Origin of the sequence: Ureibacillus suwonensis, from assembly GCF_042655065.1 — a bacterium.
GTDB lineage: Bacteria > Bacillota > Bacilli > Bacillales_A > Planococcaceae > Ureibacillus > Ureibacillus suwonensis.
On record NZ_JBHSNQ010000189.1, the window covers coordinates 1 to 47,460 of the forward strand.

The following is a 47,460-nucleotide window of genomic DNA, read 5'->3' on the forward strand; positions in this document are numbered from 1 at the left end:
TACGAAAATACACGGCCAACAAAGATCAACTAACCAAAAATAATGGGGATAAATGGAAAAAGGAGAATTTGAGTTGGTTCAAATTCTCCTTTTTCCTATCTAGAAGCTAGTTTTGTCCCAGCCTCTTCTTGCTTCATCATTATTTTTGAATGAACATTTGTGTCCAATAATGGCCGTCTTTCACATATCCCACACCGATATGCGTATAGTTTTTGTTCAAGATGTTTGCGCGGTGTCCCGGTGAGTTCATCCAAGCTTTCACCACTTGTTCCGGCGTGCTTTGGCCCATGGCAATATTTTCACCGGCGGATTTATATTGGATTCCATAGTTTGTCATCATGGTAAATGGCGAACCGTATGTTGGGCTTGTATGGTCGAAATATTTTTTATCATGCATGTCTTGGGATTTATGCTTCGCCACTCTCGCCAATTCCCAATCGGATTTTAATGCAGGCAATCCTGCTTTGGCGCGTTCCACATTGACCAATCTTACCACTTCTTCCTCATAAGCTTGGCCTTCCTTCTCCGGCACATTGATTTTTTGTCCCGGATAAATCAAATTCGGATTTTCCAATTGCGGATTCGCATTAATCAATTCTTGTACACCTGTTTGTGTTTTTACTGCAATTTTCCAAAGAGAATCTCCTGATGCGACTGTATATGTTCCGGCAGCGAAAGCCGTTACCGGCAATAATAATCCAATGGATAAAATGAGGGCGCCTGCGCCTTTTTTCAATTTCGTTTTCATCATTTCCATCCTTCCTTTCTTCTTTTGTGCAAATTCATCATAAAAGGTATTTCCGATGAATTCATCACAAAATTTCTGGAAGGATTATTACAGTTTTATTACTTTGAAATATTAATCTTTGAACCCGTTGATAGAGCTGGCTTTTACTCTTTAAGTCTCGTAAAATATTTGAAATATATTCGAAATAGGAATAAATTACTATCGATAATTTAGTTATTTGGAATCAAAATGGTATTCCATGAACGCATTCACCCAGGATGATTCTTCCTTTTTCTGTTGATGGTTGATGAAAGAATATTCTTCATCGTCCATTTCCTGAATATTTCTTCTCAAATAATAATAGGTTGAGATTTGCACAGATTTTGGCAACTTTTCGATCGAATGAATTAACTCCAGTAATTGACCATTCATCATTGACAATGTACTGCCTCCCAAATTCGCATATTTTCCAACTGACTTAGTAAATTTATATTGACTTGATACATAAGTTATTCCTTTTTTAATCTAAATTTCTCTATAAAAGATATTTATAACCGTTCATTAGGAATGTTAATAGAAACGCTTCCAACAGCATTGGCCATTCCGGAAAGAAGCATCAAAAGAAAAAAATTCCGGAAAAACCTTTCCGGTATCGGCTGCTGCTGCTTTTTTCTTGATTCAATGTTTCAAAGGCCGGATCAATGGAAATTGTATGACTCCTTCATTTTTCGCTTACCTTTGGTTTTTCCCTTTCATCATTCATGGACGAAGAAAAATTGTCACCACACCGCTTTCCATTCTCGATGCATAACATCGCCAAAAATACTCATAATGAACATGGAAAGGAGAGACTTGCAACATGGATCATCGAAAGGATTTGGAGAATGACAAGCGCCACTTTGAATTTGTACGTGGCAAGCAATCCGTAGGCAACCATTCAACCAGTCTTGAAGAATTTGGAATGGAAGAAGAGTTTCATCTCCCAAAAAAGAAAGAACACCCGTCCATTCGCGAAAGGCATGATCAATTTTTTGAAAAGAAATAAGTTATATGTGAAACAACCTCCTGTTATGAATACTTGCATCCAAAAAGAGCGAAAACCGCTCTTTTTTTGTGTTATTGGCAATAAAAAAAGCCGCCCAGATCATCTGGACAGCCCTTATCGCACCTTATTATTTGACAATTTTACTGATGGCTTTAAATTCGTCGCCTTTCGCAATTTGTTGCATTTCAAATAACGCCATTTCCACGCTGGAAAGTTTTGCGCCGCATTGTTTCATTTTCTCAAGGCCAATTTGCGAATTTATAGCTGTGCGGGAAGACACGCAATCCGCCAACACTTCGACTTCATAACCGTTTTGAAGCAGATGGGCAGCCGTCTGATATACACAAATATGGGCTTCAATTCCCGCAATCAATACCTTTTTGCGGCCTGTCGCTTCCAATGCTTTTACAAACTCCGGCGTGTCGTAAGCGCTGAAGGTGATTTTTTCAATCGGCTTTTCATCGGTCAAAAATTGGGAAATTTCTTCAACGGTCGGTCCTAAACCTTTGGGATATTGTTCAAGCCATAAGATGGGCAACCCCAACACTTTCGCCCCTTGCACCATTCTGGCGATATTGTCGATCACAAATTCGCTCTTGTCCACAATGCGTGCCAGCTTCCCTTGAATGTCAATCAATACGAGCACTGTGTCTTCTTTTGTCAACAACTTCCTCATCCCCTTTTTTCATTTTCATCATTAATAATTCTACAAAATGGTGAAAAATCCTTGATTTTTGATTTTTTTTTTAAAACCGTGCTTCCTTTTTGGGATACGTTATAATATTTGTAGCTTTAAAACTTTCTTGAAGAAATGGATGATGAATGTGATTCGTTTAAGTTGGCTTATCAGTTTGGCCATTTCCTTTTTCGGCTTTCTAATTGTCAATCAACTGTTTGAAGTGCAGCCAAAAGGGGCATCCGGCAATCTGGGATTCATCGGCTTTATTTTCCTGTTTCCTTTTGTATTGTTGAGCTTGTTCGCCACTTTCCGCTATTTTTTAACCGCTGCCCGCAATGCCAAAAATAGCGTCAAGTGGTTGGGCATTATCAGCGGGATTCTGCTCACCGGATTTTTCCTATACTTTTTTCTCGACATCAAAAATTCCATCCATGGTTCGATTTGGAAACTGGATCAAGAAACAAGCAGGCTTTACTTCGACATCTACACCTTTGGATTGATTCATACGATCAGCGGTGTATTGGGCGCGTTGTACGGCATCATAAAACCGGCGGCGTTGGAACATGCCAAGGAAACCGGTCAAACCCCTCCTGAATAATTCATTCTATTTCTTTTTTAACAGCTCGAGCATTTTTCTTTTATACGCCTCCACCCCCGGCTGATCAAAGGGATTCACTTCAATCAGCTTCGCGCTCATGGCACATGCTTTCATAAAGAAATACATCAAATATCCCAAGTGATAAGCATCCAGTTTCTCCATCTCCAGTTGTATGACGGGCACCCCGCCTTCTGCATGGGCAAGGGCTGTGCCTTGTTTTGAGGTGGCATTGATTTCGTTGAAAGAACGGCCTGCCAAATAATTTAAACCTTCCTCATTTCTCGGATCATAAGGAATGATGTAATCGCCTTCAATTTGATTGAAATGAAGGAGTGTTTCAAACAAAATCGGGCTTCCTTCCTGAATGAATTGCCCAATTGCATGCAAATCCGTGGAGTAGGTCACACAAGCGGGGAACAATCCCTTTTTTTCTTTCCCTTCGCTTTCCCCAAACAGCTGCATCCACCATTCATGGAATTTCTTTAATGACGGTTCGAAGGAGGCGAGCAGTTCCACGCAATACCCTTCGTTGTACAACTTATTTCTTATGACGGCGTATTGGTATGCGTGATTTTGGGTCAGATCGGCATTTTTCAATTCCAATGCGGCATTTTTGGCTCCATCCATAAACGATCGGATATCGATGCCCGCCACGGCAATCGGCAAAAGTCCGACAGGCGTAAATACAGAATACCTGCCCCCGATATCCGGAGGGACGGCAAATCTTTTATATCCCTCTTCGTCCGCTATGGCTTTCAATATGCCTTTTTCCGGATCCGTTGTCACAATAATCCGTTCCGCCGCTTCTTCCCCATACCGTTTTTCCATGTACAGTCTTAACACGCGGAAGGCTAAAGTCGTCTCCATTGTGCTTCCGGATTTTGAAATGACATTGATATAGATTTCTTTGCCTTCCAAGTAATGAATTAATTGCTGTAAATAAGAACCGCTCATATGATGGCCGACATAAATGACTTCCGTTCCTTTTTCCAAAACGCCAAAGTAGGGGGTTAATGCTTCCTGAACCGCACGGGCGCCTAAAAAAGAGCCTCCAATCCCGATGACGACGAACACATCCGCCTCCATGCAAATTTCATCTTTCAGCTTTTCAATTGAATTGAAGAGTTCTTCATGATCCATCAAAGGATAATTGATCCATCCCGTCATATCATTGGAAGTTTCCAGTTCATCATGGATTTTTTCCACACGCTCTTTATATGAAGCTATATCCATATCATCGAATATACAATTCAATAAATTTGTATGCACTGAATAAGTATTCAATGGAATTGCCTCATTTCTCCTTCAAATTTGATAAGGAACTAGCCAATCATTGAAAACAATTTCATGCACCGTCTGTTTCATCATACTGTTAAAGAAAACCATTTATTCATTTGAAGCTGCATGTACGGAAAGCTCTTGCGCCTTTTTGATTATGAACCGTCCCACTTCCTCCCTCAAATCTTCCCGCTGGAGCGCAAAATCGATGGTTGTTTCGATAAAACCCAGCGGATTGCCGACATCATAGCGTTTTCCTTCAAATCGGTACGCAAACACCCGTTGAATCGTATTCAATTCTTCAATTGCATCCGTTAATTGAATTTCCCCGCCAATTCCCGCTTTCTTTTGTTCCAAGAATCGGAAAATTTCAGGGGTCAAAATGTAACGGCCGATAATCGCGTAATTGGAAGGCGCTTGTTCTTTCGCCGGTTTTTCAACAAATTTTTTGACTTGCATCAAAGGGGAATCGGTCGAAACGGGATCGATGACACCGTACCGGTGAATTTCACTCTCGGGCACTTCCATCACCGCAATGACGCTGGAAAAGGTTTTCTCATATTGATCGATCAATTGCTTCAAACAAGGAACTTCGCTTTGGACAATATCATCGCCGAGCAATACAGCGAAAGGTTCATCTCCAATAAATTTACGTGCACACCAAACCGCATGTCCCAGACCCAGGGGTTGTTTTTGGCGGATATAGTGAATATCGATGTCTGATGTGACACGCACTTTTTCCAACAGATCGAATTTCTTCTTTTCTATTAAATTCGCTTCCAATTCAAATGCATGGTCAAAATGGTCTTCGATCGCCCGTTTTCCTTTACCGGTAACGATCATAATATCTTCAATGCCCGAAGCGATGGCTTCTTCCACGATATATTGAATGGTCGGTTTATCGACAATCGGCAACATCTCTTTCGGCATGGCTTTCGTTACAGGCAAAAAACGGGTTCCTAATCCCGCTGCCGGAATGATTGCTTTTCGTATCTTTTTCAAGCCCTCTCACTCCTTATATCTTTGGTTAACAAAATTATACAATAATTTACCAGTTCCCTCATAGCACAGGCAAACGGCCCATAAAAGAAAAAAGGCTGGAATCAGCTCCAGCCTTTGAATGTCACTTTGTTACAATTTGTGTAAGTTTTATCGGATTGTCGCACCGGCTTCTTCCAAAGCTTTCCACACTTTTTCATGGGCATTTGCCACTTCTTCATCCGTAAGGGTTCTTTCCGGATTGAAGTATGTCAATGTGAAGGCGACGGATTTTTTGCCTGCCTCAATATTCTCTCCTTCATATACATCAAATACTTTTACCGCTTTTAACAACTTCGTGCCCGCTTTGCGGATAATCGATTCAAGTTCTCCTGCGGAAACCGCTCTGTCCACTTCCACAGCAATGTCACGCGTCACCATCGGGAAGCGTGGAACCGGTTCGTATTCAACGCCTTTCGCTTCAGCACGCAATAAAGCATGTAAATTCAACTCTGCTACATACGTTTCTTTTAAATCCCATGCTTTTCGTTCTGCCGGATGAAGGCCGCCGATAATTCCTACCCGTTCACCGTCCAGTAAAATGTTTGCCGTTTGACCTGGATGAAGTCCTTCCATCGTTCCTTTTTCATAGGTAATGCGTTCTGTTAAACCTAATTTTTCGATTAATCCTTCCACAATGCCTTTTGCCACAAAGAAATCAACATTGCGTTTATCTCCGAGCCATGCATCATCCACCCATTTGCCGGTGATGACAAAGGCCGCATGCTCCTCTTCAAATGGCAAACCTTCCTCTGTTTTGCCAAGGAATACAGAGCCGATTTCATATAAACATGCGGAATCCGCTTGGCGTGCCATGTTGTAACTTGCCGCCTGCAACAAATGAGGAATCAAGCTTTGGCGCAATGTTGTGCGGTCTTCGCTCATCGGCATCAACAATTTGGTCGTTTCTTCTTTTTTCAACGCAAATTTTTGGGACCATTCTTCAGAAGTCAAGGAATATGTGACCGCTTGATAGAGGCCGGCACCCTCCAAGAAATTGCGGACAATACGGCGCTTTTCTTGATAAGGGGTCAAACCGCCCACTTGTGTTTTCCCTTCAGGCAATGTCATTGGAATTTCATCATAACCATAGAGTCTTGCAATTTCTTCAATAATATCCTCTTCAATTTTAATGTCTTGTCGGCGAGTCGGCACATCAATGACCAATAAACCCCGTTTCGCTTCCACATCGAACTTTAATCGTTCCAAGATGGAAATCATATCTTCCAGCGAAATTTTCATGCCCAATTTTGTATTAATGTCATCCGGTGAAATGACAATGCGCGCTGGCGTTTTATCGAGTTCATCTACAAGCACCGTTCCTTCCAGCACTTCTCCGCCAGCCAATGCGCAAATCAGTTGTGCTGCCCGTTCTTGGGCTTCCAAAACCCGGTTCGGATCGACGCCTTTTTCAAAACGCACGGATGAGTCGGAACGCAATCCCAGATCTTTGGATGTGCGGCGAACGGATAAACCGTCAAAATAAGCCGCTTCAAGAACAACCGTTGTCGTGCTTTCCGTCACTTCTGAGTTGGCTCCGCCCATCACGCCTGCAACGGCAACCGGTTCTTTTCCATTTGTAATGACCAAATGGTGGCTTTGAAGTGTACGTTCCTGATCGTCCAAAGTGACAATTTTTTCACCTTCATTTGCCAAACGGACGACGATTTCCCCTGTTCCTAATGAATCGTAGTCAAACGCGTGAAGGGGTTGGCCATATTCGAGCAATACGTAGTTTGTAATATCGACAACGTTATTGTGAGGACGAACGCCCGCAGCCATTAAATAGTGCTGCAACCATAATGGCGATTCCGCCACTTTGACATTTTTTATGACTTTTGCAGCATATAATGGGTTTTCTTTCGTCGCATCCACCCGCACTTTAATATAATCTTCCGCTTTTTCCTTTGCAGTTGCATATTGGATTTCGGGCAATTTCACATCTTGTGACAAAATGGCCCCCACTTCATAGGCGACTCCAAGCATGGAAAGGGCATCGGAACGGTTTGGCGTCAAATCAAGCTCCAGCACCGTATCTCTTAAGCCGATGATTTCCAATGCATCCGTGCCGGGCACCGCATCTTCCGGCAAAACGTAAATACCGTCAGCGTAGGCTTTTGGCACCACACGGCCTTCAACGCCCAGCTCTTGCAAGGAGCAAATCATTCCGTTCGATTCTTGGCCGCGCATTTTCGCTTTTTTAATTTTGATGCCTCCAGGAAGTTTGGCGCCAGGCAACGCCACGATGACTTTTTGTCCTGCCGCCACGTTTGGCGCGCCGCAAATGATCTGTCTTACATCCGTTCCGACATCCACTTGGCAAACGCTCAATTTGTCGGCATCCGGATGTTTTTCTTTTGAAAGGACATGACCAACCACAATATTCGTCATGCCTTGCGAACGGTCGATGACGGAATCGACTTCAATTCCGGCACGCGTGATTTTTTCCGCCAATTCTTCCGGAGTTAACCCTTGTATATCGACATATTCTTGCAACCATTTTAATGAAACTAACATATTGTTACCCCCTTACCCTTCTGTACGTCGGAATTGTGATAAGAATCGGATGTCATCGATATAGAAGTTTCGGATATCTTCCACACCGTACTTCAGCATTGCAATACGCTCTACACCAATTCCAAAGGCAAAACCGGAGAATTTTTTCGGATCATAACCGCCCATTTCAAGCACGTTTGGATGAACCATGCCGGCACCCAAAATTTCGATCCATCCTGTATGTTTACATACATTGCATCCATTTCCTCCGCAGCGGAAGCAGGAAATATCCATTTCAACGGATGGTTCAGTGAATGGGAAGAAACTTGGACGCAAGCGGATTTCCCGATCCTCGCCAAACATTTTTTTCGCCAGTTTATCCAGCGTACCTTTCAAATCGCTCATGCGGATATTTTCGCCGACCACAAGCCCTTCAATTTGCATAAATTGGTGGGAGTGAGTGGCATCATCCGTGTCACGGCGATACACTTTTCCAGGACAGATAATGCGGAACGGTTTTCCCTGTTTCGCAAGCATTGTTCTTGCTTGCACAGGAGAAGTATGGGTGCGGAGCAACGTTTCCTCCGTAATATAGAACGTATCCTGCATATCGCGGGCAGGGTGACCCTTTGGCAAGTTCAACGCTTCGAAGTTGAAATAGTCCGTTTCCACTTCCGGACCTTCCGCCACTTCATAGCCCATGGAAATGAATAAATCTTCCAATTCTTCAACGACACGTGTCAAAGGATGTCTGTTTCCAACCCGAACTTTGCGTCCAGGTAGCGTTACATCCACTGATTCCTTTTCCAACTGCTCTTGAATTTGTTGTTCTTCCAAAACTTTTGCCCGCTGTTCCAATTCTTGCGTAACCTTTTCACGCACCGTATTGGCAAGCGCCCCGATTTTCGGACGCTCTTCCGGGGAAAGTTTCCCCATACCTTTCAACACTTCCGTGATGGAGCCTTTTTTTCCTAAGAACTTTACGCGAATATCATTCAATTCTTTCAGGTTCGTACAAGCAGCAATTTGTTCAATGGCTTCTTGCTCGATTTGTTTGAGTTGCTGTTCCATCATGTAACCTCCTTAAAATTTTTGATTCATCCCAAAATGACGGATTTTTATATGACCTTTATTTAAGAACTTGATGCCGTGTTTTGTAAAAGAATTGACGTTTGCCCAAATAAAAAAACCCCGCCCCAATCAAGGGACGAGGAACATTCGCGGTACCACCCTAGTTATTGCAAAAATGCAATCACTTCATTGACATAACGGCATTGGCCGGCAATCCTTTACAGAGAAAATTCTCTGGTCCCGGATGCTGCTTGCGGGGTGAACTTCAATATTCCGCTGCATGCATAAGCTCTCAGTCTGGACTTATGCTCCCTGATATGCAGCTGGTGAATATTTACTCTTCCCGCTCCAAACGCATTTGACCATATTTGATTCATGTGGAAAAATCTTAGTTTATTCTACGATAAATCGGCAGTTCTTTCAAGTAGTTCCATTGTCTCTCTATAATTCGTCCATTACAACAGCCTATCAAATAACGTTCACTTTTTCTCCGACTGGAAACAGAAATACACGTCCATTGTTATTCCATGAATTTATACAACAATATACCGGTTGCAACAGCCACGTTCAATGATTCCGCTTGTCCAAAAATCGGAATTACCACATTTTGATCCGTTTTCTCCAACAGCGCCTGATGAACACCGCTGCCTTCATTTCCCACTAACAAGGCAAAACTTTCCGTTTTATCCAGCTTTCTGTAATCAACCGCATTTTCAAGAGCCGTACCGAAAACCGGAATATGGCGCTCTTTTAATTTTTCTATCCATTCCGCCAAATTTCCCCTAATGACAGGCAAATGGAAATGGGAGCCTTGGGCTGAACGCAAAGTTTTTGGATTGTATAAGTCGGCACACCCTTTTCCTAAAATGACCGCATCAATTCCACAAGCATCCGCAGTGCGGATCATGGTGCCGATATTGCCTGGATCTTGCACGCTGTCAACGAGCAGCAATTTGCTCCATTTTGCCTGTTCAGATCCGGAAATCTCCCGCTGCTTACAATGGGCGAAAATCCCTTGGGAAGTTTCCGTTTCGGCAATCTCCTTCGCAACGGAATCCGTCACTTCCACAAGGTAGACATCGTCCAATGACCATTCCCGGGGAATTTCAACATCTTCCCGTTTAATGATGTGGATCACTTGGTCCTTGTTTTTTAAAGCCTCTTCCGTCAAATGAAAACCTTCCACTATATATTCTCCGGTTTTATCCCGTTCTTTTTTTGCGGAAACAAGTTTTTTCCAATGCTTCACTAATGCATTCTGCTTCGATTCAATCCGTTTCATCCAATAAAGACCGCCTTTATTTCATGTTTTTGATTTCCTGATCTATTTTGATTAATGCGTTGCCGAGCTGTTCAATTTCTTCTTCCGTTGTATCCATCCCAAAGGAGATGCGGAAAAATGTGCGGGCTTCCGATAAACTGCGACCCATCGCAAGAATCGCCTTCGTTCCGGATTTGCTGTTGATGTCGCAGGCACTTCCCGTGGAAATGCAGATCCCTTCTTCATTCAGGCGCAGCATCACATATTGCCCTTCCGCCCCTTTCATGCACAAACCGTAAATGCTCGGAAGTTGATGGGCCTCGTCCGATTCGATAAAGTAACAATTTGTCTTTTGAATCGCTTCTTTCAATTGATAGCGCAATTTCCAAAACTTATTTATATCATATTTATAATGTTCCACGCTTGTTGCAAAAGCAAAAATGGCCGGCGTATCCACCGTGCCGCCTCTCAACCCTCTTTCATGGGTTACCCCAGGAAAAAGAGGCAAAATTCTTCTTCGCGGATTTAAATATACCGCACCGCAGCCTTTTGGTCCACCAATTTTATGGGCGGACACGGTGATGGCATCCACATGTTTTGAAAATGACTTTATATCCAACTTGCAAAAAGATTGAACACAATCTACATGATAGGGAATGTTGTATTTTTGTGCAACCTTTGCAATTTCCGCCACTGGTTGAATGGAGCCGATTTCCGAATTGACGTGTTGAATGGAAATCAGGACGGTATCAGGACGGACCGTTTTTTCCAGCAAATCCACATCAATCGTCCCCTGTTCCGTCAGCGGCAGTCTCGTAATTTCGTAACCTTCCCGCTCCAGTGTATTCATTGCCGCATGGACGCTCGTATGTTCCGCGCTTGAAGTGATGACATGCTTTCCTTGTCCTGCACGGGCCAATGATAAAATCGCCAAAATATTGCCTTCCGTTCCGCCTCCTGTAAAAATGACGCCATCCCGATTGACGCCCAATTTTTCGGCGATGGCATCCCTCGATTTTTCCAACAGGAACGCTGCTTTTCCTCCCGCATCGTGCAAACTTGATGTATTTCCGTATACTTCCTTTGCGGCAATGCCATATGCCTCTATGCTTACATCCAGCATTGGCGTTGTTGCGGCATAATCCAAATAAATCATGACTATTCCCCGTTTCTGCAAAAATTATGAACCATTAGCATACTTTACATACCCAATTTTCTATGTGCAAATGCTTGTTTTATCCTTTATTTTATGTAAATATAAGTGTCAAGACAACTGTAAAGAAGGTAGCAATCATGATGAGGAAGACAGATATTGTCATTATCGGTAGCGGTGCGAGCGCCCTTCAGACAGCGAAAATCCTCGCAGAAAAATTTCAGGTGGATATCGTGACAAAAAACCATCTGAAAAACGGCAGCTCATACAAAGCCCAAGGAGGAATCGCTGCAGTTACAAGTGATGAAGACAGCATCCAATTGCACGTGCAAGACACGCTCTCAGCAGGTGTTTATCACCATCAGCCAGACAATGTTCATACATTGGTGGAAGAAGGAAAGAAAACGGTTCATCAATTGATCAAAGAAAATTTTCAAGCGGATCGGGCTTTGGACGGTTCGATTTCCCTGGGGCTTGAAGGAGCCCACAGCAGACCGAGAATCATTCATGCCGGCGGAGATGCGACAGGACAAGCTCTCGTAAACTATTTGCTAGATTCATTGCCTGAAAAGGTGACAATCCATGAATACGAACTCGCTTATGAACTGTTATTGAATGAGGATGGCGAATGTATCGGTGTCAAAACAAAATCCAAAGAAGGAAAAACGACAACCTATTTGGCCTCCTATGTCATTATTGCAACAGGCGGCGCAGGGGCATTGTATGAATATACTTCCAATTGCCCCGACAGCTTTGGCGACGGGATTGCCCTTTCATACATCGCCGGAGCTGAAATCGCCGATATGGAATTTGTTCAATTCCATCCAAGCTTAATCTACAAGGACGGCCAAACCCATGGACTTGTCTCCGAAGCGGTGCGTGGCGCCGGCGGATTCTTTGCGGATGAAGAAGGAAATCGATTGATGGAAGGGGTTCATCCATTGGGGGATTTGGCCCCAAGACATGTTACCGCCTATGAAATGTATAAACATCGTGCAAAAGGCCGGGAAGTTTATATCGACATATCAAATATAGAACACTTTGAAGAAAAGTTTCCAACAATCACAAACATTTGCAAAGAACAAGGCATTGATTTATCGAAACAACGCATTCCCATCGCGCCTGGAAGCCACTTCCTGATGGGGGGCATTATCAGTGACGTTTACGGCCGGACGAGCATCCCCAGACTTCTTGCCGTCGGGGAAACGGCTTGTACAGGGGTGCACGGAGCCAATCGCCTGGCCAGCAATTCACTGCTTGAATGTATCACATTCGGAAAATTGATGGCGGAAAATCTGCTTTGCAACGGTACACGCCAACACAACTTTACGCGGATTTCCAATGAAAAGAAATTGGTGAATTTACCAACATTAATGGATCCAAAAACTTTACAAAAAGAGATGTTCAGAAATGCAGGCATTGTAAGGGAGAAACAAGGCCTCTCGGAATTATTGGCAAAGCTGCCAAGTTACAGGGACATTGCAGCCGTTGATCTGGATGCAATGGACAGATCGGCCATTGAACAATTATTCATGCATATCACCGCCTCTTTAATCGTTCAAGGGGCATTAATCAGGGAAGAATCCCGCGGTTCCCATATCCGCAGCGATTTCCCTTCGATGAAAGAAGATTGGAACAATAAATGGATTGTTTTTAAACAAAGAAACTATCATGTGAGGGACGGACTTTATGAACAACATCAAATTGCAGGAAATGTTGAAACAGTTTTTCAATGAAGATATCGGTGACGGCGATCTTTCCAGTGAAACGATTTTTTCACCCAAAGATCAAGGTTCATTTACATTTTACGCAAAGGAAGAAGGCGTCTTTTGCGGTGCGGAAGTGATTCAAACCGGTTTCAAAGTGCTCGACCCAACCCTTCAAATTACCTTGCTGAAAGAGGATGGCGACGAACTTCAGAAAGGTGATCGGATCGCGGTCATCGAAGGTTCAATGCGCAGCCTCTTGAGCGGTGAACGGGTCATTTTAAATTTAATTCAACGGATGAGCGGCATCGCAACAAACGCAAGAAAAGCCGTTGAATTAACGAAAGGAACCAACGCGAAAATCTGTGACACCCGAAAGACGGTGCCAGGCCTCCGCATGCTGGACAAATACGCTGTACGGACTGGCGGTGCCTATAACCATCGCAGCGGATTATATGATTGCATCATGCTGAAGGACAATCATATCGCGCTCGCCGGGAGCATCACCAAAGCGGTCCAGCTGGCAAAATCGCGGATTGGCCATACGGTAAAAATCGAAGTGGAAATTGAAACGAAGGAACAATTGCTTGAAGCCATTGAAGCCGGTGCCGACATCATCATGTTCGATAATCGCACCCCTGAAGAAATCAAGGCATGGCTTCCGCTTGTACCACGGCATATTTCAACGGAAGCTTCCGGCGGCATTACGTTGGACAACTTGCGAAGCTATGCGGAATCCGGCGTGGAATGGATTTCCCTCGGTTCCCTTACCCATTCTGTAAAAGCTTTTGATATCAGCGCATTAGTGAAAAGAAAGGACGTTGAATAATGGCATCAATCTGTACAATTCCGACATTCGGTATGTTACCTGAAAAATATCGTCACATGTCCCGTGAGGAAATGGAGCATCGGGTTCGGGAAATCAAGGAACAATTGGGCAGTGAATTATTTCTTCCTGCGCACCATTATCAAAAAGATGAAGTGATTCAATTCGCCGATGCAACGGGAGACTCCTTGCAATTGGCTCAAGCCGCGGCGAAAAATAAACAGGCAAAACATATTGTCTTTTGCGGCGTGCACTTTATGGCGGAAACCGCAGACATGTTAACGACGGACGAGCAAATTGTTTACTTGCCGGATATGCGGGCCGGCTGTTCCATGGCGGATATGGCCAATATTTACCAAACGGAAGAAGCTTGGGAAAAGCTGACATCCATTTTCGGAGATACCATCATTCCTTTAACCTACGTCAACTCAACGGCTGCCATTAAAGCATTTACCGGCCGCAATGGCGGTGCTTGCGTCACATCGTCCAATGCCAAAAAAATGGTGGAATGGGCTTTTACACAAAAAGAACGGCTTTTCTTCTTGCCGGATCAGCATCTGGGGAGAAATACCGCCTATGATTTGGGCATTCCACTGGAGCAGATGGCCGTGTGGAATCCCATTTCCGGCGAACTGAAATATGAAGGAAATGTGCAAGACATTAAAGTCATTTTATGGGATGGCTATTGCTCCGTCCACCAGGGATTTACGGTGGAAAATGTCCGGGAAGTTCGGGAAAACTATCCGGATATGAAAGTGATTGTCCATCCTGAATGCTCCTTTGAAGTGGTGCAGGCGGCAGACCTTTCCGGTTCCACAAAATATATTGTGGAGACAATCAAAAATGCTCCATCCGGCTCAAGCTGGGCCATTGGAACTGAGATGAACCTGGTGAAACGCATCATTGCGGAACATCCGGACAAACACATTATTTGCCTGAATGAAAACATGTGCCCATGTTTGACAATGAACCGGATAGACTTGCCGCATCTTCTTTGGGCTTTGGAAATCATCGTCAATGGCGAACAGGGAAATGTCATCAAAGTGGATCCTGAAACGACAAAAGAAGCCTTGTTGGCGTTGGACCGCATGTTGCAATTGGCATAAGCGGATGAAAGTTATTGAGAAAATCAGCGCATAATTTCTTCGAGTGGAAACAAACTACTACTCGAGGAGGCGAATGGTATGGACTTTCAAATCAGAGCAGCCATTACTTCCAATGTCAAAGGGGACAGTCCGGAAGAATTCCGGGAAACGATCCAAGATGCCATTGCCCGAGGCGATGAACATCTTCTTCCAGGACTTGGCGTCTTTTTGGAAAAGTGGTGGCAAAATACAAGTGAAGAAGAACAATCGAAATTTACGGAAACATTATCAAAAGTGTTTCAACATTAAGGGCTGGAGAACGTTCTCCAAGCCCTTTTTATATTCCCCATTCCATCTTTAAGATTTCCTTGATCCTTTTTACATTCACTTCCCCAATTTCTTCTTCGATCATGTTTTCCAATTCTTTTTTCAAAGCGAGATGTTTTTCAAAACACGCCTCCCCCAATTTGGTCAGTTCAATGGATTTATCCCGCAAATTGAATTTTTTTGTTTCCACCAATCCCTTTTCTTCCAATTGCTTGATAAATTTATGAACTGCTTGTCTTGTAAACGGAACCTGTTTCGCCACATGGGAAATCAACGGTTGATTCTTGTACACCTTCTCCAAAATGGAAAACTCCGAATGGGTGATATGAACGCCGCTGATGGCCTGCCATTTTTCTTCCTTTATTTTTTTCAACAATACGGATTTTTCATGAAGTAAATCAATCAACAAATCCCCCATACTCACACCCCACTGTTCACTCAAAATGGTGGAATATACTTACAAACCATGTAATTTCTATATCTATATCATAACGGAATGAAACTTTTTCGTCATTTACCAAAAAAGATGAGAAAGTTTATACTACAAATATGGAAACCGCAAAAGTTCACCATTTGCGCATCTAAGAAAAGGATTAAAGGAGGGAAAGAAAATGGGAAGAACGTTCAATTGGAAACGTGTTTTGTTCAATAGTATGCTCATCTGTTTTTTTATTTTTTTCATGAAAGGAAATGTGGCACAAGCCGCCACTTTCACGGATGTGCCTGATAGCCATCCATCGGCGGTGGAAATCAATTTTTTGGCGGAAACAGGGATTATTAAGGGGTATTCAGACAAAACTTTCAAGCCTTCAAACAACGTGACAAATTCCCAAGTTGCATTAATGATTTCAAGAGCTTTGCAACTGGATCTGAACAACCGGCCTAATCCGGGATTCAAGGATTTGACGAAAGTCGATCAGAAAACGTACAAAGCGATTGCTGCGGCAGTCGATGAAGGCATTTTCCCAAAAGGAACGAACTTCAGACCATTTGAGCCCATCACACGCGGCGAAATGGCCCAAGTTTTAGTGAATGCCTTTTCTCTCAAAGGCTCCAGCAACCAACAATTTAAAGATGTACCGAAAAACCATAAACATTATCAAGCGATAGCCGCTCTTTCGGCCAATAACATCACAACGGGATACGAAGATGGCACCTTTAAACCTTCCCAACCACTTACCCGTGCCCATTTTTCCACTTTCATGTCCCGTGTTCTTGAACCGGATTTTATACCGGTAAAAAGCGGGTTTGGCTACAATAAAAATTATCAATACATATATGAATTGTATGAAGGTTATACGAGCCGGGAATACTTCACATATTTGTCATCGGACGTCCAAGGGGATTGGTGGTATGTTTCCGATGATTACAATCAGGGGATCCAATATGTGAACAGCATTGGCAAGGACGGTTTCACTTTTAAAGGGTTCCTGGCAAATGATGAAATATTGACGGACTTTCATATCCCATATCCCGTAAAACTCGGGACAAGCTGGTCATTTTCCATGAAGAAAGGGCTTAAACCGGTAACCTATGCGGTGACAAGCATGTCCGAAACCGTAACGACCCCTGCAGGCACTTTTAATCATTTAATGGAAATTGTCAGTTCCGACGGCTTCCAATATTATTATTCAAAAGACTATGGCCATATTTGCACGAAGGATTTGAGAACTAATTCAGTTGTCTATCAGTTAGTCCAATTAAAGAAAAAATGAAAATGGCATGCATGAAAAAAGGCAATCCAGCGCCTCCTGGATTGCCTTGATTTTATATTATGAGCGATGCTTCATTCCACCCTGAACTCGGCATCGAATATAAACTTAATTCACCTATGCCTGTAAAAAGGCCTTTTGCGCTTTCCCCTATCGCTTCGCTTTCGGGGCAGAGCATATATATTTTCCTTTTTTACTTCATTATGCAAGTAAAGATAATAGCACTGCTTTCTGTGCATGAAGTCGGTTTTCTGCTTGCCCCTGCCGCTTACGCTTTCGGGGCAGAGCGCATTGATTATTTTTCTTCTAAATTATGCTAGTAAGGATAATAGAACTGCTTTTTGCGCATGTAATCTATTTTCCGCTTGCCCCTGCCGCTTCGCTTTCGGGGCAGAGCATATATATTTTCCTTTTTTACTTCATTATGCAAGTAAAGATAATAGCACTGCTTTCTGTGCATGAAGTCGGTTTTCTGCTTGCTCGAAGACGTATGAGTTTGGACCGTCGATTACGGATGTTGCCACTTCTTCTTCACGATGGGCTGGCAAGCAATGCAAGAACATGAAATCAGGTTTTGCATGAGCCACCAATTCATCGTTAATTTGATAGCCTTGGAAGTCTTTTAAGCGTTGAGCCGCTTCCTCTTCTTGACCCATGCTAGTCCATACGTCTGTATACACTACATCCGCGTCTTTCACAGCTTCTATCGGATCATTAGTGATCGTGATGGTGCTGCCGTTCTTCTCCGCAATCGCCTGAGCCTTTTTCATGATTTCAGCATCCGGCTCATAACCTTTCGGAGTGGCTACCGCAATATCCATTCCAACGTGGGCAGCCGCCACGACAAGTGAATGGGCAACATTGTTTCCATCGCCGACATAAGCTGTTTTTAATCCTTTAAATGTTCCTTTATTTTCAATGATCGTTTCAAGATCGGCCAACGCTTGGCATGGATGATATAAATCTGTTAATCCATTAATCACTGGAATGGTTGCATACTCTGCTAATTCCTCTACCATTTTATGTGAATTGGCGCGGATCATAACTCCATCTAAATAACCGGATAAAACAAGACCTGTATCTGAAATCGGTTCACCGCGGCCAAGCTGCATATCTCTTGCATGCAGGAAAATCGCTTTTCCGCCTAATTGATGCATCCCCACTTCAAAAGAAATGCGTGTACGTGTGGAGTTTTTCTCGAAAATCATTCCAAGCACTTTTCCATCTAAAAGTTTTGGACATTTGCCATTTTTCGTTACTTTTTTCATTTTTGTTGCAAGGCTAAGCAACTCTTGCACTTCTTCACTTGTATAATCAAGCAGCGTTAACAAATCTTTGCCCTTTAAACTTGAAACGGGCTTTAGCTGCACTTCTTCCAACAATTTCATCAATGAATTTCCGCTCCTTCTTTGTTAGATGTACCCATTATACAATTGTATATTTATAAAATCAAGTGTATTTTTATTATTTTTTTCGCATTAAAAATTTAAAAATAATATTCAAAAACGATGAATAAAAATGCACCTATATTTTAAATTTAATGAATCATCCGTTATAAATATTCGTAACATTTTACTATTCTTTTCGGCAAAAATAATAGATTGTTTGCATAAAGATAACTTTGGCAATAAAAAAAGAGGGACTCAGCCCTCTCATTCATACTTGATTTCATTCACCGCATCCCAATCGAGCCGCTTCACCACTTCCACCATCAATTTCACCGCATTTTCAAAGTCGTCCCGATGCAGGATGGATGCATGGGAATGAATATAACGGGTAGCAATGGTGATGGATAGGGTTGGCACACCGTTTCCTGTCAAATGCATGGAACCGGCATCTGTTCCTCCGCCTGGCATCGCGTCAAATTGATACGGAATGTTGTTTTCTTCCGCCACATCGATGACGAAATCGCGAAGCCCTTTATGGGAAACCATGGAAGCATCGTAAATGATGATTTGCGGACCTGCTCCAAGTTTTGACATCGCTTCTTTCGGAGTGATGCCCGGTGTATCTCCTGCAATACCTACATCCACCGCAAAACCGATGTCCGGTTGAATTTTGAATGTGGACGTTTTCGCACCTCTTAATCCTACTTCCTCTTGCACATTGCCGACACCATAGACAATGTTTGGATGATTTTCGTTTTTCAACCGCTTCAACACTTCGATGGCAATGGCGCAGCCAATGCGGTTGTCCCACGCTTTTGCAAGAAGCATTTTTTCACTTTTCATCACATTGAATTCAAAATATGGCGTAATCATATCACCAGGGCGGATTCCCCAACTTTCCGCCTCTTCTTTGGAAGTGGCGCCCACATCGATGAACATATCTTTGATATCAACGGTTTTTTTGCGTTGTTCCTGCGGCAAAATATGAGGCGGTTTTGAACCGATGACACCGATGATTTCCTCACCTGAACGGGTCGTGATCGTCACCCGCTGTGAAAGCATGACGTGTGCCCACCAACCGCCGACCGTTTGGAATTTAATGAAGCCTTTGTCATCAATTTGTGTCACCATGAAACCCACTTCATCCAAGTGGCCGGCAATCATAATTTTCGGACCCTTTTCATCGCCCCGTTTTTCCGCAATCAAACTTCCCAAATTGTCATACTCGATTTTATCCGCAAAAGGCTCGATATATTTTTTCATGACCTCTCTCGGCGCTTTTTCGTTTCCTGCGATGCCATTGGCGTCTGTCAAATCCTTTAGCATTTGCAATTTTTCATCCATTTTTATTGATCCTCCTTAATATCCATTGCGTTGCCGCTCGTAATTTTTCTCATTTTTCTCAATGTATGCCTGAATGATATCATCCAATGTAAAACCTAAATTATAAGCGAGCACACTGTAATATTCCCATACTTTCAAATAATGATCCTCAGACGGATCGTGAATAAACGACAAAATCGCCTCTTGCGTTTTCAAAAACCATGTCGTCAGGTTTTCCTTTTTCTTCATTTCCGGCCACGCATTCAACCGGTATCCTTTTTCATTTCCTAAGGAAAGAAGAAAATGGATGGAATCCACGAATTCTTCCAACAACACTTCCCGTTCGGAAGGACCTTTTGTGCTCCAATATTTAAAACAGCGGGTTTCATTTGCCAACTCCGCAAGTTCTATCGTTAACGCCAACCCTTTTTCCAGAAATACATCCCGGTCGATGTGCTGGTTCTGTTGAATAAACGAATCCAATTGTGCTTGCATGTTAAACAGTTCTTGAAATTTCATGAATATTATCCCTCATTTTCTATAAAAAATGAAACTAATTTTCTACCTTAATCGTATAGGATATGATACCTTTTATACAAGGGGGAACTTTTTATGGCGCTTCTTTTGCGTATTATTGTCTTTATCGTCATTATTTATTTATTTTATAAAGCTTTTCGCTATTTGACAGATCCGAAAAGAAAATTGGATGAAGCCTATGAAAAGGGACAATACTACTTTTATGATGATGTAAAAAATGTGAGAAAAAACTTCTTTATTTCTTATAAAGGCGCTTTGTTTGAAGGGGAAAAATATTTGGGGACAACCGATGACGCCTTTGAAGTGGTATCCATTTTTGTCTGGGTGCATGATCCGGCAAAGCTCCAAGGTTTGACAAAAGAAGATTTCAAATTTTTGGAGAAAGAAATTTTAATGAATTATCCGAAAGCAAAAATCAATTGGAAAAATCCTATTGAAAAATTGATGAAGGAAGAAGAGGAATAAACTGCCCATCCGTTCTGAAAAAAGCTCCTGCATTGACTTCAAGCGGCTTATGCTTTATGAACAATATATTTAGAGCATAAGCCGCTTGAACGTTGATGAAAGTGTATTGTCTAATTCACTTATAGAGATAGATTAGGAAGAAAATTTGCAATGCAGCAAGCAATGGCAGTCCAAAGGCAAAGATGGCATGTCTCGTTTTATGGCGGAATAAAACCATTGCGATCAATCCACCGCAAGCGCCGCCAATGATTGCCACCGATAATAATGTTTTTTCGGAAATCCGCCATTTCCCATGTTTTGCCCTCGATTTATCAATTCCCATCAATGCAAAACAAATCGCAGATACGATGATTATGTACACAGCAATGATTTCATTCATTTTCCTTCTCCTTAAAAGAAAAAAGCTGATAGGAACTCCTATCAGCCTTTTAAGTTGTTTCAATGATTATTTTGCGATTGCTTTTTTTGCTTCTTCCGCAAGTTGAGCGAAAGCTTGCGCATCGTTCACCGCTAAATCAGCCAACATTTTGCGGTTCACTTCGATACCAGCTTGTTTTAAACCGTACATTAAGCGGCTGTAAGAAAGACCGTTTTGGCGAGCTGCCGCATTGATACGTGTAATCCATAATTTACGGAAATCACGTTTTTTCTGACGGCGGTCACGGTAAGCATATAAACCGGATTTCATTACCGCTTGGTTTGCTGTTCTATATAAAGTATGTTTTGAACCGAAATAACCTTTTGCTAATTTTAAAACTTTTTTACGACGTCTGCGCGTTACTGTTCCACCTTTTACGCGTGGCATAGAAATTACCTCCTGCTATTCTTTCGAAAATTTTATAATCCGTTCAAAATTCCATTATTTTTTGTATGCAAGTAATGTTTTGATGCGTTTGTAGTCGCCTGATGTCATCACTTTCGCTTTGCGAAGTTGGCGTTTTTGTTTTGTTGTTTTGTTTGCAAATAAGTGGCTTCCGTAAGCACGGTCAAATTTAAATTTACCTGTACCTGTTCTTTTGAAACGCTTAGCAGCGCCACGGTGAGTTTTCATTTTTGGCATAGTAGTTCCTCCTAAACCTTATTTCGTAATCATTATTTTTCGCTTTTTGGGGCCAGAATTAAGAACATGCTCCGGCCTTCCAATTTAGGTTTTTGTTCTACCGTTGCATATTCGGCACATTCTTCAGCAAAACGATCCAATACCCGTTGTCCAATATCTGTATGCGTAATCGCACGTCCTTTGAAACGCAATGTACATTTTACTTTATCTCCCTTTTGAAGGAATTTGATTGCGTTTCGAAGTTTCGTTTGGAAATCATGTTCGTCAATCGTTGGGCTCAAACGAACCTCTTTCATATGAATGACTTTCTGATTTTTACGAATTTCGCGCTCTTTCTTTTGCTGCTCAAATTTATATTTGCCGTAGTCCATAATACGAGCAACAGGTGGCTTCGCTTGCGGTGCTACGAGGACTAGATCCAAGTTTACACGAGCAGCCATTTCCAACGCTTCGTTACGGGATATAATTCCTACTTGTTCACCGTTTTGATCAATTACACGAAGTTCACGTGCACGTATCCCTTCGTTTACGTACATGTCTTTGCTAATAAAAATCCACCTCCAAGGTTATGTCGCGAATACACGGTTGAAAATCCCGGTTGAACGTTGCTGTTGTTCTGTTATGTCCATAAAAAAAGACGGACATTTCAGAAGATGTCCGCCCGCCGTAAAATACGCAAAAAAGAGCGTATTCATTTTTCCATGATGATTCGAACCTGTCAACTGCTCGATGCGTCGAACAGGTGAGAAGCGGGCAGCCTCTACTTTCAACCACAATCTTGTATTCTTAACCTTTGTTATCGTAACATCCTGTTATTAAGATGTCAAGTTTTTTATTTTTATATCTGACATACATCAATCAAATTGGATACAGAGGATGCCCAAACAGCAGCTGACGGGCATCCTCTGTTCCAATAAAATGAAATTTACACTCTTGCATCCTTTTTGATGTCTTCAAGGAATTGTCCGAATGGCACCGTTTCTGAATCTTTGGAGCTGTAACGGCGGACATTGACCGTATTGGCTTCCACTTCTTTATCGCCCAATACCAACATGTACGGGATTTTCTTCATTTGCGCTTCACGGATTTTATAACCCAATTTTTCTTCACGCACATCAAGTTCTACACGGATTCCCGCTTTGCGAAGTTCTTCTTCCACCTGTTTTGCATAATCGAAATGCACTTCGTTGGATACAGGGATCACGACCGCTTGAATAGGCGCCAACCATGTTGGGAATGCCCCTTTGTATTCTTCGATCAAAAAGGCAACAAAGCGTTCCATTGTGGATACGACACCGCGGTGAATAACAACCGGACGATGTTTTTCCCCGTCTTCGCCGATGTATGTTAAATCAAAGCGTTCCGGAAGCAGGAAGTCAAGCTGCACAGTAGATAGAGTTTCTTCTTTGCCGATGGCTGTTTTTACTTGCACGTCAAGTTTTGGACCATAGAAAGCAGCTTCGCCTTCCGCTTCAAAATATTCTAGTCCTAAATCATCCATCGCTTCTTTTAACATGCTTTGTGCGCGTTCCCACATTTCATCATCATCATAATATTTTTCTGTATCTTCTGGGTCCCGGTAAGATAAACGGAATCGATAATCTTTGATATCGAAGTCTTTATACACTTCAAGAATCAAGTTTAATACCCGTTTAAATTCATCTTTGATTTGGTCCGGACGAACGAAAATATGGGCATCGTTCAAAGTCATGCCGCGCACGCGCTGCAAGCCGGATAAACCGCCGGACGCTTCATAGCGGTGCATCATGCCAAGTTCGGCAATCCGGATTGGCAACTCGCGGTATGAGTGCATGCCGCTTTTATAAACCATCATATGGTGTGGACAGTTCATCGGACGAAGCACCAATGTTTCATTATCCATTTCCATCGGCGGGAACATGTCTTCAGAATAGTGCTCCCAGTGGCCGGAAGTTTCATATAAACGTTTTGAACCTAACACTGGTGTGTAAACGTGTTTATATCCTAAGCTGATTTCTTTATCTACAATATAGCGCTCGATAATGCGGCGGATAGTGGCGCCGTTTGGAAGCCATAATGGCAAGCCTTGTCCCACTGTTGGGGATAAAGTGAACAGTTCCAACTCTTTCCCCAGTTTGCGGTGGTCGCGTTCTCTCGCTTCTTCCAGCATTTTTAAGTGATTTTGCAAATCTTCTTTTGTAAAGAAGGCTGTACCGTAAATGCGTTGAAGCATTTTGTTGTTGGAGTCTCCACGCCAATAAGCTCCTGCCAATGAAAGCAATTTGAATTCTTTTAATTTTCCAGTGGAAGGAACATGTACGCCACGGCAAAGATCAAAAAATTCACCTTGGTAATAGATGGATACTTGCTCCCCTTCCGGAATCGCATCCAAAAGTTCTAATTTATATTCATCGCCAATTTCTTCGTAAATGCGGCGAGCTTCTTCGCGAGTGACGTTTTTGCGGATGATTTCAAGGTTTTCTGAAATGATTTTTTTCATTTCTTTTTCGATTTTTGGAAGATCTTCCGCTGTAATTGGTGTCGGTGAATCGATGTCATAATAGAATCCGCCTTCAATCACAGGGCCAATCCCCAGTTTCGCCCCAGGGAATAAACGTTTCACCGCTTGCGCTGTCAAGTGGGCAGTTGAATGGCGCAAAATGTCAAGGGCATCTTCATGATCCGGTGTTACGATTTCAATTGCACCGTCTTCTTCAATTGGTGTTTTTAAGTCCAACAATTTGCCATTGACCTTCCCTGCCAACGCTTTTTTGCGCAATCCCGGGCTGATGGACGCTGCGACTTCTTCAGTCGTTGTGCCTTTGGAAAACTCCTTTACTGCACCATCCGGAAAAGTTAATTGAATCACTTCAGCCATATTCATTCTCCTTTACTGTAGTTTGATTCGTTCAAATTATGTTTTACATTTGCTGGAATCCAAATTCAAATAGTTGAACGACACAAATAAAAAACGCCATCCCGATAAAGGGACGACGCGATCGCTCGTGGTTCCACCCTTCTTCCTTCCGAAATCAAAGCAATTTCAGACGAAGCTCTGGGTCGGTGTAACGTACCGATAGCCGTCAGCGGATTGTTCCCCGCCGAAGCTCCGAGGTAGTAAAGTGTTGCGTCGTACTAGGAAACTTCCAGCCTAGGTTTCCCTCTCTATAAGCCGTTTCACAAACTTCATGTCCTCTTCACTGCCACTGAAATATTTATCACAATCAAAGTATACGCTGACTTTATTCGAAATGCAACTGTCGAAATGGACTTTCATTCGGATTGTCTCCGGTTTTCGCCAGTCATTTCAATCGGAATCGTCACCGCTTTGATCCGCTCCATAATTCTGGCGGCTTTCACGACATCGACCTCACCGCGGGAAGTCTCAGCCAGGTGGAGTTCCAATTGTTTATAATTAAAATTGGAAGTAATAAAGGTTGGGAGCTGTTCACTCATCCGATAATGCAAAATGGGACCTAAAATTTCATCCCTCGCCCAGCTGGATAAAGACTCCGAACCAATATCATCAAGCATCAGTACAGGAGCCTGCTTTACAAAATCGATTTTTTCCTGGAGGGTTTGATCCTGGATGGAATTCTTCAACTCCCTCAAAAATTCCGGAACAAAAACGAGAACAGAAGGAACTCTCAAACTGGCAAGCTCGTTGGCGATGGCCCCCAATACGAAGGATTTCCCAACGCCGAATTCGCCATATAAATAAAATCCTTTTTTCGGCAATTCCCCTGTCTTTTTGTAATGATTGATTAAATCAGCGGCATAATTGGCAATAATTACCCGTGATTCATCGTCAATCAATAAATCTTGCAATGTGGCAGATAATACGTCTTTCGGCATATACATGCTTGAAATCATCGATTCGATTTCTCTACGCTCGTCTTCAATAATCTTTTGCTTACAGCGCTCATACTCGACATCAATCATATTTTGGGAAATGTACAATTTGGGAATAAATCCCTTTAAATAATTGGTGCATTGTTCCGTAGAACCGCAATTGCAACATTCGCTGGATTGGCTGATATATTCATACAGTTTGGCCAAACTGCGCTCCACCATCTCTTTATTTACCACATCGTCATGTTCCGCCAAGAATTTTTGAACATCCGGATGCTCCAAAATTTGATTGCGGATGGCATTATACCTTTCTTGAAAGGAAGGAATTTGAAATTTTTCTAGAGCTTTTTTGATCGATTCGATTGTTCGTCACCTACCCGTCTACAACTCCAAGTTTTTGCAATATTTTTCTGCGCTCTTCTTCAAAATTGATATTTGATGCCTTTTTTTCCTCTTTCTTTGGTTCATTCCGTTTATAAAACCATTCCGGAATCTTTTCTTCCCTTATATTTTTATAAGGCTGTTTCTTGTAGTTTGATGAAGCGGATTTTTTCGCTTCGCTTTCAAGCTTCCATTGCATATATTGGTCCCGTTCCGTGCGGGCAAGTTCCATTGCTTCTTTCGCCGTCCGTACATTTTTCCGCATCCAGTGGTCCGCGATCCGTTCGACATATTTGCGGGGCAATTTCATATCTAAAGTGAGCATCACATATTCGAGCAATACATTGACGACCCCGATAGGCATGCCGTGCTTCATGATTAAATCTTCAGCCAGTTCGACGGAAGACGGCAACGGTTCTTTTCCGTTATTGATATCCCGCAACACTTGAATCGGCGGAGTCGTCTCAAGATAATGGATCAGCTCCTGCTCTTTCGTCAGCGACTGATTCGGTTCTTCCTGCGGCTTCGACTCAAAGTTTTTTTCAAATTTCGGCACTTCCTTTGAAATGGTCAATTTATAATAATCGGCAGCCGCCTTCTTCAATCTTTCCAATGAAATGTTCATTTCATCATCAATGGCCAATATCACAATTTTTTGCATATCCAACGGGGATAGCTGATAGAGGAAAGCAAGCTTTGCAATCCATTCCTTCACTTCCGGCGTAAACACGCGGGAAGGGATCAATTGTTCCGATAATCCGGCTTGCAATAAGTCGAAATCAAACCGTTCATAATAAAAAGGATAATTCATTTGATTGGATTTCAGCTCGGGCTCGATAAATTCCTGGGGAACATTCGTATCAATCGGCTTGAACACATCTGTAAACGTTCTTGAAACCTCTTTGAAAGCGTCCTTGTCAATCCGCTTGATGAACCGTTTGCGCAGTTTGCGGTAAGCCTGTTCGCCAATTCTGCTGAATAAAAACATCGATAAAAGCGGGTCTTGGAAAAATAGTTCCGCATCCAGAGGGCGCGCCAATTCATAAATGAACGTACGATTTTCCCCTTCATCTTTCCGGTATGTCTTCAAGAGTCCGATCGCTTCAAGGGAAATCCGTGCTTGAAACACTTTCATGATCGGCATATTCAGCACATTCATCAAGTAGTAGTGGTTTAATAATCCCCTTTGAGGATCTTCCCCTTCCGCCCATAAAGTCAAATACAAACTGATTGGCTCCGGACCGGTAAGGGGCTGATAAAAAAGGGTCAACAGCTGCCGGTCATGTGAAGAGAGAGAAGAAGGGAGAAGGATATCAAAAGAATCCTTGGGCTGCAACTCTTTATACAAGTAAACCATATATTCTTCCCCCCGTTATCACTTTTTGGACTGGCGATTCAACAATTCCGTCAATTCATCCATAAATACGTTGATATCTTTAAATTGGCGGTAAACGGAAGCGAAACGGACATAGGCCACTTCATCCACTTTCGCAAGCTCGTCCATGACCATTTCGCCGACATCCACGGAACTCACTTCCGAATTTCCAATCCTTCTCAATTCTTTTTCGATATCATAAACGATTTGTTCAAGTTGTTCCAATGGCACAGGGCGCTTTTCGCAGGCGCGGATCAATCCTCTCAACACTTTTTCACGGCTGAACTCTTCCCTGGAACCATCTTTTTTTACGACAATCAAAGGTGTTTCCTCCACTTTTTCAAAAGTGGTGAATCGGTAACCGCAAGATTCGCATTCCCTGCGTCTACGAATCTCTTTATTATCATCAACGGGTCTGGAATCTACCACACGCGTTCCGTTATGGTGACAACTTGGACATCTCATAATTTTAATTCTCCCTGTCTAGTTTCTTAATGAATATTATAACAGATAACAAAGAATGTGACACTTTTCCCATATACGTGACTTGATAACAATCAGATAGGCTATCATTTTAATATACTTTCATCCAAAAATCGAGATGATTTATTCCGAATTTCATTAACAGATTTGCTAATATTTTGTTTTGACAAGTCATCCATAATATGGGGGCAAAAAATAAAAAGTGTAGACAAAGTCCGGAAGACAATGTCTACACTGATCCAAACATAATATTATGCTGTTACTGTTTCCAATGCTTTGACAACTTTTCTAGTCAAATCCACAACGCGTGCAGAATAACCCCATTCATTGTCGTACCAAGCCATCACTTTCACTTTTCTTGTACCCATTACCATTGTTAACTGTGCATCAATTGTTGATGAATAAGTTGTAGTATTGAAATCTACCGATACAAGAGGTTCTTCACAGTAATTCAAAATGCCTTTCAACGGACCTTCGCTGGCTTTTTTGAAGGCTTCATTTACTTGCTCAGCCGTTACATCTTGTTTCAAATCGACAACCAAGTCCACCAAAGAAACGTTTGGCGTTGGTACACGAAGGGCTAAACCATGGATTTTTCCTTGCAATTCCGGAATTACTTTGCCCAATGCTTTTGCCGCACCAGTTGTTGTCGGGATGATGCTTTGACCGCAGGCGCGGGCACGGCGTAAATCTTTGTGCATGTTATCTAAGTTTTTCTGATCGTTTGTATATGCGTGAACAGTTGTCATTAAACCGTTTTCAATTCCAAATTGTTCATGCAACACTTTGACAACCGGAGCCAAGCAGTTTGTTGTACAAGAAGCATTTGAAATGATATCGTGTTTGGATAAATCTAAAGCGTCTTCGTTCACACCAACCACAATTGTGACATCTTCGTTTTTCCCTGGCGCTGTTAAAATCACTTTTTTCGCTCCCGCTTCCAAGTGAAGGGCCGCTTTTTCACGATCGTTAAATTTACCTGTCGCTTCAATTACAACGTCTACGCCAAGCTCTTTCCAAGGCAATTTTGCAGGATCGCGTTCAGCCACTAATTGCACACGCTTGCCATTTACAATCAATGCATCTTCTTCATATTCCACTGTACCATCGAAATGACCATGAATTGTATCATATTTCACCATATGTGCCAATGTTTTGGCAGGATAGCTCGCATTGACTGCCACTATATTTAAATCGTCTTGAACAATTGCTTGTCGGAACACCATACGGCCAATTCGACCAAAGCCGTTTATTGCAATAGAAACTGTCATTATATATAAGCCTCCTATTTTACTTCAATTATGTTTACTTTTTCTCAATTAGTATAGCACATTATTAATAATCGTGTACCAACAATTATAAGATTAAAAAAAATATTATTTTCAAAATAATGAAAAAAACCGGCTCCGTTGAAGCATACTGCGAAACTTGGGGAGAAACCCTATACCAATATTCCATATTCGAACAGCTAAATTCAACAAGAATCATTCCAAAAATCTTGAAAATTTTTTGACATCACGAGCATATTTTTTCAATAATCAGCTAAAGAACGTCCCAATCTTTTAAAATTTGCTCCAGTTGTTTCCGCGTTTCCTCGATTGAACCGTTATTATTAATGACCGCATCCGCCCCTTGCTCTTTCACCGACAAAGGCAATTGGGACTGTATGCGGGCTTTTGCCTCTTCTTCTGTCAATTGATTTCTTTTCATTAATCTTTCCAATTGCACATCTTCCGATACGGACACGACCAAAATTTTATCCACAAAATGTTGAAGCTTGCTTTCAAATAGTAATGGAATATCCATAATCACCGTTTTTTCGCCTTTTTCAAGATACTCATCCCGCTGACGGAGCATTTCTTTCCGGATGGCCGGATGAATGATGCTATTCAACAGTTGCCGTTTCTCTTCATCATTGAAAATAATGGAACCTAATTTTTTCCGGTCCAGTTCCCCATTCTCCGTCAAAACTTCTTCCCCAAAGGCTTCTGCAATTTTTTTCAATGTTTCGCTGCCTGGTTCCACCACTTGCCGGGCCACCACATCCGCATCAACGATTGGAAATCCATATTCTTTTAACATATTACTTACGGTACTTTTTCCGCTTGCAATACTTCCTGTTAAACCAATGATCATAGCAAACACCTTTCTAATGTTGACATTTTGGACAATAAACGCTCGTTCTTCCGGCAATCGTCATCGATTTTGTTTTTGAAGAACAGTTTGGACAAACCTTTTTGCCATACATTTTCAAACGATGCTGCATCCCGCCGGCTTCTCCATTGATGTTTCGATAATCGGAAATCGTCGAACCGCCCATTTCGATGCTTTCCAACAATACCTTTTGAACGGCTTCAAACAATTCGATTTTCCGCTTTTTGCTGACTCTTCCCGTCTTTCTTGCGGGATGGATGCCGACCCGGAAAAGGGCTTCCGTTGCATAAATATTGCCGCAGCCGGAAATCACTTGTCCATCCATAATGACTTCCTTGATCGGCTTATTTTTATATTTCGTAAGCTCACATTTTTCCAAAAAGTAATTCAAGGCACGTTCCTCAAAGGGTTCCGGAGCCATTAATAGCAGCGGCGGATGCTCATCCATGGTTTTTAACAACCGCATTTCACCAAATCTGCGTATATCGGAAAAGATGAGCTTCTCGCCAGTGGATAATGAAAACTTTGCGTGAATATGGTTGCGAAATTTTTCTTCCAAAATTTCATACTCCTGGCCGACGATGAACCAGGCGCCGGTCATTCCCAGATGATTGACGAAAAGGTAGGGCTGTTCATTTTTTTCGACATCAAAGAAAATATATTTGGCCCGCCGTTTCACCTTTTTGATCGTCATGCCGCGCATTTCGTTTTCAAAATCCGATGGCTCCATATTTTTGACAATGCATTGCTTTCCTTGTTGGTGGGATGCATAAACCGTTTTTGACAACACCACATTTTCAATCGTTTTTCCTTCGATTTTCGGGGAAAGCGCCCGAACAACCCCTTCCACTTCCGGTAATTCAGGCATGATTTCACTTCCTTAATTATTTTGCATCGTACCAGGTTGGGCCGTAAGAAATATCCACTTTTAATGGTACATCAAGGGTGATGGCGCTTTCCATCACTTCCGGCACGATTTTTTCCAACTTTTCAATTTCCTCTTTCGGCGCTTCAAAAATCAATTCGTCATGCACCTGCAGCAAGAGTTTCGCCTGCAGACCTTCTTCTTTCAATCTCGCATCGATGTCAATCATCGCTTTTTTGATAATATCTGCGGCGCTTCCTTGAATCGGCGTATTCATTGCCGTACGTTCCGCAAAACTTCTCAAATTGAAGTTTTTGCTTGTAATATCAGGCAAATATCTGCGGCGGTTTAGGATGGTTGTTACATATCCTTTCAATTTTGCTTCCTGCACGATGTTGTCCATATATTCTTTGACACCAGGGAAACTTTGGAAATATTTTTCTATAAAATCTCCCGCTTCTTTTCTGGAAATATCAAGGTTTTGCGAAAGTCCATAATCGCTGATTCCATAAATGATGCCGAAGTTGACCGCTTTTGCCGCCCTTCTCATATTTGGCGTCACTTCATCTTTGGAAACATGGAACACTTCCATCGCCGTCCGGGTATGAATATCCATTCCTTGTTTGAAAGCGTCCACCAAATGTTTATCTTTGGACATGTGGGCAAGAACACGCAGCTCGATTTGGGAGTAATCGGCACCAAAGAGCAGCCAGCCTTCATGGGAAGGAACAAAAGCCTTTCGGATTTTTCTTCCTTCTTCCAGTCGGATCGGAATATTTTGCAAGTTCGGATCTGTTGAAGAAAGGCGCCCAGTCGACGTCAATGCCTGCATAAAGCGGGTATGAACTTTTCCGTCTTCCGGGTGGACTTCTTTGATTAACCCTTCGATATAAGTGGACTTCAATTTCGCCAGTGTCCGGTATTCCAAAATCAATTCGACGATTTTATGCTGGTATTTCAGTTTCTCAAGCACATCCGCCGCAGTGGAATAACCTGTTTTCGTTTTCTTGATGACCGGCAGTCCCAATTTTTCAAACAAAATAACGCCTAACTGTTTTGGAGAATTGATATTGAATGTTTCTCCCGCCAATTCATAAATTTCCTTTTCCAGCGTCGCAATTTTTTCTTGCAATTCTTTCCCCATTTCTTCAAGAGTGGAAATATCCACTTTGATTCCTTGGCTTTCCATTTCCCCTAAAATGACAGCCAAAGGAAGCTCCAAATCATGGTACAGGTCAAACTGCTCATTTTCCTTCAATTTTTTTGTAACCCGATCTTTGCAATGCCAAATGGCAAGGGCTTTGCGGCAAACATGTTCGGCAAGGTCTTTTTCCTCCGGCAATTCCCATTTGGCCCCTTTTCCGTATACCGCTTCATTGGAACGGACATCGGTGTAGCCAAATTCCTTCGCCAGCGTCGCCACATCATCCCCTGAAATGGCAGGATTCAGGATGTAAGAAGCCAGCAGTAAATCAAATTCCACGCCCCGCAAGTTGATGCCATGACGTTTCAATATGCATTGGGCCGCCTTTAAATCCGACATATATTTTTTCTTCGTGCCATCTTCAAAATAAGCCTTTAATATATCATTTTCTTTCAATGCATCCGTCGGAACGAAAAAGGTTTTTGTTCCGTCCGTGAAGGCGAATCCTAAAATATTGCAAGTATGGTATTGTTCATTCTCAAGTTCCACATGTACCGCCATTTCATCGCTGAAGAGATCCCCGGCGATGTCTCGGACAATGTCAAAATCGATTTCAGCCGTTTCCTTTTCTTCCGCTTGGAAATCCGTTTTTTCGAGGAGGGATTTAAACTGCAACTCTTTCCAAACTTCAAGCACCGCTTCCTCGTCCGGACCTGGATAGTCCAAATCCTCAAGACGGATTTCGATTGGCGCATTGGTGTTGATGGTCGCCAATTGTTTGCTCATTTTCGCCTGTTCTTCGTTTTCGATGAGCTTCTCCTTCATCTTGGACTGTTTCATTTGATCGATATGTTCATATAAATTTTCGATTGTTCCATATTCTTTCAGCAATTTGATGGCGGTCTTTTCACCAATCCCCGGAACGCCCGGAATATTGTCGGACGCATCCCCCATCAGCCCTTTCATATCGATGATCTGTTCAGGGGATAAACCGTATTTTTCCTGAATATGTTCCGGCGTATAATGTTCAATATCCGTCATCCCTTTTCGCGTCACATACACCTTCACTTTATCCGTCGCCAGCTGCGTCAAGTCTTTATCCCCTGAGACGATGATGACATCGATATCTTTTTCTTCCGCTTGGCGGGCAAGGGTTCCGATGATGTCGTCCGCTTCGTACAATTCCAATTCGTATCTTGGAATGCGGTATGCGTCGATCAGCTTTTGCAAGTAAGGGAATTGCTCCGACAGTTCCGGCGGCGTTTTCAGGCGGCCGCCTTTATATTCTTCAAAGGTTTCATGGCGGAATGTCGTTTTTCCCGCATCAAAGGCGACGAGCATCTTCGTCGGCTTTTCTTCTTCCAATATTTTTTGAAGCATCGTCGTAAAGCCGTAAACGGCATTTGTATGAATTCCGCTGTCATTCGATAAAAGCGGCAACGCAAAAAACGCTCTATATGCCAAGCTGTTCCCGTCTAGCAATAATAATTTTTCTTTTCCCACTCATTAGCACTCCTTCAGAGAAAAAATCATCTTCCATTACTTTTACACAGTTAATTCCATTATAAAACACGTATCTGCCGAAAAACGACAAATACGTGTTTTTTTCCAAACATTTATAAATAGCCCCGTATCAATGAGGCTGATTGATTTTCTCCTCATAAAAAATTTCTTCATAGATGATTGTCAATAAGAAAGCGTTTAAAAAGGCGATGACAAGATACAGTGGCATCCCGCCCAACTCCGGTTCCATCCACGGACGGAAAAACACTTCCACAATCCCCACTTGGGTAAAATAAAAAATCATCCCGACACCCACTTGCCAGATGGATCGTTTATTTTCCCGCTGTTCATAACGGAACACTTTTTTAAAACTGTTTCGGAGATCCTCCGCCACAAAGATGGAAAGGATGAAAATGATGATAAAAAGTACAGGAATTTGGAACAACTTTATGTTCAAAAATGCGTAAGGAGTCGAAGAATATAACCCTGTCATACTGCAAGACATTATACATGCAAGCAACAGATTTTGGATCCATTGATTTAAACGCTGCATCCTTTCGCCTCGATTCTAATATTATTATTGTATAGTATTATATAACGAGGTTGATAGGATGAGAAAGTTGTAATAATTGCCAACAAAGTATTTTTAATAAATGCGAAAAAAAGGGCAATTGAAGAAACACAAGTTTCCCCTTTGCCCTTTTACGCAAAATTTCATGCATATTCCATCATTCAAGCAGTTTACTAATCAATATAACCGGATAAAATTCTTGCATATGGAGAATCCGCCGGAATAATGATGACTGTATCATCGCCAATCGTTTTCTTATAAGTTTCCAATGTGCGATACAATTGATAGAATTCCGGATCTTTGGAGAAAGCTTCATTATAGATTCTTGCCGCTTCCGCTTCCCCTTCCGCAATAATCATTGCAGCATCTTTTTTGGCTGTGGAAATCAACTCCTGCACTTGCCGGTCGGTTTTGCCTCAATCCGGTTTTTCTCCGCGTCCCCTTCCGATAAATACTTTTGGGCGATGGATTCCCGGTCTGAAATCATCCGCTTATAAACGGATTCTTCGTTTTCCTGCGGCAAGTCTGTACGGCGGATGCGAACGTCCACCACTTCAATGCCATAATTGTCTTTCTTCAATAATTCATTTACATTATTTGTGATTTTTTCCGATAGACTGCCCCGTCCGGAATTTTCATCATTGATGATTTCATCATAATTGATCTGGCCCAGCTCTGTACGCAATACGGAATAAATGAACTCTTCCATGCGGGCTTCCGCATTCACCAAAGATCTTGCATTCTTAATCAACGCCTTTGGATCCGTCACGCGCCATACCGCATAGTTGTCTATGATGATGCGCTTTTTATCGAGCGTATTGATTTCCTCTTCCGACATGTTGTAGACCATCAAATTTTTCGGCAATGTCGTCACGCTTTGGATAAACGGAATCTTCACATAGAGGCCGGGCTTATCCTGATATTTCACCACTTCCCCGAATTGGCGGACAATTCTATATTCATTCTCTTTTACAATATAAATATTTGAAAGCAATACAATGATGACGGCTGCAATCGCGGTAAGCACGATTGCCGTTTTCACGTATTTTTTCGGATTGAACGGCGGCTTTTCTTTGACGATTTTTGCTTCTTTGACGTTTTTCTTTTCTTTATTGTTCTTATTTCCGAAAAGATTTTTGATAAATTTTTCTAAATCTCCGTCATAATAGTTGTTGCTCATTGTTTACCGCCCCCTTCTTTGCTCTTCTCTTCCGTGCTTTGGGTTGCCGGTTGCTGTGGCTGCAGCGGCAAATATTTCAACGTTTCCCCATCATCGTTCATAATGTAAATTTTTGCGCCAGGCAACACTTCTTCCAATGTTTCCAAAATGAGACGCTGGCGGGTGATTTTTTGATTGCCGACATATTCGCTGTATAGCTTGTTGAAAACAGCCACATCCCCTTCGGCTTGCTGGATGCGGGAGATTTTTTCCGCTTCGGCCCGGGAAATGATTGCATCTTTTTCCCCTTGGGCCTCACTGAGTTTTTGGTTTTCGTATTTTCTCGCCTCGTTAATTTTTGTATTTTTCGTTTCACGGGCATCCGTCACAGCCGTGAAGGCGGCTCGAACTTCCGCATTTGGCAGTTCCACATCCTGCAATTTCACCGCCAGGATGGACACGCCAATATCATAATTTTCCACTAAGGATACTAATAAATCCCTCGCTTTTTGTTCGATTTCTGATTTTCCATCCGTTAATGCTTCATCAATCGTTGAACTTCCGATGATGGAACGGATGGAGCTCGATGTCGCATGGTGCAACAGCTCTTTCGGATTTTCCGAGTGGAATAAATATTTCACCGGATCGGAAATTTTGTATTGCACGACCAAATCGGTCAATACAATGTTTTCATCACCGGTAATCATTTTCGTTTCACTGTCTTTCGTGATGATTTCACCGTCTTTTGTCGTTTCATACCCGAATTGCAGGCTGTACGTTTCCTTTGAAAGAACTTCAACTTTTTGGACCGGCCAAGGCAATTTGAAATGCAAACCCGGATCTGTAATAGTTTCAGTGGCTTGCCCAAACGTAATCACAACGGCCTGTTCGGATTCATCCACCGTGTACCAAGTAGTAAAAATGCAAATAAGTCCGATAATTGCGAGAATCGTTAGTCCGGTTGTCAGCAATGCTCTTTTGACGCTCATTCTCTTTTCCCTCTCTTTCTCTTTTAAGAAATCGTTAGCTAATTTACGTTACATTTGCCATTAAAGTTTCACAAAAATGAAAAAAATTGATAGAAAAAATTATTTAGTCCCAGGAAACTTCAAAAAACAAAAAAAGCCGCCTGGACAGACGGCTTTCTTGATCAACTTTCAAACCACAAAATGACGATTTGAAAAGGGGGTTTCGATTAAAACTCTACACGTCGAGTATGAAGATTTCGTATCATGATTGTAAAGAGATTGTTAATTTTCTTTGTATAGAGGAATAAATACCCGCATACAAGTTCCTTTGCCCACTTCGCTTTCCACTTCGATTTTTCCCCGGTGCGCTTCCACCAAATGCTTCACAATCGCAAGCCCCAATCCGGTACCGCCGGAATTTCTGCTCCGCGCTTTATCCACCCGGTAAAACCGTTCAAAGATGCGTGGGATTTCACTTTTCTCGATCCCTATCCCTTCATCTTCCACTTCAACGATTCCATATTTTTCATCTTCCTTAATGCGCAAAGTAATGGCTGTATCATTTGGGGAATAGGTAATGCTGTTCATGATCAAATTTGTAAAAATTTGAATCAATCGGTTTTCATCGCCGAGCACTTTCACATCCCGCTGTATATCAACATCAAATTCCATATTTTTTTCATCCATTTTCGGGCTTGTGACTTCCACTGCCCGAATCAACACATCTTTCAGACTGGTCGGAGCCAACTGCACCATAAAACCGTGCTGTTCAATTTTTGATAATTCCAATAAATCCTGGATCAACATTTGGAGACGGTAGCTTTCTTGATATATGATTTCCAAAAAGGACAACAGCATTTTTTCATCTTCAAAAGCCCCATCCAACAACGTTTCCGAAAACCCTTTAATCGAAGTGATCGGTGTCCGGAGTTCGTGGGATACATTCGCAACAAAATCTTTCCGTATCTGCTCCAAACGGATCAGTTCAGTGATATCATGCATGACAATGACAATTCCGAGCCAACGCCCATGCTCGCCGACCACGGGTGCCCCATACACCTGTTTATAAATTTTTTCGTTATTCCTTTCAATTTCAATCTGTTTCCGATAAGGCAGCTCCGTCAAAAACACATGGTCAATAAATAATTCCAACTCCTTTGGCAAATCAAGGGTCAAAAAGTTTCTGCCTTTCACTTCATTCAAGGATAATTGAAATTCGTCCAAAAACTGTGCATTGGCGATGGAAACCGTCCCTTCCCTGTCAATCATCATAATGGCGCTCCCCATGTTTTCAATCAACGTTTTCAGCCGCTCGTTTTCCACTTTTCTCATCTTTTCGATTTCCTGAAGATTGCGCGCAAGCATATTGATGGATTTTCTCAGTTCGGTTATGGTTGCCGTGCCGCTTGCATAAGCCCTTGCCCGATAATTTCCTTTGATCAATTCCCGTGCAGTATGAATAATATCCTCGATCGGATCCAGCAGTTCCTTGATTAGCCGGTTGGCAATATAAGCAATCAATAAAAAAGAAAACACCAGCAAAATCGCCAAAATAAAAGCCAACTGGTATTTGAGCTGTTCAATTTGCTGCTCTGTGAAAGGAATGTCATTTTTTAAAAAAAAACTTTCCATATAGAAAGGAAATAGCTGACCCAGTACAATACCAAGGACAGCTATTACAGAACCAGTCAGCGCAATGAAGATGAAAAACAATCGATTATTTCGTGATTTCATAGCTTAGGCTCCTCAAATTTATAACCGATCCCTCTTATCGTTTTGATAAACCGCGGCTTCCGGCTATTTTCTTCGATCTTATCCCGCAAATGACTGATATGCACATCAACGATCCGGGTATCCCCGACAAAATCGTAATTCCATACGGCGCTTAACAATTGTTCCCGGGTTAAGACCCGGTTTTTGTTTTCTATCAAATACACCAGCAATTCAAATTCCTTCGGTGTAAAATCAAGGGGCGTGTTGTCTAAGAAAGCCTCAAAGCGTTCAGGATACACTTCCAGTTTTCCAAATTGATAATGCTTCTTCTTTTCCTGTTCCGGTTGGACGGACTGGAACCGGCGTAAAACCGCTTTGACCCGTGCAACGACTTCTCTGGGACTGAACGGCTTTGTCATATAGTCATCCGCCCCCAACTCCAGTCCCAACACTTTGTCAAATTCATCTCCGCGGGCCGTCAACATAATGATGGGAATATTTTTCTTCAGGCTTCTCAATTCTTTGCAAATTTCCATCCCGTCCATCGAGGGCAACATTAAATCCAACAGGATCAAATCAGGTGATTCATCGAGCGCTTTTTCAAACCCTTCCTTCCCGTCATTTGCTGTCAGGACTTCATACCCGGCGCGTTCCAAATTATATTTCAGCAAAGTGGCAATGGATGCTTCATCTTCTACAACTAAAATTGTCTTGTTTGATGTCATTTTTTCCTCCATGATTGTTATTTGATTTGAAACCCCCATTTCAAATCAATCATTTGTTCACTTTATTGGAGGCATTACTTTTACCAATCCTCGCATGACATGTTGGTGGTTTTTATTCATCCCATTGATTTGAATATTCACTAAATTATTTTCATAATCGATATGTTGAACTTCCAATAAAATTTCGATGGTTTCATAATGGTATACCGGTTCTAAATATATTAAATTTTGCTCCCGAATATGCGAACCTGGACCGGGCAAATACTTGGAAATCGCGCTTGTCACAATCCCATTCAACATGATCGGTGGGACAATCGGTTTTTTGAAAGCTGTTTCTTTCGCGTAGTCGTGTTGGATATACAAAGGATTATTGTCATTTGTCAAACCCAAGTACAAAAGTAAATCTTTGTCTTCAATTGTTTCTATCAAGTGAACCCTCTCACCAACTGCAATCTCATCGATTTTTTTGCCAATTTTGGTTCTAGTGCCTTTTAACAATTGAATGATTCCTCCTAAATTAATGACGTCAATTTCATAGTATCAATTTTTTCAGAAAATAGCCACAATAAAAGAGAGGAATCAATTTAAGGCACTCATGAGGCTTTTTACCGACTCGGCGGATTTTTTCAACGCCGCTTTTTCATCTTCCGTCAAATCCAATTCAAATATCTTCTCAACCCCGTTCGCGCCGAGCAGAGTTGGCACACCCAAATAAATGCCCTCGAAACCATACTCTCCTTCCAAATAAGCAACAGCAGGCAAAATGCGGCGCTGATCCTTGATGATGGCCTCCGCCATTTCCACCAATGCCGCGGCGGGAGCGTAATAGGCGGAACCGTTACCCAATAAGTTGACAATTTCACCGCCACCGACACGTGTCCTTTGAACAATTTGTTCCAGCCGGTCTTTTGGAATCAATGTTTCAACCGGAATCCCTCCGACGTAAGAATAGCGGGTGAGTGGAACCATTGTATCTCCGTGCCCTCCTAATACAAATCCGGAGACATCTTTGACGGATACATTCAATTCCTCTGCGACGAAAGCGCGAAATCTTGCTGTATCCAATACCCCCGATTGCCCCAGCACTTTATTTTTCGGAAGGCCGGATTCTTTATAAGCAACATACGTCATCGCATCGACCGGATTCGTTAATACAATGATTGTCGGATTTGATGAGTGTTTCATAATCTCTTTTGTGACAGATTTGACGACTTTTTGATTGATTTGAACCAAATCATCCCGGCTCATTCCCGGTTTTCTTGCAACCCCTGCCGTAATGATGACCAAGTCCGAATCAGCGGTATCTTTATAATCTGACGTACCGGTGACATATGAATCAAAGCCTTGAATCGGCGCCGCTTCCCACATGTCCAAAGCTTTGCCTTTCGTTGGATTTTCAGCCTCAGGAATATCAACCAAAACCACATCGCCCAATTCCTTTTGGGCCAACAAAAAAGCGGTGGTTGAACCTGTAAAACCTGCACCAATCACTGAAATTTTCTTTCTTTTCAAAGACATATGTACTACCCCCAATTCAAAATAAATTCTATATATAAGTATATACAAAAAGGGTCGTCCCAATTTAACGCTTGAGACGGCCCTTTGTTTATTGGAATTCAACAAAAGCTTTGGAAAATCCTTCAAACTTTTATGAACTTTTTCATTTATAAATTAAAGATTTTTAATTAGTGCATCTGCGAATTCAGAACATTTCACTTCTGTCGCACCTTCCATCAAACGTGCGAAGTCGTATGTTACGACTTTAGAAGCGATTGTTTTTTCGATGGATTTAGTAATTAAGTCAGCAGCTTCTTTCCATCCAAGGTGTTCAAACATTAATACACCAGAAAGGATTACTGAAGATGGGTTCACTTTATCTAAACCTGCATATTTAGGAGCAGTACCGTGAGTTGCTTCGAAGATCGCATGGCCAGTTACATAGTTGATGTTTGCTCCTGGAGCGATACCGATACCGCCGACTTGTGCAGCCAATGCGTCGGAAATGTAGTCACCGTTTAAGTTCATTGTAGCCACTACATCGAATTCTTTTGGACGAGTTAATACTTGTTGTAAGAAGATATCAGCGATTGTGTCTTTAACGATGATTTTGCCGGCTGCTTCTGCTTCAGCTTGCGCTTCGTTGGCAGCTTCCACACCTTTTTCCGCTTTGATGCGGTCATATTGATCCCATGTGAATACTTTATCGCCGAATTCGCGTTCAGCTAATGCATAACCCCATTTTTTGAAGCCGCCTTCAGTGAATTTCATGATGTTACCTTTATGCACTAAAGTTACAGATTTGCGGCCTTCGCGGATTGCATATTCGATTGCAGCGCGGATTAAGCGTTCAGAACCTTCGATGGAAACCGGTTTGATACCGATTGCGGAAGTTTCTGGGAAGCGGATTTTCTTAACGCCGAATTCATCTTGTAAAAATTTGATTAATTTTTTCGCTTCTTCAGATTGTGCTTCGTATTCAATACCTGCATAGATGTCTTCTGTATTTTCACGGAAAATGACCATATCTACATGTTCAGGATGTTTTACAGGAGATGGAACACCGTCGAAGTAACGTACAGGGCGTAAGCATACGTACAAGTCTAATTCTTGGCGCAATGCTACGTTTAGAGAACGAATTCCCCCACCTACTGGAGTTGTAAGAGGACCTTTGATTGCGATTAAATATTCGTTGATTTTATCTAAAGTTTCTTGAGGTAACCATTCGCCAGTTTGATTGTAGGCTTTTTCACCGGCAAGAACTTCTAACCATTGAATTTTTCTTTCTCCGTTATAAGCTTTTTCTACAGCCGCATCGAACACACGAACAGCAGCAGCCCAAATATCCGGACCTGTACCGTCTCCTTCGATGAAAGGAATGATTGGATTATTAGGTACAATTAATTTACCATTTTCTACCACAATTTTACCGTTAGTCATGTATGTTGCCTCCTATATTCATAAGTCTAGGACTGTGTTAGATCTAACACAGTCCTAGTGTATTTTAGCATATTTTCTAAAAATTTTTCATTCCAATTTAAAAATTATCTTTCTTCGATTGGAACATATTGTTGATGTTTTGGACCCACGTATTCAGCACGAGGACGAATCAAGCGGTTATTTGCATATTGTTCAAGGATGTGAGCAAGCCATCCTGATGTACGGGATACTGCAAAGATTGGTGTGAATAGGTCATGCTCGATATCAAGTGAATCATACACTGATGCAGAGAAGAAGTCAACGTTTGCTGGAAGTCCTTTTTGACCTACAACGATGTCATGAATTTTCACTGACATTTCATATAATTCCGGTTTGCCTTTTAGGTTTGTCAATTTTTCGCTCATAACGCGTAAATGTTTCGCGCGTGGGTCTCCTTTGCGGTATACGCGGTGACCAAAGCCCATGATTTTTTCTTTGTTGTTTAATTTATTCATGATATAAGGTTCTACATTTTCGATTGAACCGATTTCAGTCAACATTTTCATTACTTGTTCGTTAGCTCCACCGTGAAGCGGCCCTTTTAATGCGCCGATTGCAGCAGTGATTCCGGAATATACATCGGAAAGTGTGGCTACACAAACGCGTGCAGTGAATGTAGAAGCGTTCAATTCATGGTCTGCATGCAATACTAATGCTTTGTTGAAAGCTTCGATTTCGATTGGATCTGGCTCTTTGCCATGCAACATATATAAGAAGTTTGCTGCATATCCTAATTCAAGTTTTGGAGCAACTGGCTCTAAACCTCTGCGGATGCGAGAGAATGCAGCTACGATTGTACCAATTTTAGCTTGGATGCGGATTGCTTTTCTGTAGTTTGCTTCATCGCTCATTACATCAGCTTCGTCATCATATGCGCTCAATAAAGAAACAGCAGTACGCAATGCTGCCATTGGATGCACTTTGTCAATAGGCATCGCTTTGAATAAATCGATCACTTGTTGAGGAATTTCCGCATTTTCAGCAAGTTGTTGTTTAAGTTCTTCCAACTCTTCTTTCTTTGGTAGACGTTGGTGCCATAACAGATAAATAACTTCTTCGAATGAAGAGTTTTCCGCTAAGTCATCGATGCTGTAACCTACATATGTAAGTGTATCATCGATTATTGAACTAATTTTGGATTCAGCAGCAATAATACCTTCTAAACCGCGTGTTGCTGTCATAAAAAATCGCTCCCTCTCTAAAATATTTAATGAATGCAAATTCTAATTGTAAGTGCTTTCTTTTTCTTTTATGACACTTACGGTCGTTTCGCTCAAAATGAACCTATTATTAAATCGCTTACAACGAATATTATAATAAATTTTGACGTCTTTGTGAATAATTTTTCAAAAATAAAGAAAAAAAAGTAAACCGAATAAAAAATCTGCGTTTTCGAGAATTTTTGTTCTTCAACGAGATTATATTCACTGGATTCAGGGGTGATGATAATTGCAATTGAATAAATTTTCTGTCTATTACAACAAAAATATTGTCCAATTTTTGGCCCTCATATTATATTTTGCTTTGCTTTGGCTCATATTGCCAATCTCGTTGGCCATATTCTGTGCATATTTATTATATCCCATTATTCACTTTTGCAATCAGCGATTGAAACTACCTTATATTATAAGTGCCATCATTATATCTATATTAATTTTCATATCATTTTATTCCTTCTTTTATATTACAATTCAAAGCATTATCTCCATTTATCCTGAAGTGAAAAAACAAGTGGAAGATCTACAATTTTTTGACTCCAAATATGTTTTCCTTTTGGAAAATATCTTTAACGAGTCGCTGACATACATCGATACGGCAATCATGGGCATGGCAGGCTATTTGCAGAACATCTTTCAATATGTATTTGAAATTTTTGTTTTTCTGGTAGCTTTCTACTTTTCCCTGTTTGAATCAAAAAGGGACCGGTACTGGTTTTTCATCTATGTTCCGAAATCATATCGCAGCAGTTGGAAACAGTATTTCACAAAAGCTACAAATCTATTCAGCTATTTCTTGTACGTCAATTTCCAGTTGTTTATCATCACTTTTTTTCTTCTCAGCATTGGACTTGCATTGCTGCAATTTGAGAAACCGGTGAACAAAGCCTTTTTGATTTCTTTTGCAGATGTCCTGCCGTTTTTCGGAATCGGTTTATTTCTGATTCCGATCGCCATCTACTTTTTTGTAACAGGAGAAAAGTTTCTATGTTTTGCATTGCTATTGCTCTATGTTTTTATACAAATTACAAGGCAGCTGACTGAATCATTGCTATGGGCGTCCACCTTTCAATTGCGGACGGTCCACACATTTTTCATCAGCGCTGCCTCCATTCTGTTATTTGGCGTCTATGGAATTATACTGAGTCCATTTTTGTTATTGATTGCAGTAAAAATTAAACAAAGTGTTAACGCTGGATAATGATGACCTGATTGTTTTCCATTTTTCTTCGGATCCATTCCACGATCATCGGCTTGTACAACTGTCGTGTCCATGGAAGGACCATCGTAAAGGCGATAATATCAGAGATGAAGCCGGGCAAAATAAATAATACGCCTCCCAAAAATATGAGAAATGCATCAACCATCGCATGCCCAGGAGGTTCTCCCCGGTAAATGCTGTCCCGGAGATTTTGAAGGGATTTTAAACCTTGTTTTTTCGTAATCACAACTCCCACTAAACTTGCCAATATAATAAGCAGTAACGTGCTTAAAACACCCAGCCAATTTCCGACTATGATAAACATGGCAATTTCAAACAAAACAAACAAAATACTGATGAAGAAGATTTTTCTCAACGAATACCCTCCATTAGAGTCATTTTTCTCATAAAGTAAATACGAAAAAGATAGGAAAAAAGTTTCAATAAATTTTCGCATGATGAAAATTGAGGCTGTTTAAAAAGTATGCTCCTTTTTAAACAGCCTTTCATTTGATCATGCTTACAAGACGCTTGCATGTCCTTTATAAATAACGCCGGTTTCCGCATCCATCGTAATTTCCTGTCCGTGCCGGATGAGTGAGGTTGCTTCTTTCACACCCACGATGACAGGGATCCCCAAGCTGAGACCGACAACGGCCGCATGGCTTGTTAAGCCTCCCTCTTCGGTGATGATGCCGACACATTTTTCAATCACCGGCATCATTTCCCGATCCGTTCCGACCGTTACAAGAATTTTTCCTTCCACATCGTAGGCTTGCGCTTCTTCCGCATTTTTCACAACAACCGCTTTGCCTACGACCGATTGTTTGCCGATGCCTTGTCCGCGGGCTAACAGGTCGCCGATCACATGGACTTTCATCAAGTTTGTCGTACCTGATTCGCCGACTGGAACGCCCGCTGTAATGATCACGACATCACCATGATCCACATAACCATGTTTCAATGCTTCATCAACGGCAAGTTCCAAAATTTCATCCGTTGTTTTTGCTTTATGGGTTACAATTGGTAATACTCCCCAAACCAGTGTTAATTTTTGCGCAGTGGACTGGCTATCCGTAATGGCGATAATCGGTACGCCAGGGCGGTATTTTGCGATCAATTTGGCTGTAACGCCGCTTGCTGTCGGGGCAAGTACCGCTTTTACCCCAAGATTGATGGAAGTATATGAAACGGCTTGGGAGAGGGCTTCTGTCATTGTCGTTTCTTTTTCACGGCTTCTTGTTTGGACGATGGTGCGATAGTCCAATGAGTTTTCCGTAAATTCCGCAATACGGTTCATCGTTTTTACCGATTCCACCGGATACAATCCCGCAGCCGTTTCTCCGGAAAGCATGATCGCATCCGTACCATCCATAATGGCATTGGCGACGTCACTTGCTTCCGCGCGGGTTGGACGCGGATTCCGCTGCATGGAGTCAAGCATTTGGGTTGCCGTGATAACGGGTTTTCCCAATTGATTGCATTTTTTGATCAATGCTTTCTGAACAAGCGGAACTTCTTCTGCCGGAATTTCCACCCCCAAGTCTCCCCGGGCAACCATCAATCCATCGGAAACTTCAATAATTTCATCGATATTATCTACGCCTTCACGGTTTTCGATTTTAGGGATGATTTGGATGTGCCCACCGCCATTTTGTTCAAGCAATTCACGGATTTCCAGCACATCTTTCGCTGTCCGGACAAAGGAAGCGGCGATAAAATCGACCCCTTGTTCTATGCCGAATAGAATATCCTTCGCATCTTTTTCGGTAATTCCAGGCAATTTGATGGAAACTCCAGGGACGTTTACACCTTTTTTATTTTTCAAAACGCCGGCATTTTCAACGATTGTATGAATTAATCCTTTCTCGTAATCTTTCGCCAATACCCGCAACTGAATGAGTCCGTCATCCAATAAAATAATATCGTTTTGATCCACATCATATATCAATTGGTCATACGTAACCGAAAAACATGTTTCATCGCCGAGCACTTCTTTCATCGAAATATCGATGACTTGTCCCGTTTGCAAATGGACTTCCCCGTTTTTCATATCATGTGTCCGGATTTCCGGACCTTTTGTATCGAGCAAAATGCCGACAATCTTATTTAACCGGTTGGCGACATCCCGGATGGTCGCAATGCGCATCGCATGTTCCTCATGAGTGCCATGGGAAAAGTTCAATCTCGCTACATTCATCCCTGCTTTCATCAGTTCTTCAAGAACTTCTGGAGATTCGCTTGCAGGTCCAATGGTACAAACAATTTTTGTCTTTCTCATATCCATTCTCTCCATCTTTTAAATATATTTATATTGAAAGTTCTTTTGATAAAGTATATAAGCTTATATCCGCTTGATGCTTTGTTGTAAAAATCTCCTGTAAATCATAATCATAAACTTCTTGATTTTTTATACCCACTGCACGGCAAGTCTTGCCTTCCAACAATAACTCCACCGCATAAGCGCCCAGCCGGCTCGCAAGGACCCGGTCAAAGGCTGTTGGGGAGCCTCCCCTTTGAATATGTCCCAACACGGTAATTCTTATATCAATACCGGTTCTTTCTTTTATCATATCGGCCAGTTGGGAGGCAGGCATGACTCCTTCGGCAACAATGATGATGCTGTGTTTTTTCTTGCGCGCTTCTCCCCGTTTCAAGCGGGCAATGATATCATCCAAGTCAAAGGGTTCCTCCGGTATAATAACAGATTCTGCGCCAGCCGCAAGCCCTGACCATAATGCAAGGTCGCCGGCATCTCTTCCCATCACCTCAATGATGAAGGTATTCTCATGGCTTGTGGCTGTATCACGGATTTTGTCAATCGCATTGACTACCGTATTTAACGCCGTATCGAAACCAATGGTAAAATCCGTGCCCGGAATATCGTTATCGATTGTTGCAGGTACACCGATGCATTTAAAGCCCAATTTCGTTAATTCATAAGCCCCGCGGTAGGAACCGTCTCCCCCGATCACGATCAGCCCATCGATTCCCGCCTCTTTCATTTTTTCTATCCCCTGCAGTCTGTATTTTTCTTCCATAAATTTTGGGCAACGGGATGAAAAAAGTTTCGTTCCCCCCCGTTGAATAATTCCGCCAACGGAACCAAGATCCAACAATTCCATTTTACCTTGAATAAAGCCTTCGTATCCATGATAGATTCCATAAACCTCAACATCATGGTAGTTCGCTTTTCGCACGACGGCACGAATGGCCGCATTCATGCCAGGTGCATCGCCGCCGCTCGTCAATACGCCAATCCGTTTCATATTTCTCCCTCCAATCTTTAATACGTATTGTCAAAAATTACTTAATAAAACTTACGTTTTTGTTGGTATAACTAGTTTTATATAAAAAAAACTTGCCACCCCCTTAAAATTAGGGTATTTATGAGGTAACCACACACTCAAAAATCCCTA

47 protein-coding genes, 1 pseudogene and 2 other annotated features are annotated in these 47,460 nt (G+C 42.0%); of the genes and pseudogenes, 10 read left to right on the plus strand and 38 right to left on the minus strand.

Features of this window, described 5'->3' with window-relative positions:
- Window positions 1-139: 139 nt before the first annotated feature.
- A complete protein-coding gene (safA, locus tag ACFPOH_RS15235) occupies window positions 140-748 on the minus strand; it encodes a SafA/ExsA family spore coat assembly protein (protein ID WP_342471274.1) in 609 nt (202 codons plus the stop codon).
- Window positions 749-961: 213 nt separating this feature from the next.
- Window positions 962-1,168: a hypothetical protein gene (locus tag ACFPOH_RS15240; RefSeq protein WP_342468987.1), complete on the minus strand. Its 207-nt coding sequence runs from the start codon at window positions 1,166-1,168 to the stop codon at window positions 962-964.
- 418 nt (window positions 1,169-1,586) lie between these two features.
- Between ACFPOH_RS15240 and ACFPOH_RS15245 the strand changes: the two genes are divergently transcribed.
- Window positions 1,587-1,772, plus strand: a complete 186-nt coding sequence (locus ACFPOH_RS15245; protein ID WP_390310486.1) for a hypothetical protein — start codon at window positions 1,587-1,589, stop codon at window positions 1,770-1,772.
- 127 nt (window positions 1,773-1,899) lie between these two features.
- On the opposite strand, the gene ACFPOH_RS15250 is transcribed toward ACFPOH_RS15245, so the two are convergent.
- Window positions 1,900-2,436, minus strand: a complete 537-nt coding sequence (locus ACFPOH_RS15250) for a hydrolase (RefSeq protein WP_390310488.1) — start codon at window positions 2,434-2,436, stop codon at window positions 1,900-1,902.
- A gap of 160 nt (window positions 2,437-2,596) precedes the next feature.
- On the opposite strand from ACFPOH_RS15250, the gene ACFPOH_RS15255 reads away from it, so the two are divergent.
- Window positions 2,597-3,049 (plus strand): hypothetical protein, encoded by a 453-nt coding sequence (locus ACFPOH_RS15255; protein ID WP_390310490.1) that lies wholly within the window; start codon window positions 2,597-2,599, stop codon window positions 3,047-3,049.
- Window positions 3,050-3,055: 6 nt separating this feature from the next.
- Here ACFPOH_RS15255 and ACFPOH_RS15260 read toward each other — a convergent pair whose 3' ends face one another.
- The 6 genes from ACFPOH_RS15260 to ACFPOH_RS15285 all read right to left on the minus strand — a co-directional run bounded on the left by ACFPOH_RS15260 (window position 3,056) and on the right by ACFPOH_RS15285 (window position 11,349).
- The gene (locus tag ACFPOH_RS15260; RefSeq protein ID WP_390310523.1) at window positions 3,056-4,282 is read right to left on the minus strand and encodes a glucose-6-phosphate isomerase; all 1,227 of its coding nucleotides are present in this window, start codon (window positions 4,280-4,282) and stop codon (window positions 3,056-3,058) included.
- 153 nt (window positions 4,283-4,435) lie between these two features.
- Complete coding sequence (galU, locus tag ACFPOH_RS15265) at window positions 4,436-5,329, minus strand: UTP--glucose-1-phosphate uridylyltransferase GalU (RefSeq protein WP_342468982.1); 894 nt, start codon at window positions 5,327-5,329, stop codon at window positions 4,436-4,438.
- Window positions 5,330-5,476: 147 nt separating this feature from the next.
- A complete protein-coding gene (pheT, locus tag ACFPOH_RS15270) occupies window positions 5,477-7,882 on the minus strand; it encodes a phenylalanine--tRNA ligase subunit beta (protein WP_390310492.1) in 2,406 nt (801 codons plus the stop codon).
- Between the two features lie 12 nt (window positions 7,883-7,894).
- Complete coding sequence (gene pheS, locus ACFPOH_RS15275; protein WP_342468980.1) at window positions 7,895-8,932, minus strand: phenylalanine--tRNA ligase subunit alpha; 1,038 nt, start codon at window positions 8,930-8,932, stop codon at window positions 7,895-7,897.
- A 129-nt stretch (window positions 8,933-9,061) separates the two neighbouring features.
- Window positions 9,062-9,294, minus strand: a binding site (T-box leader).
- A 158-nt stretch (window positions 9,295-9,452) separates the two neighbouring features.
- Window positions 9,453-10,214 (minus strand): TrmH family RNA methyltransferase, encoded by a 762-nt coding sequence (locus ACFPOH_RS15280; RefSeq protein WP_342468979.1) that lies wholly within the window; start codon window positions 10,212-10,214, stop codon window positions 9,453-9,455.
- Between the two features lie 16 nt (window positions 10,215-10,230).
- On the minus strand, window positions 10,231-11,349 hold the full coding sequence (locus tag ACFPOH_RS15285) for a cysteine desulfurase family protein (protein WP_390310495.1): 1,119 nt from the start codon (window positions 11,347-11,349) through the stop codon (window positions 10,231-10,233).
- A 137-nt stretch (window positions 11,350-11,486) separates the two neighbouring features.
- Here ACFPOH_RS15285 and nadB point away from each other — a divergent pair, with 137 nt between their 5' ends.
- The 4 genes from nadB to sspI all read left to right on the plus strand — a co-directional run bounded on the left by nadB (window position 11,487) and on the right by sspI (window position 15,272).
- On the plus strand, window positions 11,487-13,082 hold the full coding sequence (gene nadB, locus ACFPOH_RS15290) for an L-aspartate oxidase (RefSeq protein WP_390310497.1): 1,596 nt from the start codon (window positions 11,487-11,489) through the stop codon (window positions 13,080-13,082).
- Window positions 13,036-13,881: a carboxylating nicotinate-nucleotide diphosphorylase gene (nadC, locus tag ACFPOH_RS15295; RefSeq protein ID WP_342468976.1), complete on the plus strand. Its 846-nt coding sequence runs from the start codon at window positions 13,036-13,038 to the stop codon at window positions 13,879-13,881. The genes nadB and nadC overlap by 47 nt, the downstream gene beginning before the upstream one ends.
- Complete coding sequence (gene nadA / locus ACFPOH_RS15300; RefSeq protein ID WP_342468975.1) at window positions 13,881-14,984, plus strand: quinolinate synthase NadA; 1,104 nt, start codon at window positions 13,881-13,883, stop codon at window positions 14,982-14,984. Before nadC ends, nadA begins: the two co-directional genes overlap by 1 nt.
- 78 nt (window positions 14,985-15,062) lie before the next feature.
- The gene (gene sspI / locus ACFPOH_RS15305; RefSeq protein WP_342468974.1) at window positions 15,063-15,272 is read left to right on the plus strand and encodes a small acid-soluble spore protein SspI; all 210 of its coding nucleotides are present in this window, start codon (window positions 15,063-15,065) and stop codon (window positions 15,270-15,272) included.
- Between the two features lie 28 nt (window positions 15,273-15,300).
- Here sspI and ACFPOH_RS15310 read toward each other — a convergent pair whose 3' ends face one another.
- On the minus strand, window positions 15,301-15,708 hold the full coding sequence (locus tag ACFPOH_RS15310; protein WP_390310500.1) for a MarR family winged helix-turn-helix transcriptional regulator: 408 nt from the start codon (window positions 15,706-15,708) through the stop codon (window positions 15,301-15,303).
- A gap of 193 nt (window positions 15,709-15,901) precedes the next feature.
- On the opposite strand from ACFPOH_RS15310, the gene ACFPOH_RS15315 reads away from it, so the two are divergent.
- Entirely contained in the window at window positions 15,902-17,005 is a 1,104-nt protein-coding gene (locus ACFPOH_RS15315) for an S-layer homology domain-containing protein (RefSeq protein WP_390310502.1), read from the plus strand.
- 59 nt (window positions 17,006-17,064) lie between these two features.
- Window positions 17,065-17,322, plus strand: coding sequence for a hypothetical protein (locus tag ACFPOH_RS15320; protein WP_390310504.1), 258 nt, complete (start codon window positions 17,065-17,067; stop codon window positions 17,320-17,322).
- A 102-nt stretch (window positions 17,323-17,424) separates the two neighbouring features.
- On the opposite strand, the gene argF is transcribed toward ACFPOH_RS15320, so the two are convergent.
- The 3 genes from argF to ACFPOH_RS15335 all read right to left on the minus strand — a co-directional run bounded on the left by argF (window position 17,425) and on the right by ACFPOH_RS15335 (window position 20,232).
- Window positions 17,425-18,390 carry an ornithine carbamoyltransferase gene (gene argF, locus ACFPOH_RS15325; RefSeq protein ID WP_342471273.1) on the minus strand — a complete coding sequence of 322 codons (966 nt, stop codon included), beginning with the start codon at window positions 18,388-18,390 and terminating at the stop codon, window positions 17,425-17,427.
- Window positions 18,391-18,654: 264 nt separating this feature from the next.
- Window positions 18,655-19,734 carry a M42 family metallopeptidase gene (locus ACFPOH_RS15330; RefSeq protein WP_390310506.1) on the minus strand — a complete coding sequence of 360 codons (1,080 nt, stop codon included), beginning with the start codon at window positions 19,732-19,734 and terminating at the stop codon, window positions 18,655-18,657.
- A 15-nt stretch (window positions 19,735-19,749) separates the two neighbouring features.
- A complete protein-coding gene (locus tag ACFPOH_RS15335; RefSeq protein WP_390310508.1) occupies window positions 19,750-20,232 on the minus strand; it encodes a dUTP diphosphatase in 483 nt (160 codons plus the stop codon).
- A 93-nt stretch (window positions 20,233-20,325) separates the two neighbouring features.
- Here ACFPOH_RS15335 and ACFPOH_RS15340 point away from each other — a divergent pair, with 93 nt between their 5' ends.
- Window positions 20,326-20,715 carry a sigma-w pathway protein ysdB gene (locus ACFPOH_RS15340; protein ID WP_342468969.1) on the plus strand — a complete coding sequence of 130 codons (390 nt, stop codon included), beginning with the start codon at window positions 20,326-20,328 and terminating at the stop codon, window positions 20,713-20,715.
- 115 nt (window positions 20,716-20,830) lie between these two features.
- Here ACFPOH_RS15340 and ACFPOH_RS15345 read toward each other — a convergent pair whose 3' ends face one another.
- The 22 genes and pseudogenes from ACFPOH_RS15345 to citZ all read right to left on the minus strand — a co-directional run bounded on the left by ACFPOH_RS15345 (window position 20,831) and on the right by citZ (window position 42,804).
- Window positions 20,831-21,094, minus strand: a complete 264-nt coding sequence (locus ACFPOH_RS15345) for a DUF1294 domain-containing protein (RefSeq protein ID WP_342468968.1) — start codon at window positions 21,092-21,094, stop codon at window positions 20,831-20,833.
- A 66-nt stretch (window positions 21,095-21,160) separates the two neighbouring features.
- Window positions 21,161-21,520: a 50S ribosomal protein L20 gene (gene rplT / locus ACFPOH_RS15350; protein ID WP_342468966.1), complete on the minus strand. Its 360-nt coding sequence runs from the start codon at window positions 21,518-21,520 to the stop codon at window positions 21,161-21,163.
- Window positions 21,521-21,574: 54 nt separating this feature from the next.
- Complete coding sequence (gene rpmI / locus ACFPOH_RS15355; RefSeq protein ID WP_342468965.1) at window positions 21,575-21,775, minus strand: 50S ribosomal protein L35; 201 nt, start codon at window positions 21,773-21,775, stop codon at window positions 21,575-21,577.
- A gap of 32 nt (window positions 21,776-21,807) precedes the next feature.
- On the minus strand, window positions 21,808-22,311 hold the full coding sequence (infC, locus tag ACFPOH_RS15360) for a translation initiation factor IF-3 (RefSeq protein ID WP_342468964.1): 504 nt from the start codon (window positions 22,309-22,311) through the stop codon (window positions 21,808-21,810).
- A 30-nt stretch (window positions 22,312-22,341) separates the two neighbouring features.
- Complete coding sequence (locus ACFPOH_RS15365) at window positions 22,342-22,551, minus strand: hypothetical protein (protein ID WP_342468963.1); 210 nt, start codon at window positions 22,549-22,551, stop codon at window positions 22,342-22,344.
- Window positions 22,399-22,547 (minus strand) — a sequence feature (ribosomal protein L20 leader region). Its footprint overlaps the gene before it by 149 nt.
- A 149-nt stretch (window positions 22,552-22,700) precedes the next feature.
- Window positions 22,701-24,632: a threonine--tRNA ligase gene (gene thrS / locus ACFPOH_RS15370; RefSeq protein ID WP_390310511.1), complete on the minus strand. Its 1,932-nt coding sequence runs from the start codon at window positions 24,630-24,632 to the stop codon at window positions 22,701-22,703.
- A gap of 395 nt (window positions 24,633-25,027) precedes the next feature.
- Complete coding sequence (gene dnaI / locus ACFPOH_RS15375) at window positions 25,028-25,960, minus strand: primosomal protein DnaI (RefSeq protein ID WP_390310525.1); 933 nt, start codon at window positions 25,958-25,960, stop codon at window positions 25,028-25,030.
- Between the two features lie 19 nt (window positions 25,961-25,979).
- Window positions 25,980-27,344 carry a replication initiation and membrane attachment family protein gene (locus tag ACFPOH_RS15380; RefSeq protein WP_390310513.1) on the minus strand — a complete coding sequence of 455 codons (1,365 nt, stop codon included), beginning with the start codon at window positions 27,342-27,344 and terminating at the stop codon, window positions 25,980-25,982.
- 18 nt (window positions 27,345-27,362) lie between these two features.
- Window positions 27,363-27,827 (minus strand): transcriptional regulator NrdR, encoded by a 465-nt coding sequence (gene nrdR / locus ACFPOH_RS15385; protein WP_342468960.1) that lies wholly within the window; start codon window positions 27,825-27,827, stop codon window positions 27,363-27,365.
- 269 nt (window positions 27,828-28,096) lie between these two features.
- Entirely contained in the window at window positions 28,097-29,116 is a 1,020-nt protein-coding gene (locus ACFPOH_RS15390; RefSeq protein WP_342468959.1) for a glyceraldehyde-3-phosphate dehydrogenase, read from the minus strand.
- Between the two features lie 271 nt (window positions 29,117-29,387).
- Window positions 29,388-29,981 carry a dephospho-CoA kinase gene (gene coaE, locus ACFPOH_RS15395; protein ID WP_342468958.1) on the minus strand — a complete coding sequence of 198 codons (594 nt, stop codon included), beginning with the start codon at window positions 29,979-29,981 and terminating at the stop codon, window positions 29,388-29,390.
- Window positions 29,982-29,994: 13 nt separating this feature from the next.
- Window positions 29,995-30,867: a bifunctional DNA-formamidopyrimidine glycosylase/DNA-(apurinic or apyrimidinic site) lyase gene (gene mutM, locus ACFPOH_RS15400; RefSeq protein WP_390310516.1), complete on the minus strand. Its 873-nt coding sequence runs from the start codon at window positions 30,865-30,867 to the stop codon at window positions 29,995-29,997.
- Between the two features lie 16 nt (window positions 30,868-30,883).
- A complete protein-coding gene (gene polA, locus ACFPOH_RS15405; RefSeq protein WP_390310518.1) occupies window positions 30,884-33,511 on the minus strand; it encodes a DNA polymerase I in 2,628 nt (875 codons plus the stop codon).
- Between the two features lie 130 nt (window positions 33,512-33,641).
- Window positions 33,642-34,064, minus strand: a complete 423-nt coding sequence (locus tag ACFPOH_RS15410) for a DNA polymerase I (protein ID WP_342468955.1) — start codon at window positions 34,062-34,064, stop codon at window positions 33,642-33,644.
- Window positions 34,065-34,255: 191 nt separating this feature from the next.
- Window positions 34,256-35,262: pseudogene (gene hflC, locus ACFPOH_RS15415) on the minus strand (protease modulator HflC).
- Window positions 35,259-36,230, minus strand: a complete 972-nt coding sequence (gene hflK, locus ACFPOH_RS15420; protein WP_342581646.1) for an FtsH protease activity modulator HflK — start codon at window positions 36,228-36,230, stop codon at window positions 35,259-35,261. The pseudogene hflC and the gene hflK overlap by 4 nt, the downstream one beginning before the upstream one ends.
- Before the next feature lie 261 nt (window positions 36,231-36,491).
- Window positions 36,492-37,943: a two-component system histidine kinase PnpS gene (pnpS, locus tag ACFPOH_RS15425; protein ID WP_342468952.1), complete on the minus strand. Its 1,452-nt coding sequence runs from the start codon at window positions 37,941-37,943 to the stop codon at window positions 36,492-36,494.
- Entirely contained in the window at window positions 37,940-38,647 is a 708-nt protein-coding gene (locus ACFPOH_RS15430) for a response regulator transcription factor (protein ID WP_342468951.1), read from the minus strand. The genes pnpS and ACFPOH_RS15430 overlap by 4 nt, the downstream gene beginning before the upstream one ends.
- Window positions 38,648-38,704: 57 nt before the next feature.
- Window positions 38,705-39,145 carry a MaoC/PaaZ C-terminal domain-containing protein gene (locus tag ACFPOH_RS15435; RefSeq protein ID WP_342468950.1) on the minus strand — a complete coding sequence of 147 codons (441 nt, stop codon included), beginning with the start codon at window positions 39,143-39,145 and terminating at the stop codon, window positions 38,705-38,707.
- Between the two features lie 81 nt (window positions 39,146-39,226).
- Window positions 39,227-40,165, minus strand: coding sequence for a malate dehydrogenase (mdh, locus tag ACFPOH_RS15440; protein WP_342468949.1), 939 nt, complete (start codon window positions 40,163-40,165; stop codon window positions 39,227-39,229).
- A 153-nt stretch (window positions 40,166-40,318) separates the two neighbouring features.
- Window positions 40,319-41,584: an NADP-dependent isocitrate dehydrogenase gene (icd, locus tag ACFPOH_RS15445; protein WP_342468948.1), complete on the minus strand. Its 1,266-nt coding sequence runs from the start codon at window positions 41,582-41,584 to the stop codon at window positions 40,319-40,321.
- Window positions 41,585-41,688: 104 nt separating this feature from the next.
- Window positions 41,689-42,804: a citrate synthase gene (citZ, locus tag ACFPOH_RS15450; RefSeq protein ID WP_342468947.1), complete on the minus strand. Its 1,116-nt coding sequence runs from the start codon at window positions 42,802-42,804 to the stop codon at window positions 41,689-41,691.
- Between the two features lie 268 nt (window positions 42,805-43,072).
- Here citZ and ACFPOH_RS15455 point away from each other — a divergent pair, with 268 nt between their 5' ends.
- The gene (locus ACFPOH_RS15455) at window positions 43,073-44,041 is read left to right on the plus strand and encodes an AI-2E family transporter (RefSeq protein WP_342468946.1); all 969 of its coding nucleotides are present in this window, start codon (window positions 43,073-43,075) and stop codon (window positions 44,039-44,041) included.
- Here ACFPOH_RS15455 and ACFPOH_RS15460 read toward each other — a convergent pair.
- The 3 genes from ACFPOH_RS15460 to pfkA all read right to left on the minus strand — a co-directional run bounded on the left by ACFPOH_RS15460 (window position 44,028) and on the right by pfkA (window position 47,310).
- Window positions 44,028-44,417, minus strand: a complete 390-nt coding sequence (locus tag ACFPOH_RS15460) for an FxsA family protein (protein WP_342468945.1) — start codon at window positions 44,415-44,417, stop codon at window positions 44,028-44,030. The two genes, ACFPOH_RS15455 and ACFPOH_RS15460, sit on opposite strands and share 14 nt — an antisense overlap.
- 144 nt (window positions 44,418-44,561) lie before the next feature.
- Window positions 44,562-46,322 carry a pyruvate kinase gene (gene pyk, locus ACFPOH_RS15465; RefSeq protein ID WP_342468944.1) on the minus strand — a complete coding sequence of 587 codons (1,761 nt, stop codon included), beginning with the start codon at window positions 46,320-46,322 and terminating at the stop codon, window positions 44,562-44,564.
- 28 nt (window positions 46,323-46,350) lie between these two features.
- A complete protein-coding gene (pfkA, locus tag ACFPOH_RS15470) occupies window positions 46,351-47,310 on the minus strand; it encodes a 6-phosphofructokinase (RefSeq protein WP_342468943.1) in 960 nt (319 codons plus the stop codon).
- Between the last annotated feature and the right edge of the window lie 150 nt (window positions 47,311-47,460).

Excerpts from the sequence above, each read along its gene's own strand:
- safA (WP_342471274.1), bottom strand. The coding sequence starts at position 748 with ATGAAAACGAAATTGAAAAAAGGCGCAGGCGCCCTCATTTTATCCATT.
- ACFPOH_RS15245 (WP_390310486.1), top strand. The coding sequence starts at position 1,587 with ATGGATCATCGAAAGGATTTGGAGAATGACAAGCGCCACTTTGAATTT.
- ACFPOH_RS15260 (WP_390310523.1), bottom strand. The coding sequence starts at position 4,282 with ATGGATATAGCTTCATATAAAGAGCGTGTGGAAAAAATCCATGATGAA.
- pheT (WP_390310492.1), bottom strand. The coding sequence starts at position 7,882 with ATGTTAGTTTCATTAAAATGGTTGCAAGAATATGTCGATATACAAGGG.
- pheS (WP_342468980.1), bottom strand. The coding sequence starts at position 8,932 with ATGGAACAGCAACTCAAACAAATCGAGCAAGAAGCCATTGAACAAATT.
- ACFPOH_RS15280 (WP_342468979.1), bottom strand. The coding sequence starts at position 10,214 with ATGAAACGGATTGAATCGAAGCAGAATGCATTAGTGAAGCATTGGAAA.
- ACFPOH_RS15285 (WP_390310495.1), bottom strand. The coding sequence starts at position 11,349 with ATGATTTATTTGGATTATGCCGCAACAACGCCAATGCTGGATGTAAGC.
- nadB (WP_390310497.1), top strand. The coding sequence starts at position 11,487 with ATGATGAGGAAGACAGATATTGTCATTATCGGTAGCGGTGCGAGCGCC.
- nadC (WP_342468976.1), top strand. The coding sequence starts at position 13,036 with ATGAACAACATCAAATTGCAGGAAATGTTGAAACAGTTTTTCAATGAA.
- nadA (WP_342468975.1), top strand. The coding sequence starts at position 13,881 with ATGGCATCAATCTGTACAATTCCGACATTCGGTATGTTACCTGAAAAA.
- sspI (WP_342468974.1), top strand. The coding sequence starts at position 15,063 with ATGGACTTTCAAATCAGAGCAGCCATTACTTCCAATGTCAAAGGGGAC.
- ACFPOH_RS15310 (WP_390310500.1), bottom strand. The coding sequence starts at position 15,708 with ATGGGGGATTTGTTGATTGATTTACTTCATGAAAAATCCGTATTGTTG.
- ACFPOH_RS15315 (WP_390310502.1), top strand. The coding sequence starts at position 15,902 with ATGGGAAGAACGTTCAATTGGAAACGTGTTTTGTTCAATAGTATGCTC.
- ACFPOH_RS15320 (WP_390310504.1), top strand. The coding sequence starts at position 17,065 with ATGAGCGATGCTTCATTCCACCCTGAACTCGGCATCGAATATAAACTT.
- argF (WP_342471273.1), bottom strand. The coding sequence starts at position 18,390 with ATGAAATTGTTGGAAGAAGTGCAGCTAAAGCCCGTTTCAAGTTTAAAG.
- ACFPOH_RS15330 (WP_390310506.1), bottom strand. The coding sequence starts at position 19,734 with ATGGATGAAAAATTGCAAATGCTAAAGGATTTGACAGACGCCAATGGC.
- ACFPOH_RS15335 (WP_390310508.1), bottom strand. The coding sequence starts at position 20,232 with ATGAAATTTCAAGAACTGTTTAACATGCAAGCACAATTGGATTCGTTT.
- ACFPOH_RS15340 (WP_342468969.1), top strand. The coding sequence starts at position 20,326 with ATGGCGCTTCTTTTGCGTATTATTGTCTTTATCGTCATTATTTATTTA.
- ACFPOH_RS15345 (WP_342468968.1), bottom strand. The coding sequence starts at position 21,094 with ATGAATGAAATCATTGCTGTGTACATAATCATCGTATCTGCGATTTGT.
- rplT (WP_342468966.1), bottom strand. The coding sequence starts at position 21,520 with ATGCCACGCGTAAAAGGTGGAACAGTAACGCGCAGACGTCGTAAAAAA.
- rpmI (WP_342468965.1), bottom strand. The coding sequence starts at position 21,775 with ATGCCAAAAATGAAAACTCACCGTGGCGCTGCTAAGCGTTTCAAAAGA.
- infC (WP_342468964.1), bottom strand. The coding sequence starts at position 22,311 with ATGTACGTAAACGAAGGGATACGTGCACGTGAACTTCGTGTAATTGAT.
- thrS (WP_390310511.1), bottom strand. The coding sequence starts at position 24,632 with ATGGCTGAAGTGATTCAATTAACTTTTCCGGATGGTGCAGTAAAGGAG.
- ACFPOH_RS15380 (WP_390310513.1), bottom strand. The coding sequence starts at position 27,344 with ATGGTTTACTTGTATAAAGAGTTGCAGCCCAAGGATTCTTTTGATATC.
- nrdR (WP_342468960.1), bottom strand. The coding sequence starts at position 27,827 with ATGAGATGTCCAAGTTGTCACCATAACGGAACGCGTGTGGTAGATTCC.
- ACFPOH_RS15390 (WP_342468959.1), bottom strand. The coding sequence starts at position 29,116 with ATGACAGTTTCTATTGCAATAAACGGCTTTGGTCGAATTGGCCGTATG.
- coaE (WP_342468958.1), bottom strand. The coding sequence starts at position 29,981 with ATGATCATTGGTTTAACAGGAAGTATTGCAAGCGGAAAAAGTACCGTA.
- mutM (WP_390310516.1), bottom strand. The coding sequence starts at position 30,867 with ATGCCTGAATTACCGGAAGTGGAAGGGGTTGTTCGGGCGCTTTCCCCG.
- ACFPOH_RS15410 (WP_342468955.1), bottom strand. The coding sequence starts at position 34,064 with ATGCAGCGTTTAAATCAATGGATCCAAAATCTGTTGCTTGCATGTATA.
- hflK (WP_342581646.1), bottom strand. The coding sequence starts at position 36,230 with ATGAGCGTCAAAAGAGCATTGCTGACAACCGGACTAACGATTCTCGCA.
- pnpS (WP_342468952.1), bottom strand. The coding sequence starts at position 37,943 with ATGAAATCACGAAATAATCGATTGTTTTTCATCTTCATTGCGCTGACT.
- ACFPOH_RS15430 (WP_342468951.1), bottom strand. The coding sequence starts at position 38,647 with ATGACATCAAACAAGACAATTTTAGTTGTAGAAGATGAAGCATCCATT.
- mdh (WP_342468949.1), bottom strand. The coding sequence starts at position 40,165 with ATGTCTTTGAAAAGAAAGAAAATTTCAGTGATTGGTGCAGGTTTTACA.
- icd (WP_342468948.1), bottom strand. The coding sequence starts at position 41,584 with ATGACTAACGGTAAAATTGTGGTAGAAAATGGTAAATTAATTGTACCT.
- citZ (WP_342468947.1), bottom strand. The coding sequence starts at position 42,804 with ATGACAGCAACACGCGGTTTAGAAGGTATTATTGCTGCTGAATCCAAA.
- pyk (WP_342468944.1), bottom strand. The coding sequence starts at position 46,322 with ATGAGAAAGACAAAAATTGTTTGTACCATTGGACCTGCAAGCGAATCT.
- pfkA (WP_342468943.1), bottom strand. The coding sequence starts at position 47,310 with ATGAAACGGATTGGCGTATTGACGAGCGGCGGCGATGCACCTGGCATG.